Genomic DNA, 56922 nt, shown 5'->3' with positions numbered 1-56922 from the left:
ATTACGAGATCGGTGCGGAAATCGTCTTGGAGAATATCGAATTCGAGGACGATCGCGTCTACCGGCAACGATATATCGAAAAGCTGGCTGAGCGGCACGACCATGCGCCGATCCCAACGGATGGCCGCCTGTGGGCGAATCCCATTGCTCCGAGACGTTAAGCGACATACCCATTTCAAAGCGAGAATTGTATGGCCCCCGTTATCCTTGTCACCTTCGCCGGCAGGCAGAAAAGAATGCAAATTCTGACCGATTACGTTCGCCAGGCGATGGCGCGCGGATTGATCGATGAATGGCATGTTTGGGATTTCACCCGCTCTCAGGACGACCATGAATGGGTTACCCGCGAATTCGGCCCGGTGCGCTATATGGAATCCGGTGCGAGATACCAACTGGCGGGAACGGTGACAGACCAGCGTTCCTTTCGCACAACCGCGGCAATCCGCAATGATTTCCACATCGCCATTCTTCCGAACGATGACAGCGACCATTTCTTTGAAATGGTGGTAGGCGGCTGGGACAATCAATACACCGCTCTACGCAAACTCCCGCGAACCGATTTGCTCAGTTTAGAGCGTGCAAGCAAATCGGAAATATGGAGCCGGGCGACACCCGGCATCTTATCACCCGGCGTCGCCAACCAGATTGTGGTTAAAAGCAGCACGGGCGGCACGCAGCTCCATGTGAACCATGTGCATGTCGGGCAATGGAACGATCTCAGATTTCCATCCGGCGCTTCCATCATGGTCCGTGGCGGATGGGGCGCAAATTTGGAGCTCGGCGACATGGGGTCGCGAACACAACGCTTCCTCGGCAATCCGGAGGAAAAGCCACCCTACTCCCAGGCTTACAACTATTATGCGACAAGGCTGAACAGATACGCGGAAGCGATATTCCTGAAGTGCGACGATGACATTGTCTATATGGACATCGACAAGCTCGAAGACTTCATCGAGTTTCGCCGAAACAATCCCAATTATTTCATTGTCTCGGCCAACGTCGTCAACAATGGCGTATGCGCATATTGGCAGCAGGCGGCCGGATCGCTTCCTGAGCAGCTTGGCAAATTCGAATGGCCGCCGGGTGGCTTCGGTGGAAGTCTTTGGAAAAGCGGCAAGCGCGCGACCGAACTTCATGATTTCTTTCTGCAAACTCACGGCAAGCAGTTGCCGCTGCCTGCCAGAACCGTCGAGTGGACGGAGCGTCAGTCGATCAATTTCATTTCCTGGCTTGGCAAGGATTTGATCCACATGGCGCTTCCCAAAGGCGATGACGAAAGCCTGTTGACGATCGAGTTGCCGGCCCTTCTCAATCGCCCTACCGCGATTTTTTCCGACTTCATGGTGAGCCACCTCAGCTTCGGGCCACAAGAGAGCGAAGTCGATGCGGATAGGCTGATTGCAGCCTATAGCGCTCTGTTGAATGAAAAGAGCTGCGGCCATATAAACGCATCCAGCCCGCAGGGCTAACTGTGGCTGGAGCCGACATGGTAGCCATGAATGGCTTTTGGGGGCGCAACCTCCAGCCCCGATGTGCCGCTACGACATAGCCTCTCGGAAGCCAAACGGCTCCCGAAAGGCACGGCGCGGATTACGGCACCGGCAATTTCCAGCTCAACGGCAAAAGGATGCGGAGTGCTCCTCGCGATCGTCTTGCGCCGCGTCGAGGCCTTTCCGCTGGAGTATCGATTACTGCTGGCACAAACATTGCCGATGAGGCCTGCTCTGGCTGCGTTCGCAACTGCCGCCGCCAGGTGAACAACCGACCGGGCGATAAACCATGCCGTCGAAGAACAGCACTCACAGACATCTCGCCGCCATAGCTCCGGCGACGATCTGGTGCTTGTCCTCATCGCTCCAGAGCCATCAGCAAGTCGGCTGTTTCGTCGGAGACCACCTTCATACCTTTCCTGCGCCCACCTGGTGGAAGCCGTTGCATGGCTGACGTTTACTTAGTGCGGCCGTAAGTATTGCTTGGATGAGTTTGGTTCCTTCAGGCCAACTTCAGCTATCCGCTGTAGGGCTGAAGCGTGCGGGACTGGCGCCCCCAACCGAAGTTTCGCATGAGGTTTGCAAAGCCTCTCAGCTCTGCCTCACGCCAATCAGGCAGAGCGCTCCCCTCTTTCCATCCCTATGTGTGTCGGTAGGCCGGATTAGCGCCCTTTATTCTAGGCCGCCATGCTCCGACATCTGTCCGCACAGCGGCGGCAGGCGACCACGCAATCCCGCATGTCGCCGATGCGTTCACAGTCGTCAGCGCATTGAGCACAAATCTCCGCGCATTCACGGCAGACGTGGCGATGATGCTCGGAGCCTATCAACATGAAATGCGCGGCCGTGCGGCATATCTCGCTGCAGGCCATCATCAGCTTAAAGTGGGGCGGCTGAACGTGCTCTCCGCCGGCCTCGAGGCAATGGCCCAGTGCGGTGGACAGGCATTCGCCATAGCAGGCGAGACAGTCTTCGATGCAGCTCTTCATGTCTTCGGAAACCTGGTTCATTGGGAATCCTCCTTACTTGATTTCGCGGTCGAGCCACCCGGTCATCTCCTTGATTTCCTTGGTCTGCTCGTCGATGATCTTGCCGGCCTTTTGCCGTGCCCATCTATTGTGGCCGTACTTGAGTTCGACCTGCGACATGCTGATCGCACCCATATGATGAGCGATCATGCCGCAGATAAAGGACACATCGGCGTCCTTCTTCATCATTCCCTGCATCATGTTGGAATTCATATCCTTCATGCCGTCCATGGCCGCCTTCTGGTAATCGGTCATGTTGCCAGGCATCGGCATGCCGGCCGACATCTGAAGGCTTTCAGACTTGCACTTCTGCGGATACGCCATCTGCGCTGCTGCGCTGGCGGGTTGCAGCGCGAAGGCTGCCATGGCGACGCTTGCTGCGATTGCGGTCTTGTCGACGATATTCATGTCGACCTCCTTCTGGTTGGGTTCGATCTCTGTCAACCGAACGACGACCGAGGGGGCGGGTCTAACGCCCTGACCAGGATAAGCGGATTCGGCTGGATCGATCGGGCCACGGGATTGTCCGCTTCTCTGACGTGATCCTCGCCGGCAACGAGGTCGGGAACCAGCGCGCAGCAGTGTGCCGTGAAACAACAACAAGGCTGGGTCTTGTCCTTTGCCTGAGCCTCATGCATGCCACCCCGCTCTATCATACAGTCGCGGCTCATCTCGGCGGGCCACGCATGGCTCATCGCCGCCGCGCTTAGCAGCAGGGCGGAGGCCGTAGCGGCGATTCTCAGATAGTGGAAAATTATTCGAAACGGCATCGTGGGGTGTTCCCTTCGGCCGCCGAACACTGTCGCCATCAAAATGTTCCGGGCACATTCCCGAGTGCGCGATAGTTCAGCCATTGAGCTTATTACGCGCCTTTGAGATGCCACGCGCGATATTGGCACCGTCCTATGGATGTGAAGCTGTACGAAGTATTTCGGCCAGATGCGGATGCAGGCGGATCCAAATCGGCGGCTGTTTGCGAAATGCGTGTCAAGATTTCCTGGTTCTGCCGGTCCTCTTGAGAGATGGCGGCGCAACAGGGACCCGCATGGCATGCGTCGCACCTTCCGTTTCCTCCGTGTCGGACGGCGCAGCCACAGAGGCTCCAGCAGAGGATTCAACGGGCGCAGTTCGCTCCTGCGACGTGATCTCGCGTTCCGCGCGACGCCAGTGCTCGACATCGCAGCCCTCGGGTCTGCCCTCTTCCTCCCAAATTCGGTAGGCGCGAAGACGAATTCTGCTTTCCATAGGGTTCGACATGATCTGCCTTTTAATTGGCTGGCCTCAGGGATCTTTCATCGAGTCCCGAGCCGCCATTCCGGCATGCTGGCCGGCAACAGCTCATTGCTTGTCGACGCGACGATTAGCGGCATGATCATGGTATTGTTCCGTTTGGACATTTTTAGAGTCCAGCCCTCGTTGCTTCGAATGCTGGGCCTTATCTCTGTTCGACAGAACCGCATTTTCCTCGAGTCGATCGTCGTCGAGCATCGATCGCGCGCCCGACGGATCACCTTTTCCCTGAGCGCCTTGACCAATATGTTTCTTGCTTGCACGGGTCATCACAGTTCCTTTCAAGATCGTTGCGGTGAGTTGCCTCATTTCAGCCGTAGGACGCATGTTGGGCTCGCAATCGGACTATGCCGTTTGATAGGTCCGTACGACATTTGTTTCGGCCAAAATATGCTTCTTCGCCTCTGCCCACGTCGCGGTCGCCCCAACCGCCTCCGGAACTGCCGGGCTTGGCACGGCAGGACCGCAAGCCGGAAATATAGCGATGAGGCCGGTCGCCTCGCGGCGGCTGGGGACCATCATAACGGGCTTGGCCGAAATCATTTTTGCAGAAGCGTGCCGATGGCCCGGGAGAGGTTAGGACGTTCCCGTTCGCCCGAAAGGCTATGCATGAGGTTTCCCCCGATTTCCACGGGGTAACGGGATGAAAGCCTCGCAGGTTCCGGATGGCGCCAGTTTTTTTGAATATCCATCCGCTGATCCGTTCGTTCAGGAACATCGCGCCCGCGAGACTGTTCTGTGGCCGCAAAGACGCTTGATCTCGCCGGTGCCGGCCAGCGAGATAGCCTGGCACCGGTATTGACGGAAGCTGGCGGTCCATAGCGGTAATTCGGATGACGGTCTGACGGATATCAGAGGATGAAACAACATGAATGCTGCCCCACGAAAAGGTGACACTCCGCGGAAAGCCCGCAAAAAGAGACCTCTCGACATCGGTGCGCAAGCCATCGGTCAGATCAAAGGCGAGATCGATTCCCAAACGGAACATGCCGACGAGATCGCACCCGACGACGTTCCTAAAACGAAGACAATGAAGGAGGCGTCGCGCCAGCGCCGCGACACGTTTGTTGTTGAAAGCGATCTTGATGATGCCGATGAGCGTGAAGCCGCCCCAGGTACGCGCGAGCAGGACTGAGGGCTGCCGCGATTTCCGATGGTGCTTGCCATAAGCTCGCAGGGTTTCGGCCGGGAATAAAGCTGCTGCATATACGTTTGGAACAGGTCAGAATTTCTGACCAAACTCTCTTCTTGCGGTATGAACCCGCCACCGGACGTCCCCGTGCCTGCGCCAATGGCATGCCCGGCGCAGGGCAGTGCACTGTTCCAACAGGCGCTGTATGAACCGCACAGCCCGACTTCCGAGATCGAAGCGGTCGACAAGATTTTCCGTCAGTACCCGGCGAATGATCATCCCTTTCACGATAAGGGAGCCGATCACGTCCGCAACAATGCGGAAGGTATCAAACCAGTTCTTTCGATGATGCGCAATTGCTGTTCATAGGCCTTTTTGCCGACCATCCGGCCCTCCTGTGGCTTATGAAATTTGAGCTTGCGCGCCCTCGACAGGGAGACAAGTCACATGCCCGAACATGGCTGAGAAGCGAATGTTCCGCTGGAATCCAGCCACTATGCCATGGCGGCCGCGCGAGGCGGGCGCTGCTTTGGTAAATCGAAAACTGAGCGAACCAGCGGCAAGGAAGGCAGCCGAAGCCGCGTACCGGCGATCTCGTTGGCACGCCACAGGTGCGCGTCGACGGCAGAGCCAAGGTTATCAGACGCGCACTTTATTCTTCGGATTAAGGACCCGGTTCGTAAGGAATGCCTGACATTGAGGGGATCTCTTGCATTTGGCTTCAATGCAAGGTGCGTTGGGGCTTTTGACAATCGTTCGGAACATCCAGCGGCGCCGGTCGTTCCGCTTAGATATCGCCGATATTCTGGAGAACAGATATGCCTGCAAAATCGAAGTCGCAGCAAATGGCTGCTGGTGCCGCCCTTGCCGCCAAACGGGGCGAGAAGGAGAAAAGCGAATTGAAAGGTGCGTCCAAGAGCATGGTCAATTCGATGACCGAAAAGGAGCTCCGAGACATGGCGTCGACGAAACGAAAGAGCAAACCGGCGCATGCATCGAAATCCTAAAGCCGGATGATTGCAGATCCGCCTCGCTGGCGCGATGATTCATGCTTCCTCTGACACCTGGTGTCGGTTGGTTTCGCCGAAGTTTTTCCAGCCTTCTTTTGCGCGTGCCATCTCCAGCCGATTAGGCAGATCGCATCTGCTTTCCGCCAGAAGAGGTCCAAGGAACGTCAGATAATGTGGCAACGCTACTGCCGCGCCTCCACCCCTTACATCTAGACAGGATCGCCTGCCCAGTCTTCACGTCCATGGCGTATTCGGATCACGAAAATTGCTCCGTTTTCCTCGATCCGGTAGACAATAAGATGGGCTTTGAACGGATGAATTCTAACTGGTGGTGAAATCTCTTTTCGCTCACGTGTCATTCGCGGGTTGGCGGCAATATGGTCAAGCACAGCGAACAAGTCGTCATGATATCGCCTTGCCTGGAGCCGGTTTGCAATGATGAAGCTCTCCCCGTCCAGTCATGTAGCTGCTCGTCCCACCATACTCTAAATACCATCTGCGGTGCCATCTTTTCCTGTTCCAGTGGGCGGCGCGTTTGCTCGCTTGAACCACTGCATCGATAATCGCCAACCTTTCTACTCGACGCCTTCCCTCAGGCCTTGCCGAACACAAATGGCATAGATAGTTCTGTGCCTGCTTGTTCGGACGTCCGGGAGGATGCTTTTGATGAAGACGCGGATCGATGCGGTTATCGAAAGGGCGATCATGGCCGAAAAGATCGTCGGGACTGTCGTGGTCGTCGTCAAGGACGGAGAGACCGTCTATAGCCGCGCTGCCGGTTATGCCGATCGCGAAATGGGAAAGCCGACTGAAACGCGGACCATATTCCGTCTCGCTTCCGTGACTAAGCCGCTTGTGGCAGCCACCGCTCTGGCTCTTGTCGATAAGGGCAGGCTCGCGCTTGGCGACCTCGTACGTGATTACCTTCCCTATTTCCGGCCCAGTCAGCAAAATGGAGAGATAGCCGATATCACGATCCGCCATCTGCTGACACATACGGCAGGTCTCAGTTACGGTGCAGATTCGAAAACAACGCCATCGGAACGGTTATACAATGCCGGCCTTTCCGACACAGACATGGATTTCGAAGAGAACTTCAGCCGACTAGCGACCTTTCCGCTCCTGGCTGCACCGGGCACGCTTTGGTCCTACTCGATCGCCATCGATGTTCTTGGAGCAGTCATCGCCAAGATCGAAGCTTGCAGCCTGGATGAAGCTGTGCGTCGTCATGTGACGGATCCGCTCGGGATGAGCGACACCGGTTTCTCGGTCAGTGATCCGGAGCGGCTTGCTACGCCTTACGCTGATGGCGATCCGATCGCCGTCCGGATGGATGATCGTCATCTGGTTCCGGATAGTGACGGGAACTTGCTGACCTTTGCGCCGACCCGGCTGTTCAACGCGAAGGCTTTCCAGTCCGGTGGAGCCGGCATGGTAGGCACGGCGCCGGACTTGATTGCCTTTCTCGAAGCCATTCGTCAGGGCGGCGCACCGATTTTGAAGGGTGAGACCGCGAAGGCGGCGCTTCTCAACCAGATAGGCGACATCCCTCGTCCAGGCGAGCCGGGACAAGGATTTTCCTTTTTGGGCGCGGTGATCCAGAATCCTGTTTTGGCTGAGGTTCCGATGTCAAAGGGATCGGTAACGTGGGGCGGAGTTTATGGACACAATTGGTTTATCGATCCGATTGAAGGCATTTCCGCCGCTGTCATGTCCAACACGGCAGTCGAAGGCTGCCTGGGAGCCTATCCGCAGGACATCGCTCGGGCGATCTATGGTGCTCGAAGATAGTCTTACAGAAGAGTGAAGACCTTTGTCGGAACGATATGGCTTTCGAAAACCGCTTGTGCCTTAAGATCGGCGCACACGACCATATCGACTTGGCTTGATGGTAATGATCTTTTCAATTACTATTTAGAATGTCCTCAGAAGAGGAATTTCGTATGACGTCACTGCCAAAACAAGGGCAAGTCACGCTAAAGCGGGATTTGCTGCAGCACCTAGGCAGGAGAAACGTTTGTATCGTTCGATAAGCAAGCAGTAGAATGCCTGACACGGCAGGGCGAGACTGCGCGGCTTCTGCTCTGATCGCAAAACGACGTCGTGCCGTCCGAAGGTCAGCGAGGGTGCTTGGAGCACCTCCAATCTTAAAACTTGTGATCGTCCTGCAGCAGGACAGAATCGTCGCCTCCGGCACACGGCAAGACGTGCTGACCGAAAATCTGCTGAGACACGTCTTTTCCGTCGAGGCAGGGCCGGGACCTCTACCCACCACTGCCGCCCGCATATTCACTACCTGCGATGAGGGGAAATCCGGAATCCGTCTCCTTGATTGTTCTTGCCTCGCAGAAGAACCAAGCGCATCTTCCGCAATAGCCTCGGCGGGGTCGGAGGCTTTGAACAACCGTGTCGAAAGACCGCATTCGCGTCGATCTTGGGCGCGCGGCAGATGAGGGAATGCATGACGGACAGGCTCAAGGGCAAGATTGCCATCATTTCAGGCGGCGCCACCGGCATGGGTGGAGCGGCCTCACGCCTGTTTGCAGCTGAAGGGGCAAAGGTTGCGATCGTCGACAGAAACGGCGATGCGGCGGCTGAGACCGTGCGTGAGATCCGCGACGCCGGCGGCATTGCCGACCATTGGGTTGCCGATGTTTCGAACGAGGCGGCCGTCAATTCGGCGGTCAAAAGCATCGAAGACCGCTTCGGGGCGGTGACCGTACTCTTCAATCATGCCGGCACCATCGTCATCAAGCCGTTTCTCGAAACGACGCTCGAGGAATGGGAATGGCTCCACGGCGTCAACGTCCGCTCGATGTTCCTGATGACCAAGGCCGTACTGCCGGGCATGATCGCCGCCGGCGGCGGCTCCATCGTCTGCACCTCATCGATCTCGGCGGTTGCCGCAACGCCGATGGAAGTGCTCTACGACACGACGAAGGGGGCGGTGCACATGTTTGCCCGCGCGATCGCCATCGAGTTCCGCGATCGCAATATCCGCTGCAATGCCGTCTGCCCCGGCTTCATCCGCACGCCGCATGGACTGCGCGAAGTGGCCGAGCTGCAAGCCCTTGGCGTCGACGTCTCGGATGCGGCCATCGCCGCGCAGCAGGGCCGGATCGGCGAGCCCGAGGATGTGGCCCGTGCCGCCCTTTATCTGGCCTCGGACGAGTCCAACTTCGTCAACGGCATCCATCTCTTCGTCGACAACGGCTTTACCGCCATCTGATCATTGCCGCGGCGGCAAAGGCGCGAAACATTCTGTCGAGACGGCGTCAGCGCCCCACCTGATCCGGTGACTTGACGGTTACGCCGAACGGCTGAAAGTGTTTGAGATTGGCGGAAATTATGGTGAGCTTATGTATGCTTGCCGTTCCCGCGATGATAGCGTCTGCCGCGCCAGGGTTGTGTCCCGCGCCGACGGCTTTGGCCTCCAGCCTGCCCGATTCAAGAGCAACGTCCTTATCGACCGGCAAGATATGATCACCGTATCCGGCAATCAATCCTCGCAGCCAGGTATGAATCCCGGCGGCCTTTGCCTTCGCACCTCTTGCTTCCAACAACCGGACACCTTTCTCGATCTCATGGATCGTCTGCGCCGAAAGGTAGATTGCGTCCTGCCGGTCCTGTTCATCCACCCATTCGGCAAAAGTGTTCGACGCACTCGCTTTGGACGGGGCGAACATGGAGACCGCGTTGGTGTCGAGAAGAAAACTCACAAATCGACCTCACGAGAGGGAGCGGGGTTCCTGGAGAAAACCTCGTCGGCAAGATCGGGATCAACCGGAAAGGTCTTCAGATATAGAACCAGGCTTGGACGGCCCTTACGGATCGTTTTTTTTGCCTCCTCGGCCGCCTTCACACTGACAACAACGGCCGCAGCGCGCCCGTGGCGCGTAATGGTCACGAACTCGCCGGCCGCGGCCTGATCGACGACATGGGAAAACGACGCTTTGGCATCCTTTAAACTGATCGTTGTCATGGCAAGCCTCAAAAAGGTCACTTGTGACCCTTTTCAGGGGCGTATCTGCGCAAAATCAAGGTTCAGAATGGGAATTGTCATAAACTTCATATCGCTATCTTCGAGATGCAGCAAAGAGACCTTCGCCTTCATCCTCTCGCCTTCTTGATTGCAATTTCCATTTCCTTGAACGGCCGGCGAAAAGTTGGCACACGTTCGGTAACGCTGGGAAAAGCGCCGAACGGCTTGTGCGGTTCGGCCTGATACCAGAAGGCAACCGAGGAAATGTCGTCGGAACGGCGGTTGGCGTGACCGTGCTCGATCGTCACCCGGATGTGCTTCTGAAAGATCGCCGGGTCCTCGATGTGCCAGCGGTAGAGCGTGACGGGCTCGGTCCAGTTCGGACCTCCCGCGGCGACGATGCCGTGATAAGGAGCGCTATATTCCTGGGTCGGGCACCAGGCCGTGTTGAAATAATCTTCCGTTCCCGTGCCGTGCAGCGTCGGCGGCCAGGCATCGTTGACGCCGGGCGTAGATTCGGGCCGGGGCTCGATCAGCTCTGCCTTCGGCCCGATGCGCGGGTCGGGCTTGCGCACCGTGTCCGGCACCGAAAGTCCCTGCTCGCCGTCGATGAAGATCATGTCATCGCCCTCGCCGTACCAGTCCCAGACATCGGAGCGGCGGCGCGAATAGACGCTGTAGAGGACGCCGACATAGTGGCCGTGCCCTACCGCCTCCAGGATGGTATAGTTTTCCCTGCCGTCGACATTCTCACCGCCGAAGAGATATTCCTCGTTGGTTAGGCCTGCGTCGCTCATGCCCTGGGGCTGCGACTGGCGATACTGCGCGTGGAGGCGCCCCATGCCCTCTTCGAGCTCTTGATGCAGTTCGAGATCGACATAATAGTAGAAGAGCAGGTCGTGCTCGGCCTCGTTCGTGATCGTCAGCCTCATGTGCGAACCGAAGGGCATCGGGAAATAGCAGTTGAACGCCTTGCCGTCCTCCGGGCTCGCCTGCATCGGCAGGCTGGCATAGTTTGCGGTGCGGCCATGGCCCATGCCGAAGAAATCGCCGATCGGCGCTTCGATGCTCGGTTGCGCCTCGCCATCCCAATAGGCGCGCAGCACGATCTTGCGCAGGAAATTCTCGCTCTCACAGGCAAGCGTCGCCCATATATGGGTGACGATGCCGGCTCCCGAATGTTCGGCAATGACCTCCGTCTTTCCCGGTTCGATATGGAAGCGATCGTCGTTGCCACCGGTGCGGTCGTAGCTCGAAAAGCGGCGCGTCTTTGCTTCGCGCAGTTTCGCAAGCCCGCGCAGGGGTGAAAGGCCGAGATTGCTCATGAATGTCTCCTGTCTTGAATGAAACCGGCTATTTCAGGCCGCTGGTCTTCAGCGAATCCATGATCTGCCGCTGGAAAATCACGAAGAGGATGAGAGTGGGAATGGCGACGATGGTAGAGGCCGCCATCATGTAGTTCCAGGACGCCGAATACTGGCTTTTGAAGTTGGCGATGCCGACCTGCACCATCCAGAGATTGGGATTGGAGGTGATGGTGAGCGGCCACAGGAAGGAGTTCCAGTTGGCGAGGAAGAACAGGATGGCAAGCGCCGACATGATCGGCCGGCTCAAGGGTAAGATGATGCTCCAATAGATGCGCCAGTAACCCGCGCCGTCGATCACCGCTGCCTCCTCGATCTCACGCGGCAGGGAGAGATAATATTGCCGCAGCAGGAAGATACCGAAGGCATTGAAGATTGCAGGAACGATCAGGCCCGCATAGGAATTGATCATGCCCATCGCCTTGACAATGATGAACAACGGCACAATGACGACAGGCAGCGAGACGAGGAAGGTCGAGAAAATGGCCAGGAAGATGACCTCGCGCCCGGGGAAGCGCAGGCGCGCGAGCGCATAGCCCGCCATGGTGTGGAAGAACAGCGCGACCATCGTCACCGTTGCTGAGACGAAGAAGCTGTTCAGCATGTAGCGGATGAAGGGCACGCCGGTCAGCACATAGATGAAATTGTCGAGCGTCGGCGATTCCGGAATAAGGTTCGATGAGAAGGATTCGGCTGCCGGCTTGAAGGCTATCGACAGCATCCAGAGCAGCGGAAACAGCGTCATCAACGCCAGTATGGCTGAGATCAACATCCACAGGCAGCGCACCAGCGTGACCTGCGATCGCGAAAAATGGGCATTGGAAGCATCATTCCGCATGGTCGAAACGTCCTCCGCGTGTCACGACGAAGAAGACCGCCGTGACAATCATGAGCGCGACGACCAGGATCGACGACATTGCGGCTGCATAGCCGAAGGCGCCGAAGGAGAAGGCCTGCTGATAGATGTAGACGATCAGCACCGCCGTCGAATTGGCCGGCCCACCCTTGGTCATAACATAGATGATGTCGAAGGCCTGGGCGCCGGCAACGGCTGCCACCATTGAAACCATGAAAACGAAGAAGCTGGTGGGTTTCAGCAGCGGCAGCGTGATATAGCGGAAACGCTTGACCGGACCGGCACCATCGATCATCGCTGCCTCGTAATATTCTTTCGGTATATCCTGCAGGCCACCGAGGAAGATCAGCATATAGAAGCCCATCAGGAACCAGAGGCTGACGAGAACCACGGTGATCAGCGCGAAGTTCGGATCGCCAAGGAAGGAGATCGTAGGAAGGCCGAGGCCGGCCATCGTCTGGCCGACGACACCGATCTTGTCGATCACCGTGAACTGCCAGACGAGGGCGACGACAACGAGGCTCACCATGTTGGGTGCAAAGAACATCGAGCGGATGACCGCGTTGAAGCGATTGGTCTGCTGCACGAGAAGCGCCACCCCCAGGCCCGTGACATAGAGCGACGGCACGAGCATGACGGCATAAAGTGCGGTTACCCTCGCCCCTTTCCAGAACAGGGGATCATGCCACATGCGGATATAGTTCCTGGCTCCGACGAAATTGTAACCGCCGAAGCCGTCGACTTCGTAGACGCTCAGCACGAGCGACAGAAACATCGGCACGCCGAGAAAGAGGAAGAGGCCGAGCGCATCGGGCAGCACGAAGAGGTAGCCTGCGATCCATTCTCGATGCCGAGCCGAAAGGCCTTTCCGTCTGCCATCCGCATGGAGTGTCGTCGCATCTGCACTTGTCGTCATGATCTCGTCCCAAAAAGAGAGCCGACAGTTCCGGCTAGTACCGAAGCGGCCGACGGTTCTTCCTAGAGAATGGGTGCGCCGCTGTAAGAGCCGAGAAACGCATCGAGCTGCTGCGAGGCGGATGTTGCCGTCGCTTGTGGATCGGCGCCGCCGAGCTGGGTCTGCTGGATCGCGTCCGAGATGATCTTATAAACTTCCGGAGGCAGGCGCGGTTCGGCGCGGGTGCCGGGATAGACATCGGAGGCGAACTTGCCGATCATTCCGGTCTTGAAGGCATCGCCGCCGGCGGCAAGGGCGCTTTCGCGCGGCGGCATGTCCGACTTGCCCTTGGTGCACCAATCGGCGACGCGCTGTACGGAGCCTTTGTCCTTGGATGCCAGCGCCCAGGCGCAGAATTGCGCCGCCGCATCCGGGTTCTTGCCCTTGGCATTGGCGACGAAGGCCCAGCCGCCGCCGACGGTCACGTATTTGCCGTTTGGCGGTGTCGGCAGGCGGAAGACGCCATATTTGAAATCCTTGGCATTGCTCTGCAATTGCGAGATGCCCCAGATGCCGACGTTCTGGATGGCGCAATAGCCCGAAGCAAGGTTGGCGACCGTGTCGTTCGCCCCGCTGCCCATGACCTGGCGCGGGGCAGCGCCTGAATTGATGGCATCCTGCCAGAACTTCAGCGCCTGAACCGTGGCGGGTGAATCGAAGGCGCTCTTGCCGTCCTTGCCCTGGAATTCGCCGCCGCCCTGCCAGAGGAAAGGATACCAGGTGAAATTCTGGTAATAGCCCGGCTGGGTCTCGAACAAGACGCCAAAGCGCTTCGGCGTCGTCAGCTTCTTGGCGAGCTCGAGCAGGTCGTCCCAGGTCTTGGGGACATCGTTCTCGTTCAGCTTCGCCTCTTCGAAAGCCTTGACCGAATAGTACATGGCCATAGGCTCGACTTCCATCGGAATGCCGTAGATCTTGCCGTCAACCATGCGGTTGGCGATCACGCTCTCGGGGAAATCCTCCTTGGCGTCGATATGAGGCGTCAGGTCCTGCAGGACACCGCCATTGTAATAGCGCAGGAAATCACCTGGCGAGATGAGAAAGATATCCGGCCCCTCGCCGGAGGCGAATGCGGTCGCAAGCTTCGGCCCGTTGATGTATTCCGCGTTCGGCACATATTCGAGCTCGATCTTCTGCGGATGGCTATCGTTCCAGGCCGCGACCGCCTTTTCGAACCAGTCGATCTGGCTCTGGACCGGGCCGCCCGGCGCGTAGAACTGCCAGAACTTCAGCGGCGCGCTCTGCGCCCGCACGGCCATGCGCGATATATAGGGAAATCCGCTCAATCCGACCGCGGCACCGGCGGCGAGGACCGCTCCGCCCTTGAGCAGGCTGCGACGGGTTGCGGCGGTGACGAATTTATCCTTACCAGTCATGACTTCCTCCCATTTTTCAATATTGCCGCCACCACACTCCTCCCGGGTGACGGAGCCTCACTTCATGCGGTATCGAAGACGTGCAGATTGCAGGGGATCACGTCCGAACGCGCGGGTCCTGCATAAGCTCCCGAAAGCCTCTCCAGCAGCATCTCGGTTGCGCGATGGGCAAGCAGCGACGGCGTGTTGCCGACCCTTGTGATCCGCGGCCTGACATATTCGAGCTGCGGCTGATCGCCGAAGACGGCAATGCCGATATCATCAGGCACGCTGATGCCGCGATCGAAGAAGGCGGCAAGCGCGCCTGCCGCCATCAGGTAGTTTCCGAAGAAGATTACGGACGGCAGATCGTTCCGATAATTCGCCAGAAGCCAATCGACGGCCTCTTCCCCTGACGGGCCGAGATAGCTTCCCTCACGTCGCAATTCGGCGATCGGCTCGACGCCGTTGTCGCGCAGGCCCTGCTCGAAACCGGCGGCGCGCGCCATGGCTTCGGCAAAAAAGGACGGTCCGGTCAGATGGGCGATCCGGCGGTGACCTTTCTGGGCCAGATAAGCTCCCATCTGACGGCCGCCACCGAAATCATCGATCTTGACGCTGTCGACCGCCTGGTTCGGCAGGTCGCCGATGAATGCGGTCGGCAGATCGATTTCGAGCAAGGCATCGTGCATGCCATGCAGTGCGAAATCTCCGACGATGAGGCCGTCGATCCGACGGCTGCGGATCTGGCGGAGGTAGTGCGTACCGTGCTCCTGGGAATGGCCGCCCGGTACATCGGTATTGAAAACCAGGAGATCGATCCCGATCGCTTCGAGGTCGGATTGCGCCGCCTGTACCATCTCCGGGTAGAAGGGGTTGCGGATATCCGGGATCAGCATGGCAACGAGATTGGTGCGGCCGGTCCTGAGACTCTGTGCGAACGGGTTCGGCACATAACCCAGCTCGGCGATCGCTTCCTCGACGCGCCTGCGCATATCCGCCGAGACGCGGTCGGCATGATTGAGGACATGCGACACTGTGGTCGGTGAAACTCCGGCACGCTTGGCAACTTTGGCGATCGTGGTCATAGGGTCACGCTATGACATAGTAAATCGATTTGCAAATGCTTTTGCAAATCGATTTACATTGCCTTCTCAGCTGCGCCCGTATGTAATCCGTTCACTCCACACCACCCATCCCTGCCGGATCGGCCAGCTGAGCCAGATAAAGATTGCCGCCCGCGCTTCCTTCAGGTGCAGGCGGCCAACGCCACCATCCGATCGCATCAGGCTATGAACCAAAGGGCTTCGGCGAAGCGATGCTCTCGCGCAGAATAAGCCTGCTGCGGATGACAGCACGCATATCCCGCCCCTTTTTCGCATGTCCGATCGCATCGAGCAGACGCGCCACGGCCACCTGTCCCATCTCCTCGAATGGCTGCTCGATGGTCGAGAGCGGCGGGAAGCAGAATTCGCAAACCGGTGCGCCATCGAAGGAAACCACCGACAGATCCTCGGGAATGCGCAGCCCCGCTTTCTGCATGCGGCTTATGAAGGAGATCGCCATGTCATCGCTGGTGGCGATCACGGCCGTCGGCCGATCCTTGAGGCGCGCGAAATCTTCGGCAGCCTGAATGCCGATCTCGAAACCCTTCTGATAGTCGAGATTACCGCCGGATCGCGACAGCGCATCTAGCGAAAGTCCGGCGTTGTGTAGCGCTTCCAGCGCACCGGCATATCGCTCGACATCGTGATAATTATCCTGCGGACCGGCAATATAGAAAAAGCGCCTGTGCCCCATCTTGATCATCTCGGCCGTCGCGTCCCGCACCGCCTCGCGATCGTTGGTCACGACGCTCGGCACGCCGGCGTCGCTCATGTCGAGCAGCATGGAAACGATCGGCAAGCCGGCATTGGCAAGAGATCGGCCATCGACTTCGGGCAGCTTCGAGGAAAGGATGATGGCGCCGCGAATGGTGCCGCCGAACGCCAGATCGAGAATATGACGCTCGGATTCCGCGTCGCGGCCGAGATTGGCGATCATCAGATTGTAGCCATTCTGCAGCAGGGCCTTGTTGATGCTCTGCAGGACCTGGGGAATGACCTGAGAGACGCCGTAATAGAGCGAGCCCGGCAGAATGATCATGACCGTAGTGGACTTGCCGACCCTGAGGCCCCGCGCCATGGCATTGGGCGTGTAGCCCAGTTGCTTGGCGGCCGCGTCGATCTTGGCGCGTGTCTTCTCGTTGACGCGCCCGGGATTGGCAAGGGCACGGCTGACGGTGGAGATCGCCACTCCCGCCAGCCTTGCGACATCCGCCATCAGAGGGCCGGAATAGTCCTCCGTGGGTACGTTCTTGTTATCTTTCACTTTTTTGTTTCCTTCCCGATCCCTGCCGCGTCGGATGCTACGGCAATCCCTTCTGCATAGCAAACGTTTGCCAAAAATCGCTTGCATATGGAAACGACTTGTCTACTATCAAGTTATGGCAAACGTTTGCCAAACGATAGCATATTGAAATCATTATTGGATTAATCATCTCGGGGTGGACTCCGTGGATGATGATCCCTACCCTCGAGAACGGACAGCATCATGAGCTCGACCGAACGGCTTCGCTTTGGCGTGGATCTCGTCACCTTCTTTCATCCCGGCTTCTGGGGCGTCGAGGACTACGACGGCATAATCGCGCTTTCCCGCAGCGAACCCCGCGCCTTCTGGGACAAGATCCTCGATGCAGTTGAGGCATCGGGCGTCACCGGCGTCGAGCTGACCTTCTCGCCCTTCAATTGGCAGGATGCGACGAAAACCTATGGATCGGTCGAGGCCTTCGCAAGCGAGCTTTCCAGACGCGGCCTGACATTGGCGAGCGGCTTCTTTGCCGAACTCGAGGCGGCCGGCGATTTCACCGAAGCGTCGGCACAGGCAGCCATCATTGACAAAGCGGAGAAATATGCCGCATTTCTCAAGGCCTGCGGCAGCGATATCATGGTCATCGGCGCACCGCTGCGCCAGACGCCAGGCGCTCAGCCGGTTCGGTTCTTCGATTTCGAGCAGGCCCGCAAGATCGCCGATTTCCTCAACCGCCTCGGCGCGATCCTCTACGCCAAGGGCGTGCGTCTTGCGGTTCACACAGAGGCGCATTCGATCTTTGCCGCCTCCCGCGACGTCGATCTCCTGATGCTGCTGACGGACCCCGCCTATGTCCACATGTGCCCGGACACTGCCCATATCATCGTCGCCGGGTCCGATCCGCTTGCTGTCGTCGACCGCCATCACGAACGGGTCATCATCGCCCATTGGAAGGACGCGCTTGGACCGATGCCGGCCGACACGCCGATCGACGAATATATTCATGATCGTCATCGTCCCTATTTCTGCGGCTTCGGGCTCGGCCGCGTCGATTGGCCGGGCTGGATCAGGCTGCTGCGCGAGCGTGTCTATGAAGGCTGGGCCATTCTGGAGCTGGACGCCGCGCCCGATCCCGTCGGCGACATCGCCAACGGCCTGACGCTGGTACGGCAGGCATTGCTGCCGATCTATCGCTGATTGCATGATCTGAAAACCAATGGCCCCGCAAAGAGGGCCTTCTTGAAGAGGTGGAACAATGAAGAATACGATGAAATTGCTTGTGGTCGGAGCAGCCCTTGCGGCAGCTTCGGCTCCCGCCCATGCCGAACACAAGGCAAAGGCGGAAGTCATGACATCCTGGACATCGGGCAGCGAAGCCGCTGCCCTCGATGTCATCAAGCGGGAATTCGAAAAGCGCGGCGGGGTCTGGAAGGACTCGTCCATCGCCGGTTTCGGCGCGGCCGATGCCGCCTTCCAGAACCGGCTGGTCGCTGGCGATCCGCCGGCAGCAAAGCAGGCGGTGATCGGCCTTGCCAATGCCGATTTCGTCGGCCAAGGCCTGCTGCGCCCGATCGACGATATCGCGAAGGCTGGCAAATGGGCGGAGGTTCTGCCGAAATCGATCCATGACCTCATTACCTATAATGGCCAGGTCTATCTCTCGCCCACCGGTGCCCACGGCGAAAGCTGGGTCTTCTACTCCAAGGACGCTTTCGCCAAGGCCGGCGTGAACGGCGAGCCCAAAAACTGGGACGAATTCTTCGCCGCCCTCGACAAGCTCAAGGCCGCCGGCATTCAGCCGGTTGCCTGGGGCGGCCAGTCCTGGCAGGAATCCAAGGTCTTCAACATGATCCTGCTGACGCAGGCGGGCATGGACGGCTTCCTCAAGATCTATGTCGACAAGGACAAAAGCGACGCATCCGTCAAAAGCGTGACGAAGACGCTCGATATTCTCGGCAAGCTGCGCGCCTATGTCGACGAGGGGGCCGCGGGGCGCAACTGGAACGATGCGACGGCGATGGTCATCACCGGCAAGGCCGGCGTGCAGTTCATGGGCGACTGGGCCAAGGGCGAATTCGTCGCGGCCGGCAAAGAGCTTGGCAAGGATTATGGCTGCATGCTTGTGCCGCAATCCCCCGGCATGGTCTATGTCGCCGACTCCTTCTCCTTCCCGAAGATCGCCGATGCGGCATCGCAAAACGGCCAGGCGCTGCTGGCCGAGGTCGCGATGGATCCAGCAGTGCAGGTCGCCTTTTCGCTGAAGAAGGGCTCGGTGCCGATACGCACCGACGTCGACAAATCGAAGCTCGACATTTGCGCGCAGAAGGGCCTCGAACTGATGGGCGCGGGCAAGATCGTTCCGGATCAGGCCCTGATCCTCTCGCCGCAGCAGGCAGGCGCGCTCAACGACTTCGTCGACGAGTTCTGGAGCAACCCCTCGGAGAATAGCGCGGAGGCTGCGGAGAAGTTTTTCGCCATCTTCGAATAGCGCCTTTATTTCGAGCCGGTCGACACCATGATTGCCGATCGGCTCCCTCCATCGCTTTGAAAGAGTTTGCCCATGCGAGCCAAGCGCAGACGTTCCCTGGCTGCGACCTTTGCACTCTTGCCGACATGGATCGCCGCGATCCTCGTCTATATCGGCACCATGATCTGGTCCGTCCGCCTGTCGTTTACGGATTCGACGATCTTCCCGTCATCCAACTATGTCGGCTTTGCGCAATACGCCAGGCTGTTTAAAAACTCGCGCTGGCTCGCTTCGCTGGAGAATGTGCTGATCTTCGGTGTTCTCTATGTTGGAGGATGCCTCGCCCTTGGCTTCGTTCTGGCAGCAGCCCTCGACCGCAAGGTGCGGTTCGAAAGCATGTTCCGCACCATCTTCCTCTATCCCTACGCCATGTCCTTCGTGGTTACGGGATTGATCTGGCAATGGATGCTGAACCCCACGCTCGGCATTCAGGCAACCGTGCGGGCACTCGGCTGGCAAGGCTTCGTCTTCGACTGGATCGTCAATCGCGACATGGCGATCTATACGGTGGTCTTCGCCGGTGTCTGGCAAGGCGCCGGGCTCGTCATGGTCATTGCGCTTGCCGGCATGCGCGGGATCGGCGAAGAACAGTGGAAGGCTGCCCAGATCGACGGCATACCGGTCTGGCGCATCTACCTTTCGATCATATTGCCACAACTCGGACCGGCACTTGCGGCATCGGGAATGCTGCTCTCCATGGGCGTGATCAAGACTTATGATCTGATCGTGGCGCAGACCGGCGGAGGTCCCGGTTACTCGACCGAAGTGCCGGCAAAATTCATCATGGACAATCTCTTCGAACGCCAAAACCTCGGGCTTGCGAGCGCCGGTGCAACCGTATTGGTGCTTTCCGTCGTCATGGCCGTCGCCCCGTTCCGCTATGCGCTCGCCATACGCGCCGGAAGAATGGGAGCACACCGATGACGACCCTTGCCCATCCCCGTGGCGCCAAACCGTCCAGGCTCAGTGTCGGCCGGATCGGGCTCTACGCCTTCCTGATCCTGTCCGCACTGTTCTTCCTCTTGCCTCTCTACACCATGCTCGTAACTTCGCTGAAGTCGATGGACGAAATCCGCCAGGGCCATGTCTTCGCGCTGCCCGACACCCTTGATTTCAGCGCCTGGAAGACCGCCTGGTCGGGCGCCTGCATGGGCACGCAGTGCCTTGGCGTGCGGATCGGCTTCTGGAATTCGGTCAAGATTACCGTGCCCGCCGTCGTCATTTCCGTTTCCATCGGGGCGATCAACGGTTACGCCCTGTCGCTCTGGCGGCCGAAAGGCTCGAACCTTTTGTTCGGATTGCTGATGGCCGGCGGCCTAATCCCCTACCAGATCTTCCTTTATCCGCTGGTGCGGCTGCTTGCCGATCTGAGCCTTTACAATTCCGTGGCCGGCGTCGTCCTCGTTCACGTCATCTTCGGCCTGCCGCTGGTCACACTGTTGTTCCGCAACTATTGCGTCGCCATTCCCGAAGAACTCTGCAAGGCAGCCCGCGTCGACGGAGCCGGCTTCTGGCGCATTTTCCTCGAGATCATGCTGCCGATGTCGGTGCCGATGGTGATGGTTGCCTCCATCTTCCAGTTCACCGGTATCTGGAACGACTTCCTGATCGGCCTGGTTTTCGCCGGCCGCGACAACCTGCCGATGACCGTCCAGCTCAACAACATCGTCAACACCACCATGGGCGAGCGCACCTACAATGTGAACATGGCCGCCACCATCCTGACTGCCGTCGTTCCGCTCGCCATCTATTTCTTCTCCGGCCGCTGGTTCCTGCGCGGTGTCGCAGCCGGCGCCGTAAAAGGATAATGCCATGCAGCCTGCCGTAACGGTCAAAGACCTCAAGATCGCTTATGGTGACCACGCCGTCATCGAGAAGCTCTCCATCGACATCGCTCCGCGCGAGTTTCTCGTGCTGCTTGGCCCATCGGGTTGCGGGAAATCGACGCTCCTGAATGCGATCGCCGGATTGCAGGATATCCGCGACGGCGAAATGTGGATCTCCGGAAAGAACGTCACCTGGGAAGAACCGAAGGACCGCGGCATCGGCATGGTTTTCCAGTCCTATGCGCTTTACCCGCGCATGACGGTGCGCAGGAATCTCTCCTTCGGCCTGCGCGTCGCTGGCCTGCCCAAGCCGGAGATCGAGGCGCGTATCGCCCGCACCGCATCGCTCCTGCATCTCGATCGGCTCCTCGATCGCCGCCCCTCGGAATTGTCGGGTGGCCAGCGTCAGCGCGTCGCTATCGGCCGGGCGCTCGTCCGCGAGGTCGACGTCTTCCTGTTCGATGAACCGCTTTCCAATCTCGACGCCAAGCTCCGCAACGAGCTGCGTGTCGAGATCAAGAAGCTGCATCAGAGCCTCGGCAACACGATGATCTACGTCACCCACGATCAGGTCGAGGCGCTGACGCTGGCCGACCGCATCGCCATCATGAGGGACGGCGTCATCCAGCAGCTTGCAAGCCCGTCGGAGATCTATCACCGCCCCGCAAATCTCTTTGTCGCCGGTTTCATCGGCGCGCCGGCGATGAACTTCATCAAGGGTGATATCTCGATCAAGGCCGAGACGCCGGTCTTCGAAAGCAATGGCCTGGCCATCGATCTGGCCGGCTATCCCTTTCTTGCGCCTGTCAGGCCGGGTCCGGCCACGCTGGGCATCCGGCCCGAACATATCGTTCCGGACCGAGGAACGGAGTCTCTGCCGGCCATTACAGGCAACGTCTCGGTGATCGAGCCTATGGGCGCCGACACGGTGGTCTGGTTCGATTGGGCCGGGCAAAGCCTTTCTTATCGCATCATGGGCGACACGACGCTTCAGCCCGGCACAACAATTTCGCCCGGTCTCGATATCGCCAAGGCCTCCCTCTTTGACGCTGACGGCGTCCGTCTCTGAAATATACGGAAAAATCTATGTCTCAGACTATTTATGATGCGCTGGTCATCGGTTCGGGCGCTGCCGGCTCCTTTGCCGCCAAGGAATTGACCGCTCAGGGCCTCTCGGTGCTTTTGCTCGAAGCCGGCCCGGCCGTGAGCGAAAAGGATTTCGATCCCTTGCGCAAGAAACAGCCCGCCAGCAGCATCAACATTTGGGAGCGCGCCCGCGCAACGGCAAAGGGGCAGCCGATACAGGCACGTGCGGCCTTCTTTACCGAGCGCTTCAGCCATTTCTTCGTCAACGACCGGAAGAATCCCTATACGACTCTGAAGGATGCGCCTTTCCTCTGGATTCGTGGCCGGCAAGGCGGCGGCCGCCTGCACAGCTTCGGCCGGGTGTTGCTGCGCTGGACGGATGATGATTTCAAGATCAGGTCGCGAACCGGCAAGGGCATGGATTGGCCGGTCAGCTATGGCGATCTCGTACCTTACTACGAAGAGGTAGAAACCTGCCTCGGGCTTTACGGCAATCCCGACGGGGTGGAAACGCTGCCGGACGGCATCTATGCGCGTCCGGCAAAGCTGACGCCGGCCGAACAGATCTTCAAGAACGAAGTGGAGAGCCGCTGGCCGCAGCGGCGCGTCGTCTCCTGGCGCTATATCGCCCCGGATGCCGAGCGTACGCCCAAGCCGTTGAGAGAGGCGCTTGCGACCGGGCGGCTGACCATCCGCCACGATGCCGTCGTTCGCCGCATCATGACGAACGACAAAGGGGGCCGGGCCACGGGTGCCGAGTTCATCGACCGCGTCACGGGCAAGATGGAGGCCGTCCGCGCCGGCCTTGTCGTGCTGTCTGCCTCGCCGATCGAAAGCGTGCGGCTGCTTCTAAATTCAGCGTCCGCCAGCCACCCGCAGGGACTTGGCAACAGCTCCGGTGCACTCGGGCGCTATTTCATGGATCAGCTGCCCTGCCTTGCCTTCGGTTCTTTTTCAAAGGCGAAGGGATGGGCCATCGACGATTCCGCCCCGACCGATCCATTTTACAATCCTTCCGGTGGCATCTTCATGCCGCGCTTCGGAGCCGGTGACGTCGGCCGCGGCGATTTCGACTATCAAGGCAGCATCGGCCGGGCGCCCACGCCCGACAACCAACCCGCCCGGCTGGCGTTCTTCGGCTTTGGCCGCATGCTGCCCTATGCGGACAACCGCATCACCCTCGACACGAGGCGCAGGGATGCCTGGGGAATTCCCGTTCCGCATATCCGCTGCGTCATGGGCGAGGAGGAGCGCGCGCTGCTGCGCCAGCAGGAGGATGTGCTTGTCGACATCGTGCGCGGCGTCGGCGGAGATCTGGAATTCATCGGCTCCCCCACCGGCCTCAAGGAAATGGGGCGCGGCGCCTTTCCCGATGCCGATCCCTTCAGCCGCTTCATGTTCCGAAAATGGTTCCGCAAGACCATGTGCATGGGCGCTGCGATCCATGAGACCGGCGGCGCGCGCATGGGGAACGACCCCGGAAACTCTGTGCTCAACGCCTACAATCAGATTTGGGATGTTCCGAACGTCGTCGTCACCGACGCCAGCGCTTTTCCCGGCAGCGGCATCGCGGGCACGACGCTCACCGTCATGGCATTGACGATCCGCGCCTGCCGAAAGCTGATCCAGCAGACCAAGACATAATCGTGAGGCAAGTACGTTGCCGACGCCTGCAGTCGGATTTTCGGAGCCTTGTCCATACCCACAAGACATACGAAAGACGGCCGATCGCCGCTCCGCCACGCCGCAACAATACAAGCCGAGGTGGCGCGTCTTATTAAGAAGACGACACTGACCGCCGGTATTCGCGGCGACCTCAGCGAGCGGAACCACGCATGCGGCGAGCTAGCCGTGCAGCACGGCCGTCAGCCAAGCTGCAGCCTGATCGCCCGCCATCGTTCGCCTCGCCTTCAAGGGGAGCAAGACGTTGTAGCGCCCCTCGTCCATCAGCTTGGAATCGTCGAGAGCGACGAGAGTTCCATCGTCCAGGAATGTCTGGACGAGTGCGCTCCAGCCAAGGGCAACGCCCTGGCCTGCACGTGCCGCAAAGATCGTTTCTGTATAGTGATTGAAGCGGAGCGAGGGTCTTGCTTCAAATGCCGCTCCCGATTTGGCGAGCCAATGTGTCCAGGAGAGCCAGGACCGATCGACCGCATCGGTCTCGATGAAATCGTCCTTCTCCGACAAGGGACCGGCAATGCGTCGTTTGAAATATTCCGGCGAGCAGACCGGGACGATAACATCGCCGCGAGATGCAATGACCGTTCCGTCATTGAACGGCGGCAAACCATATCGGATAAGGATATCGACCTCACCGCTGTCGAGATCGATCTTTGTGTCCTGCGAAATGACCCTGATTTGTATGCCGGGATTGCGATCGCGAAAATCGGCCAGTCGCGGAAGCAGCCAGAAGGATGAGAAAGCAACCGTCGCGCCTATGGTGACCACGTCCTGTGACGAGGCTTTGATCGCCTCGATCGCGTCGGCAATATTGGCAAAACTCTGTGCCAGCGACGAGCCCAGCGTGAGGCAGGCGGCCGTCGGTTCGATTGCCCTGTGTTTGCGCAGGAACATCGGCTGACCAAGTTCATCCTCGAGCAAGGCGATCTGCCGGCTGACTGCCGCCTGGGTGACATCAAGCTCTCCGGCCGCGGCCGTGAAACTTTTATGCCGGAGAACCGCTTCCAGCATCAGCAGCCCCGTCAATGACGGCAAACGCCTCCGAAACCGCACTCGTCATCTCCATTCATGAGTTTTCATTATGCGAACTTGAGAATTAATGCCGTTGAAAGCGCAACGGGACAAGCGCACCCTGCCGAGATTAAAGCATAAGAGGTACTCATGCTAAACAGGCTTCCTTCGTCAATTTCGGCATTACTCGACGCGCGTGCGGACGGGTATTCGCTACCGGCCGGCCTCTATACGCGCGAAGACGTCTTCGACGCGGATATGGATGTGTTCTTTCATAAGCACTGGATTTGCGTCGGGCTGGAATGCGATGTGCCGGAAGCCGGCGACGCTACGGTCATCGACATCGGCAAGACGAGCCTGATCCTCCTGCGTGACGACGACAACGAGATTCGGGTTCTGCACAATGTCTGTCGCCATCGCGGTTCGCGTCTCCTCGATGCCGGCAAGACGATCATCTCGAAGCTCGTCTGCCCCTACCACACCTGGACTTACGAATTGACCGGCGAACTGAGCTATGCGCCGCATATGGGCAAGGAGTTCGACAAAGAATGCCACAGCCTGAAACCAGTCGCGTTCAAATCGATCGGCGGGCTCATCTACGTCTGTCTCTCCGACAATCCGCCGGAGGATATTTCCCTGCTGGAAAAGACCGTGGCGGAACGACTGGCGCCCTATGACATCAGAAATGCGAAAGTGGCCTATCAGACCGACGTCGTTGAAAACGGCAATTGGAAGCTCACGATGGAAAACAATCGTGAGTGCTATCACTGTTCCGCAAACCATCCCGAACTCTGCGTGTCGTTCGTCGATCTCGATTTCGGTTTCGATCCCGAAGCTCTGAGCCCTGATGATCGCGCCCAGGCCGAAGAGCACTTCCGGCTTTATGAACAGCGTACCGCGGCCTGGGAGGCCGATGGATATCCGTCCGCCGCCGTCGAGCAGCTTGTCGATTGTGCGACCAACTTCAGGACCCAGCGCCTGATCATCTCCGGAGCCGGCGAATCCCAGACGCATGACGCTACGGCAGCATCCTCGAAATTGCTCGGACAGATGACGCGAAAGGATCTGGGTGACACGCATCTGTGGGGTCACAATAGCTGGAACCATTTCATGGGCGACCACGCCGTGGTAGCAATCGTCATACCCTTGTCGGCTGGCAAGACCCTGGTCAGGACCAAATGGCTCGTGCACAAGGATGCCGTGGAAGGGGTCGACTACGATCTCGACAAGTTGACGGATGTCTGGATCGCGACCACGGATCAAGATGCGAGCCTCGTCGCGCGCTCGCATGCGGGGGCTCTCGATCCCGCTTACCAGCCGGGTCCCTATTCGCGCTTTTCGGAAACCAATCTCGATAAGTTTGCAACCTGGTACATCGATCGGATGCGCGCCAATGGCTACTGATCTCCTGCAGATGCAGAGCAAAGCGGGCAACCCCGGCAACTGGGACAAGGAGCACGACGACACGCTGGTCTGCATCGATATCCATCAGGAAACGCATGATGTGCGCAGCTTCACCTTCGCCTCTCCTGACGGCAAGCGCTTCGGCTTCGAAAGCGGTCAGTACTTTCTTTTCGATATCCCTGTCGGCGGCGATATAGAGCCGCGCTGCTACAGCATTTCGTCGTCGCCGCATCGACCCAACGCCTTCACGGTGACAGTCAAGCGGGTCCCGGGCGGCAGGGCATCGAATTGGCTCCACGACAATCTTGCCGTCGGGATGACGCTGAAAGCGCAAGGCCCTCTCGGGCATTTCATTCGCCCGCGCGATGCCGCTCGAAAGCTCCTTCTCATTTCGGGCGGATCCGGCATAACGCCGGTCATGTCGATCGTGCGTGATCTGGCCGATCGTTGCGAGCCCACGGATATCGTCTTCGTCCACGCGGCCCGCACGCCCCTTGATCTGATCTTCCGCCACGAGCTTTCATGGCTGGCCTCGCGGATGAAGGGACTGAGGTTGCATTTCCTGCCGGAAGGTGTCGGCGCAGAACCGTCATGGGCGGGGCTTACCGGACGCATCTCGCCGGAATTCATCAAGCTTGCAGTGCCGGATATCGCCGACAGAATCGTCATGTGCTGCGGCCCGGCGCCATTCATGGCCGCAGCCCGCTCGATATCGTCAAGCCTCGGCGTGCCTTCCTCCAACTATATCGAAGAGAGCTTCGATGCCGCGGTGACCGACGAGACGGCGATCGCCGCGGAGGAGATGCCCGGCAACGCGGTCTTCCAGGTCGAGTTCGTGAAACAGGCGCGCAAGATCGAGGTGTCGAGCGAGCAGACGGTCCTGTCATCTGCCAAGAAATCCGGCGTACGGCTGCCATCCTCCTGCGCAAACGGCGTCTGCGGAACGTGCAAATCCAAACTACTCTCAGGCTCGGTCGAAATGAACCACAATGGCGGCATACGGCAGCGGGAAATCGACGCCGGGTTTTTCCTGCCCTGTTGTTCGAAGCCTCTCAGCGATCTGGTCGTGGATCGGTAAGCATCGCGCAAGGCGGCGCTCGTCATCGGGCAGCGAGAATCCAAGCGTGCGATCGGCCCTCGCGTTTCAAAGATCCTTGGCGATCCGAAGGCCGTCATAGATCGCGGCATGCGTGTTGCGGGCCGCGACGGCGTCGCCGATCCTGAACAGCTGGAATTTGCCCTCGGCATTGCGCGTGACCGATTGCGGCTCACCCGCCAAGAGCTGATCGTAGGAGGTCTCTCCGAGATTGCGCGATAGCGGCTTCAGTTCGAAATAGAGCTCGTCGAGCGGGATGGTGCCGTGGTTCACCACGATCTGGTCAACGATGCGCTGCTTGGAAACCCCACCATAATCGCTTCCGACATTGGCGATGATCTGATTGCCCTGCTTTTCGGCCGACTCCAGCCGGAACGTCACGGTGAAGGTGGCGTCAAGCTTCTGCAGCGAACGCATATAGGGTACAAGGTTCATCGCCATGACCTCAGGCGCGAATGACCGGTCAGGCGTCATGATCTCGACTTTCGCGCCGGCTTTGGCGATGAATTCGGCCGCCTGCAGCCCCGCATGGTCGCCGGCATCGTCAAAGACCAGCACGTTCGCGCCGGGTTTGACATCGCCGGAGATGATGTCCCAGGAGGAAACGACCAGCTCGTTGCCCTTTGTCAGCACCTTGGTATGCGGCAGACCGCCGGTCGCGACGATGACGACGTCCGGGTCCTGAGCGATGACCGTCTCGGCATCGGCCCAGCTGTTGAAATGGAACGTGACGCCATGCTTTTCGCATTGGTTCATGCGCCAGTCGATGATGCTGATCATCTCCCGCCGACGCTCGCTCTGCGCCGTCAGCCTGATCTGGCCGCCTGGATCGTTGGCGGCCTCGAAGACCACGACCTCATGGCCTCGCTCGGCGGCAACGCGGGCGGCCTCGAGGCCGGCCGGCCCTGCTCCCACCACGACGACCTTCCTGCGGGCTGCAGCCTTTTCCACGATGTGCGGCATGGTTGCCTCGCGCCCGGTGGCGGCATTGTGAATGCAGAACGCCAGACCGCCCTGGTAGATTCTGTCGAGACAGTAATTCGCGCCGACGCATGGGCGAATGTCGTCTTCGCGCTTTTCCATGATCTTCAGCACGATATGCGGGTCGGTCATATGGGCGCGAGTCATACCGACCATATCGACCTTTCCAGTGGCAATGGCGTGGCGTGCAGTTGCGACGTCCTGGATCTTGGCGGCGTGGAAGGTGGGGAAATTCGTCGCGGCGCGGATTTCGCCGGCAAAATCGAGATGAGGAGCACTCGCCATCCCCTGGATCGGGATGACGTCGGTAAGGCCCGGATCGGTATCGATATGCCCGCGGATGACATTCAGATAGTCGATGAGACCGCTTTCCTTGAGCATTTTCGAAATCTGGATGCCGTCGGCCTTCTCGGTTCCGCCGGGAAGGCGTTCGTCAGCGGTGTAGCGAACGCCGAGGATGAAATCGTCGCCCACCCGCTTTCGCATCGCCTTGAACACGTCGAGACAGAAGCGCATGCGGTTCTCAAGCGGGCCGCCATAGGGACCGTCAAGCTCATTGGTCAGCGGCGAGGCGAACTGATCGATCAGATGACCATAGGCTTCCAGTTCCACGCCATCCATGCCGCCGGCCTTCATGCGCTCGGCGGCGTCGGCGAAATCCTTGATGATGCGCTCGATATCCCAATCTTCGAGCTTTTTCGGAAATGCGCGGTGCGCTGCTTCGCGGTGATGCGATGGCGCGACCACCGGCAGCCAGTCACCCTTGTCCCAACGCGTCCGGCGTCCGAGATGGGTGAGCTGGATCATGATTGCCGCGCCCTGCTCGTGGACGGCGTCCGTCATCTGCCGGATCCACGGAACGATCTCGTCCTTATAGGCGAGCAGGTTGTTGAAGACGGGAGGACTGTCGCGCGAGACGGCGGCCGACCCGGCCGTCATGGTCAGCGCCACGCCGCCTTTGGCTCTCTCCACCGTATAGGCCCGATACCGTTCCTTCGGCATTCCATCCTCCGGATAGGCCGGCTCGTGGGAGGTGACGATGATGCGGTTTTTCAGCGTCAGGTGCTTGAGCTGAAAGGGCTGAAGGAGAGGATCATTCGACATGTGCCGGACTCCGGATTAAGCATGCAGACCACAACGCTATGCAGAATGTACATATGTGTCAAGCCAGAAAACATCAGGGTCGACACGCCTGACATATGTGTACATTTTTCTTGCGCCAACCCCCGGAATTTGTTAGGAGATGGCATATGGATCAAACGTTGAACGATGGCGGCTGGCGTGGATCACAGGAGGGATGGCTGGAGGCTGCCTACGAATCCCTTCTCGAATCCGGCGTGGACTCGGTGAAGATCCTTCCGCTGGCCAAGAAGCTCAATCTGTCCCGCACCAGCTTCTACTGGTTCTTCAAAGATCGGGAAGAGTTGCTGGCCGGGCTGGTGGCGCGTTGGCGCGACAAGAATACCGGCAGCATCGTCAGGCAATCCGAGGCCTATGCGGAGACATTGGCCGAAGCCATGCTCAATGTTTTCGATTGCTGGCTCGACGAAAAGCTGTTCGACAGCCAATTCGAGTTCGCAATCAGAAGCTGGGCGCTCCAATCGGCAGAGATCCTGAGCGAAGTTCAGGATGCCGACCGGACGCGCATCGAAGCCCTCGCGCGCATGTTCATGCGCTTCGGCCACTCCGAAATCGCGGCCGACGTTCGGGCGAGAACGACCTATCTGGTCCAGATCGGCTATATCACGATGCAGTCCAAGGAAAACATCGCGCTCCGAATGAAGCGCATCCCCGAATATATCGCAATCTACACGGGCCAGGTTCCGCAGCAGCGCGAGCTCGATCGTTTTCGCGCGCGGCACGGATACAAGGCCGACTAGGAGGGTGCGGACGATGAGCGCTGGACTGAGGATCGGCATGGTCGGCGGAGCCGGACGGCTCGGCGGCGCAATCGCTACCTCAATTCTGAACGCCGGCATCGTCGAACCTCGAAATCTGTCACTATCCTATCGCCGGAAGACGACGGATCGCTTTCCAGGCGCATTCTGGACAACGGACAGCCAGGAACTAGCAGACAGATCGGATATTATCATTTTCTCCGTGCGGCCTGAGGACTGGCCAGCGCTTTCGGTGAATGCGAATGGTAAGCTGATACTGTCGCTTATGGCTGGCGTGCGCCTGGCTCACCTGTGTTCCCGCCACAATACCGAGCGAGCAGTTCGGGCACTCCCCAATGCAGCGGCGGAGGTCGCGCGCTCCTATACGCCGTGGATCACTTCGCGCAGCGTTACCGACGGCGATCGTGCTATCATGCGTGCCATCTTCAATGCGTGTGGAGTTCAAGACGAAATCACAAGCGAAAACGACATCGACTATCTGACGGGCCTTACGGGTTCCGGCCCGGCTTTCCCCGCATTGCTTGCGGCGGCAATGATGGATCATGCGATAGATTACGGGCTTGCGCGCGACGTAGCGCAACGAGCGATCATTACGATGCTGACGGGCACAGGCCGGCTGCTGGAGCGGCGAGAAGAATGTCCGGACGATATTGTCCGCACTTTCCTTAACTATCGCGGCACGACAGCGGCGGCGATCGAGGAAATGCGCGCCTCCGGCTTCGATGCCGCAGTGCGACATGGCCTGGCCGCGGCGTTCAGAAAATCGGTGAGCATGGGAGAGACATCCTGACAACCGTGCGGGCGGGTTTTGCGGCACCCCGCTCCCTTGAAAAAGATAGGCCGCTAAACAAAGGGAACGATAATGAAAAAGCTATTGGCATCGACCTGCATAACATTCGGCCTTTTGGGTGGAGCTTCCTATGCAAGCGCCGCCGGATGCGGCAGCGTCACCATCGCCAGCATGAACTGGCAAAGCGCGGAGGTCCTTTCGAACCTCGACAAGATCATCCTGAACGAAGGCTACGGCTGCGACGCGGAGATTACCGTTGGCGACACCGTCCCGACCATCACGTCCATGGCCGAGAAGGGTCAGCCGGACATTGCGCCGGAAGCCTGGATCGACCTGCTGCCGGATGTTGTCAAGAAAGGCACCGAGGAAGGCCGCCTTGTCGTGGCCGGGACCTCTCTTCCAGACGGGGGCGTGCAGGGCTGGTGGATTCCGAAATACCTCGCCGACGCCCATCCGGATATCAAGACCATACCGGATATGCTGAAGCACCCCGAACTGTTTCCAGATCCCGAAGACCCGAAGAAGGGCGCGATCTTCAATGGTCCTCAGGGCTGGGGCGGTACGGTCGTCACCTCTCAGCTCTACAAGGCCTTCAAGGCGGACAAGGCAGGCTTCACGCTGGTCGATACGGGTTCGGCGGCAGGTCTCGATGGTTCGATTGCAAAGGCCTACGAACGGAAGGAAGGCTGGGTCGGCTATTACTGGGCGCCAACGGCATTGCTCGGCAAATATGCGATGGTGAAGCTGGAGGCAGGCGTGCCGGCCGATGCGGCAGAGTGGAAGCGCTGCAATACCGTGGCAGACTGCCCCGATCCGAAGCCGAATGCCTGGCCGACCGATCATGTCGTCACCCTTGTCGCCAAGACCTTCTCCGAAAAGGCCGGTCCCGACGTCATGGACTACCTGAAGAAGCGCTCCTGGAGCAACGAGACCGTCAACAAGCTGATGGCCTGGATGACAGACAACCAGGCAAACGGCGAAGACGGCGCCAAGCATTTCCTGAAGGAAAATAAAGACATCTGGACGAAGTGGGTCTCGCCGGATGCGGCCAAGAAGATCGAAGCCGCCCTTTGACCGTGATAGTCTGCGGTGTGCGTGAGCGCACCGCAGCTCACTTGCCGAAAAAAATCAAAAAGACCCGACACGGCTTCTTTCAAGGAAAAGGGGAACCGAATGGAATGGTTTTACAAATTTCCTCACATGGATGACGATGCGCTTCGGAATCTGAAAAAAGCCATCGACGACGGCTTTCGCGCCTTCACGCGTGCCTATGGCGATCAGATCGAAAGCTTCTTTTTGCCTCTGCAGCATTTTCTGATTGCGTCCGAGCGCTTTATGACGCAGACGCCCTGGCCCATCATCACCCTGCTGATCATGCTGATCGCCTGGCTGGCGAGCCGCAGTCTCAAGATCGTACTCGGCTGTCTCGTGACCCTCTTGCTGATCGGCTATTTCGATATGTGGGAAGATACGATGCGCACGGTCTCCATGATCTTCGTCTGCACCGTTCTTTCGATCGCCATCGGCCTGCCGATCGGCATCGTCATGTCCCGCTCCGACAGGGTCCAAAAGATCATCAATCCGATCCTCGACGTCATGCAAACCATGCCGAGCTTCGTCTATCTCATTCCCGTCGTCATGCTACTCGGGATCGGAAAGGTGCCTGGCCTCATCGCCGTCGTCATCTATGCGATACCGCCGATGATAAGATTGACCGATCTCGGAATACGTCTGGTGGATAAGGATGTCCTGGAGGCGGCAGATGCCTTTGGCACATCCAATGCCCAGAAACTGTTCAAGGTCCAGTTGCCTCTTGCCTTGCCCACGATCATGGCCGGTATCAATCAAACGATCATGATGGCACTGGCAATGGTCGTCGTCGCATCGATGATCGGCGTTCAAGGGCTCGGCCAGCCGGTGCTGAAGGCCATTGCAAACCAATATTTCACGCTGGGAATCTTCAATGGTCTCGCCATTGTCGGCATCGCCATCATCTTCGACCGGGTAAGCCAGGCATACGGCAAGAGGCTCCAGAAGCACCGGGAGATCGTCCATGGCTGATCAGCGTTTCGGCGGCATCAAGATCCGCAGCCTCTACAAGATCTTCGGCCCCAATCCCTCCGCCTATGTCGATGCTGTCCGGAAGGGTATGACAAAGGCCGAGCTCAACCATACGCACGGACATGTGCTCGGGCTGAGGGACATCAACATCGAAATCCCGTCCGGCTGCATTCAGGTCATCATGGGGCTCTCCGGCTCCGGCAAGTCGACGCTCATTCGCCATATAAACCGGCTGATCGATCCGACTGCCGGCGAAGTTCTCGTTGATGGCGCCGACGTCGTGAAAATGAACGACACCGAACTGCGCAACTTCCGCAGACATCAGACTGCGATGGTATTTCAGAAGTTTGCGCTTCTTCCGCATCGCAATGTCCTCGACAACACCGTCTTCGGTCTTGAGGTGCAAGGTATGCCCCGCGCCAAAGCCGTCGAAGTCGCAATGAAGTGGCTGGAGCGCGTAGGATTGAAGGGGTTCGAACAAAAATACCCCAATCAGCTGTCCGGCGGCATGCAGCAGCGCGTCGGGCTGGCGCGCGCCCTTTCCAACGATGCACCCGTGCTGCTCATGGACGAAGCCTATTCGGCCCTCGACCCGCTCATTCGAATGGACATGCAATCCGTTCTCCTCGACATCCAGAACGAAATCAAGAAGACGATCGTCTTCATCACCCACGACCTCGACGAGGCGCTGCGGCTGGGGGATCAGATCGCCATTCTGCGGGACGGCGAGATTATTCAGCAGGGAAGCAGCCAGGACATCGTCCTTCGGCCTGCCGACGATTATGTTTCGAACTTCGTCAAGGAGGTGAACAGGGGCCGCGTCGTGCAGGTGGAGGCAATCATGGAGCCGTGGCGCGCGGGCGGCGTGTCTTCACAGATGACGATTCCTGTCGGATCCACGATCGAGGACGCCGTGCGCATGCTTGCCTCGGCTCCCGATGGCGACGTCACGGTCGTATCTCCCGCGGGCCAGCCCGTGGGTATCGTCAATTTCCGCCGGCTCGCCACTGCGATGGTCAATGCCCCGGCTTCTGTGGACAGGAACTCCAGCGATCTTGCTGCAGTTCACTGACTGTCGAAGCGCCATCCCCGCCGTTGCCGGTGAAAATCGCGGTGCTGATTTTTTCGCGCAGATAAAGGCATCCCATCCGGCTCGATAGGACGCCTTTGAATGATCACGCCGCCTTTTCGGGCCTGTTCGCCAGTCGATAGGCTATCAGATCTTCGATCGTGATCAGATGGAGCCGATGCCGTTCGGCGAAGACTTCAAGTTCAGGAAGACGGGCCATCGTGCCATCGTCGTTCGCCACCTCGCAGATGACTCCGGAAGGCGCAAGGCCGGCGAGCCGGGCAAGATCCACAGCCGCTTCGGTATGGCCAGGGCGTGACAGGACGCCGTTTGGATGCGCGCGAAGCGGAAAGATATGACCGGGCCGGGCAAATTCCTCCGGACGCGAGCCATGCCTGACGAGGGCTTGCACGGTTGCCGCCCTGTCGGCGGCGGATATTCCGGTCGTGGTTCCCGGAATGTAATCGACCGAGACGGTAAAAGCGGTCTTCAGGACTTCGGTATTGCGCGGCACCATCAGCGGGATATCGAGCTCGTCGAGCCTCTCGCCTTCCATCGGAACACAGATGAGGCCGCGGGCATGGTTCATCATGAACGCGATCGCCTGCGGCGTAACCGCTTCCGCAGCAATCACGAGATCGCCTTCGTTTTCGCGGTCGCGATCATCGACGACAACGACGATCTCGCCCCGCGCAATCGCAGCGATCGCATCTTCAATTTTCGAAATTGCCATTTCCTGCCTTTCAAGGGTTGCCGTTCGAAACGGCGTGCATGGCCTGTCAGAGCCACCATTTTCCCTTGGGCGAACAAGCATGCGAACACCACTGCAAAGCGGCGTCTCCTGCGTTGCTCTCTTCCATCCGGACTATGACCGTCGGCTCCGGCATCTCACCGGATCTGCTGACCCCTCCGAATGCTCGGAAGGCGCTCGCGGGCTCCGAGTTACCTCGATACCGCCGGTGGGGAATTGCACCCCGCCCTGAGAACAGGTGAAAGATAAGGGATCACTGCCTCATTCCGCAAGAGGCTTTGATTGCTGAATTTGGGAGAATCCGATCCGCCCGATGAACGCACCGTTCCTCATTGTCGAACTACGACATGATCAGGCCGCCATCGACGTTGATCGTCTGTCCGGTAATGTAAGCCGCATCGTCGCTCGCAAGGAAAGTGACGAGACCGGCCACGTCCTCGCCTGATCCGGCCCGCTTCATCGGAATGCCTTCTACCCATTCCCTCATGAGCTCGCCGGGACCGTAGTTGCCCAGGAGTTTGCCCCATGCCTGGTCATTATAGGCCCACATGTCTGTTTCGATGATGCCGGGACAAAAGGCATTCACGGTAATGCCCTCGGTCGCGACTTCCTTTGCAAGGCTCTGGGTAATGCCAACGACACCCATCTTCGATGCCGCGTAATGCGGCGTGTAGATGAAGCCATCGCGGGCCTGACCTGAGGCGGTATTGATGATACGACCGCCACGGCCATGCTTGCGCATGCGCGCAATCGCTTCTTGAGCGCAGAGGAAAACGCCCTTGGTGTTGACGGCCATGACCTTGTCCCATTCGCCCTCGGTCATGTCCTCGACGCGGGCAATGGTTATGACGCCGGCATTCTGGATGGAAACATCGATGGCGCCGAATGCCGTCTCGGCAGCGTCGTAGAGACCTTTCACGCTGGCCTTGTCCGTGACGTCGCCGACGTAGGAAATCGCTTTTCCGCCGTCAGCCTTGATCGCATTGGCGACCGCATGGACGGACTCCTCGTTGGCGGAGACCGCAAGATTGGCACCCTCGCGCGCAAAGCGTTTGGCAATCGCAGCACCAATGCCGCGGCTTGCGCCGGTGATGACGACGGTCCTGTTTTCGAAACGAAGCATTTTTATTCCTTTCGCGCTATTGGCTGGCAACGGTTCTCAGGGAGGACCGGTCGCACTGCCTGCATTTGCCGCGTCAAACGGCGGCCAGGATGATCCCGGTGAACTCCGACGCCTTCAGAGATGCCCCTCCGACGAGCGCGCCATCGACGTTGGAAACACCGAAGATCGCTTTTGCGTTCTGCGCCTTGACCGAGCCGCCGTAGAGGATCCTGACATGCTGTCCATCCCCTCCCATCCGCTCTTTAAGCATCTGCCGGATGGAGGAGTGCATCTCCTCGATCTGTTCGAGGGTCGGAACCAATCCGGTTCCGATCGCCCATACCGGTTCGTAGGCGATCGTCGTATTCGTACTGGTCGCGGTGTTGGGGATGGATGCTTCAAGCTGAGCGCGGACAACGTCGATCGCTCTTCCCTCGTCGCGTTCTTCGCGCGTCTCGCCGACGCAAATGATGCTTGCCAGCCCTGCCCTATGGACCGCGACGGCCTTGCCGGCGACGGCGGCATCCATTTCCCTGTACGCCGATCGGCGTTCGGAATGTCCTAGGATGACGAAGCGCGCGCCGATTTCGGCGAGCATCTCGGCGGAAACGTCGCCGGTGTAGGCGCCTGAAGCCTGGGCATGGCAATCCTGTGCGCCGACGGCAATCGCCGAGCCTTCGGTGCGCGCGACCGCCTTCTCGATCAGCGTGAAGGGCGGGCAGACAACGATGTCGCACGCCGCCTCGCCGGTTACTCCCTTCAGCGCCTCGATCTCAGCCAGGGAGGAAGCGAGACCGTTCATTTTCCAGTTGCCGGCAATGAGCTTCTTCATCACATCACCAGCAGCAGAAGCCGCCATCGACGAGCAGATCGACGCCCGTCACGAAGCTTGCGGCATTGGACAGCAGGAAGACGGCGGGGCCTACCATCTCGTCAACGCCGGCCATGCGCTGCATCGGCGTCTGCTCCTCGAAGAGCTTCGTCTGATGAACCATTTCCGGGCGCGTATTCATCGGCGTCGCGGTATATCCCGGCGAGATGGTGTTGACGCGGATACCGCGGCCGACCCACTCCATCGCCAGCGACTTGGACATGTGGATCACGCCGGCCTTGGAGGCGTTGTAATGGGCCTGGCTGAGGCCGCGATTGACGATCACACCGGACATGGATGCGATGTTGACGATCGATCCGCGCCCATGTTTCAGCATGGCGCGTGCCTCTGCCTGGCAGGACAGAAAAACGCCCTTCAGGTTGATGTCCATCAATGTCTGGTACTGGTCTTCTTCCATCTCCTCCGCAGGATTGGCATTGGCGATGCCGGCCGCGTTGACGGCAAGCGTCAGGGGACCGAGTTCCGCCTCTGTGCGGGCAACCGCTCCCTCCAGAGAGGATTTGCTGGTGACGTCGGCCGCAATCTGGATGGAGCGCCGGCCGGCCGCTTCGATATGCAAAGCCGTGTTCGCCAAGCCATCGTCGGAGCGACGATCAAGAAGTGCGACATCGGCGCCGCATTGCGCAAGGCCGATTGCGATGCGCTGCCCGATCCCGCTTCCGGCTCCGGTTACAAGCGCAACCTGTCCGCTGAGATCGAAAAGCTTCGGGGCATTCAGAGTGATGTCGGACACCGCTCTTCCTTTCTGTTTGTCTAGATTGTCGCCAATTCCATGACCGAGACGTCGTTTGCCTCGTCACGGTTCAAAATACCTGCCTGCTTGCCCTGGGCCAGCACGAGAATGCGGTTCGACACGCCGAGAACCTCCTCCAGATCGGAGCTGACGACAATGACCGCCACACCCTGTTTCGCCAGATTCACGATGATGTCGTAGATGCTTGCGCGGGCGCCGACATCGATGCCCCGGGTCGGCTCATCGAGGACGACGACCTTGGGATCGCGCATCAGCCACTTCGCGATGACGACCTTTTGCTGGTTGCCGCCCGACAGGTCCGAGGCATATTGCTCGGCGCGGCCCTTGACGCCGAACTTCGCCACTGCCCTCTCGGCAAAGGCGCGCTTGACGCGCGATGTGATCCAGCGTCCGCCGAGCTTATCGAGATTGGCGTAGACGATGTTCTCGCTGATGCGGTGACCGACGACGAGGCCCTGTTCCTTGCGATCCTCGGGCACCATCACGATGCCCTTTGCGATCGCATCCGCCGGATCGCGAAGCTTGAGCTCCTTGCCCTCCAGCTTGATCGAACCGGCGCTGATCGGATCCGCGCCGGCAACGGCGCGGACAAGCTCCGTGCGGCCGGCACCGACCAGTCCGGCAATGCCGAGAATTTCACCGGCACGAACGTCGAACGTCACATCCCGAAAGGAGTCGTCGGGAGAGGTCAGGCCGTTGACCTGCAGCACCACGCGATCCGTCGGCTCCGGAAGAGCCGGAAACATCCGGTCAAGCGAGCGGCCGACCATGCTTTCGACGATCGTGCGAACGGGTGTAGCGCTGTCGGCAAATTCCTGGACGCGCTCGCCGTCGCGCAGAACGACGATGCGGTCGGTGATCTGCCTGATCTCTTCCATGCGGTGGGAGATATAGATGATGCCGACGCCTTCCGAGCGGAGCTTTCTCACCTGCTCGAACAAAGCCTCCGTTTCCGCTCCACCGAGCGCGGCGGTCGGTTCGTCGAGGATCAGCAGCTTGGCATTGAGCGCCAGCGCCTTTGCGATTTCGATGAGCTGCTGGTTGGCTGTCGACAGGCCGGCGACCTTGCGCGTCGCAGGGATATGCAGATTGAGGCGGGCGAGCTGCTCCTGCGCGCGCCGGACCATCTGGGGGCGATCAATGGCGCCGTTCTTCATCGGCCATCGTCCGATGAAAACATTTTCGGCGATCGAAAGATGCGGCAGAAGCTGCAGTTCCTGATGGATCAGCACGACACCCTTGTCGATGGCGTCGCGCGGAGTGGCCGGGGCATAGGGCTGCCCCAGCCATGTCATGGTTCCCTCGGAGGGCGTGCGTGATCCGGCAATAATGCCCGACAATGTCGATTTGCCGGCGCCGTTTTCACCAAGAAGTGCCACCACTTCCCCCGGATGGACATCCAGGCTGACATTCTTCAGCACCTGAAGCGGTCCATAGCGCTTGGATATGCCCCTCAGGGAAAGAACGGGCTCAGTCACGGCACACCTCCTCAAGACTTCGGCACGATTACGGATGGTTGGCGATGAAGCCTGCCACGTTTTCCTTGGTCGTCAGCGTGGCGTCCATGAGCTGCACGGCAGGCACCTTTTCGCCGGCGACGAGCTTGACGGCATTGGCGACCGCATCGCGGCCCATCTTCTGTGTCTGCTGGGTCGCGGTGACGTCGAAGACGCCCTTGCTCAGTGCTTCGAGAGCCGCCGTATCGCCATCGAAGCCGCCGACAACGATTTTCTGCGACGGGTTTGCCACTTTGATCGCCTGCGCGGCGCCGAGTGCAAGCGCGTCAGCCTGAGCGAACACGATCGATACGTCCGGGTTTGCCTGCAGCATGTTCTGCATGATCTGGAAGCCCTCGTCCTGAGCCCACATGTTGGAATACTGCTCGGCGACCACCTTCACGCCGGGATTTGCCTTCAGCGATTCGGCACAGCCCTTGCTGCGGTCGACTTCCGGCGTCGTGCCCTTCTGGCCATGGATGATGACCATCTTGCCCTTGCCGCCGGCCTGCTTGAAGATGTAGTCGCAAACGGCCTTGGCGGATGCGACGGAATCCGTGGCAAGGAATGTATCGCCTGGGGCGCCATCGGCATTGCGGTCAACGTTGACGACCGGAATTCCGGCGTTCTTGGCGAGCTTGACGGGAACGCTTGCCGCTGCCGCGCCGGCCGGGATGTAGATCAGGGCATCGATATTCTGGGTGAGCAGATCCTGGATCTGATTGATCTGGGTCGGGCCGTCGCCTTTGGCATCCACTGTGACCACCTGGATGCCGCGCTTCTTGGCTTCATCCTCGACGGACTGCTTGATCTGGTTGAAGAAGTTTGCCTGCAGGTTTGCAACTGCCAGGCCGATTTTTTTGGTGTCTTTCGCCTGAACGGATGCCAGTGACATCGCCAGCACGGCGGCCGAGGCCAGAAGAATGCGCGTAAATTTCATTTCATTTCCTCCTTTTTGGTGAACCCTTGGGTACATCCTCCCCCTCGGGCATTTGATCCGCTCCAAACCTCTCGGAGAGGAACTGCTAGAGGTCCGCCGGACACGGACCTGAATGTCAGGCCCGCCGCCTGCGGATCGTTTCCGCACCGACCGCAAGCACGATGACGATGCCGATGATGACCTGCTGCAGGAATGGCGAGACGTTGAGCAAGTTGAGACCGTTGCGCAGGACGCCGATGATCAGCACACCGATAAGCGTACCGCCGATACCGCCGGATCCGCCGGACAGGGAGGTTCCCCCGATGACGACGGCCGCGATCGTGTCGAGCTCGTATCCAAAGCCGCTCGACGGCTGAACCGAGTCGAGTCGCGCTGCCAGCACGATACCGGCGAGACCTGCAAGCACGGCGCTTGCGACATAGACGGCGATCGTCACGAGCTGGACATTGATGCCGGCAAGACGCGCGACTTCCGGATTGCCGCCCACGGCATAAAGCATGCGTCCCTCGGAGCGGAAGTGCAGGAACACCCAGGCGACGGCGACAACCGCCAGCATCAGGAAGACCGTCGCGGTCAGCACGCCGAAATGGCGATCGATCGCGAGCATCATGAACCAGTCGGGAAATCCGACAATCTGCTGCCCATCCGTGATCATGTTGGCAACGCCGCGCGCGGCCGACATCATCGCAAGCGTCGCAATAAAGGCCGGAACCCTGAACAGGGTCACGAGAAGTCCGACGATCAGCCCGCTTATCGCGGAGGCGACGAGCGCGACCGCAATCCCCGCCGCAAGCGGCAGGCCGGCGATATTCGCCGTCCAGCCCATGACCATCATGGCGAGTGCAAGGACCGAACCGACCGAAAGGTCGATGCCGCCGATCAGAATGACGAACGTCATGCCCACGGCCATGATCCCTAGCACTGTGATCTGGTCGAGAATGTTGAGGCCGTTGCGAAGCGAGAGAAACGCATCGGTGCTCAAACTCAGGAACACACAAAGCGCGAGTAATCCTACCAGCGGTCCTGTAACGCCGGTGAGCTTGCTCAGCCATGTCGCGGACGGACGGCTCTGTCCATTGACGTCGATCGCCACCATCATTCCTCCCTGGAGCTTAGGGCCAGCGGCCAATATTCGGCCGATCGTTTTTCACGTGCGAATATTTATTCACATATGCTGGAAAATTCAATACCAACTTGTTTTGATGCTGTCAACCAAGTCTTTTTGGCCTGTTTTGGCGAGAAGTCGCTTGCGGGGGCTTGACTAACAATCTTCCTGTGCAAAAATATAAATACATGAATATTTATTCACGCGAGGAAACGATGGAGCCTTCCGAACTTGAACGTGTTGCTCGTCAGATACGTCTACGAGACCTCCAGGCAGTCTACGAGGCAGGCGCCGGGCATATCGGCGGCGAGATGTCCGTGATCGACCTCCTGGCCGCGCTGTACTTCCGCGTGCTGCGTGTCTGGCCGGACCAGCCGAAACATCCCGACCGGGACAGGTTCGTGCTTTCGAAGGGACATACCGCATGCGCGCTCTATGTCACCCTGGCGAAACGCGGCTTCATTCCCGAGGACGAAATCTCGACGTTCCTGAAGCCGCACTCGCGGCTCAATGGCCACCCGAATTGCAACAAGGTGCCAGGCGTCGAAACCAATACCGGTCCATTGGGACATGGCCTGCCGGTCGCGGTCGGTATGGCCAAGGCCGCCAAACTATCGGGCGCCGGCTACCATACTTATGTGATCACCGGCGACGGCGAGATGCAGGAGGGCTCCAATTGGGAAGCGATCATGGCCGCGGCGCAGTTCCGCCTGGACAATCTCACCTTGATTGTCGACCATAACCGGTTCCAGCAAGGGGCGGCACTTTCGGATACGAACGACATCGCGCCGCTTCGCCCGAAGCTCGAAGCTTTCGGCTGGGATGTTAGCGAAATCGACGGCAACAATATGCATGAAGTCGTCCCGGCACTCGAACATCGAAGCGACCGCCCGCATTGCATCGTGGCCCATACCAACAAGGGACACGGAATCTCTTTCATGCAGGACCGTGTCGACTGGCACCACAAGGTTCCGAACAAGGAACAATACGAAGTCGCATTGGCAGAATTGTCGGAGGCACTCTAATGAACGCGCCTGTGAATGCACAAAAGCTCCATGACTGCCGAGACGCCTTCGCATCGACGCTCGAGCGCCTCGCGGCCGAGAACGAGACGATTGTGGCGGTCTGCAACGATTCGGTCGGATCCTCGAAGCTCGGCGGCTTCAAATCCAAGTTTCCCGACCGTCTGGTCAATGTCGGCATCGCCGAACAGAACATGGTGGGGGTCGGCGCGGGCCTGGCCAATGGCGGACGCCTTCCCTATGTTTGCGGCGCTTCGCCGTTCCTGACAGGCAGATCTCTCGAGCAGATCAAGGCCGACATTTCCTACTCGAACGCCAACGTCAAGCTCGTCGGCATTTCGTCCGGAATGGCCTATGGCGAGCTCGGTCCGACCCATCACTCGATCGAGGATTTCGCCTGGACGCGCGTTCTGCCCAACCTTCCCGTGATTGCGCCCTGCGACCGCATCGAGACGGCCGCCGCGGTGGAATGGGCGGCAAGCTACAGCGGCCCCTGTTTCCTGCGCCTGTCACGCGTCGGCGTGCCCGATCTCCTGCCGGAAGGCCACAGGTTCGAACTTGGAAAAGCCAATCTTCTGCGGGAGGGCTCTGATGTCACGCTCATCGCGAACGGCACGCTGACCCATCGCATGATGAAAGCCGCTGATATTCTTGCCCAACGCGGCATAAGGGCGAGGGTGCTCAATCTCGCCACGGTCCGTCCGATCGACGAGAATGCCGTCATTGCCGCCGCCAAAGAAACTGGTGCGATCGTGACGGCGGAAGAGCATTCGATTTTTGGCGGGCTGGGATCGGCCGTGGCCGAGGTTGTCGTCGACAACGCCCCGGTTCCGATGAAGCGCCTCGGCGTGCCCGGCATCTACGCGCCAACCGGCTCGGCCGAGTTCCTGCTCGACGAATTCGGCATGGCTCCAGCGGCCATTGCGGACGCCGCACAAGCGCTTATCAAGCGCAAGTAGACGAACGGCGCGCATTCGAGCCGGGGCGGATAGGCCCCGGCCGTGTCATTAGAACCGGATGATTTTAGGTCGAAACGACCTAAAATCCGAATCCGCCCAGAATCAAAGAAGCAGAGCACGGTGTCGTCCGAAAGCCGCTCACACTTTTCGGCATCATGTTCTGGTGGAGGATGCAAATGCGGGCCATTCTGGCAATCGACCAGGGAACCACCAATTCCAAGGCGGCGCTGGTTTCAGAGCGTGGCGAGATCATCGCCAGAGGGTCGGCGCCGGTCGGAATCTCCTATCCGCAGCCCGGCTGGGTCGAACAGGATCCGGAACGGATCCATGCGTCCGTCTGCGAGGCGATCGCTTCATGCCTGGAAGCCGCGCCCGGCACGGCAATCGAAGCCATCGCGATTTCCAACCAGCGGGAATCCGTCACCATTTGGGATGCGGAAACAGGCAAGGCGCTGGGACCGGTGCTCAGCTGGCAATGCAGGCGCACCGCGCCGGATTGTGAGCGTCTCGTCGCCGACGGGCATTCGGAGCGTGTCGAAGCACTGACCGGCCTTCCTCTCGATCCGATGTTTCCAGGTCCGAAGTTCCGGTGGCTTCTCGATCGGGTCGCGCATGGGCGAAAGGTCCGTATCGGCACGATCGATAGCTGGCTCATTCATTGCCTTACCGCCGGTCGCAAGCATGTGTGCGATGCCTCGAATGCAGCACGAAGCCAGTTGCTCGATCTCGAAGCTCAAGCCTGGAGCGAAGAACTGGGCGCGATTTTCGGGGTCGATATCCGGCTCCTTCCCGAAGTACTCGATAGTTCCGCGGATTTTGGAACCACAAGGGGTCTTGCCGGCGTCCCGGACGGCACACCGATCAGGTCGGCCATCGGCGACAGCCATGCGGCCTTGTTCGGCCACGGAGCCTTCAAACCGGGCGATGGCAAGGCGACCTTCGGAACCGGGTCTTCGGTCATGACAACGCTGCCGCGCTTCATCGCACCGCGCAACGGCATTACCACAACGGTCGCCTGGCGCATCGCCGGACAGCCAACCTTCGCCTTCGAAGGCAACATCCTCGTTTGTGCCGCGAGCCTGCCCTGGATGGCGGACATTCTGGGCCTTCCGGATGTGGCTGCCCTGGTCGACCTTGCCGCAACCGCCGAACCGGGAGGGCCGGGATTCGTGCCTGCCTTCGTGGGGCTGGGTGCACCCTACTGGAATTCCGACGCCCGCGCTCTCTTCTCGCAGATCAATTTCAGCACCACCCGTGCGCAGATGGCCCGTTCGGTCACCGACTCGATCGCTTTCCAGGTTTATGACGTGATCACGGCGATGCGGACGCAAAGCGGCGGCGAACTCGGCACGCTCTACGTGGACGGCGGGCCGAGCCGAAACCGTTTTCTCATGCAGTGCGTGTCGAACCTGGTAAAACACGCCATCATCCAGTGCGAGGCACCCGAGGCGTCGGCGCTCGGTGCCGCTTATCTTGCAGGCCTTTCGATCGGCCTCTGGCCGGATCTCGATGCCATCGCGGCGCTTCCGAGAAATACTGAAGTCATCGAACCGGAAGATATCGACGATACGGCCCTCCTGAATAGGTGGAATGATGCGCTGGCCCGCTCGACGTTGCGCGCAACTCCGGCTAAAGGTGAATAAAAATTCACTCCGGTGTCAACGATGGCTCGCCTTAACGAACTCCGCCTCATCTCAAGAGTTGCCCAGATGTACCACATTGAAGGGAAGCGGCAGGCGGAGATCGCGCAGCACCTTCGTCTATCGCAGGCAACCGTCTCGCGAATGCTGAAGCGGGCCGAGGCGGAAGATATCGTGCGCACGAGCGTCATTCCGCCCGTGGGCACGTATAGCGAACTCGAAGGAGCGCTGCGCGAGAAATACGGTCTTCCCGAAGCGATTGTCGTCGAATGCACCGAAGACCGGGACGGAGCCATCATGGCCCGGATCGGCGAAGCTGCTGCTCACCTTCTGGAAGTGACCCTTGCACCCGGCGAGATCATCGGCGTGTCGAGCTGGAGCCAGACGATCTTCAAGATGGTGGAAAATATCCACCCCCAGAAGAGCGCCCAGGCCAAATATGTCGTCCAGACGCTTGGCGGCATGGGCGACCCGTCGGTCCAGACGCATGCCACCCAGCTTACCACCCGACTTGCACGACTGACCGGAGCCGAGCCGAAGCTTCTTTCGGTGCAAGGCGTCACGACCTCGCGCGAGGCCAAGCTTCTGATGCAGACGGACCCCTTCGTGCGGGAGACGATGGATCTCTTCGGCAGCATCACACTCGCCATCGTCGGCATCGGAGCCGTCGAACCATCGGAGCTGCTTTCACGGTCCGGCAACATCTTCTCGTCGCGGGAGCTTGCGGACCTTGCCGAGGCAGGTGCCGTCGGCGACATATCGCTGCGTTTTTTCAACAAGGACGGCAAGCCGGTAAAGACGCCGCTCGACGAGCGCGTCATCGGCCTCCCGCTGGAAGACCTCGAACGGGTCGACCGGGTCATCGCGCTCGCCGGCGGCGCGAAGAAGACCGCGGCGATCGCCGGCGCCTTGAGGATCGGCGTTATCGATACGCTGATAACGGACAAGTTCAGCGCCGAACGCCTGATCGAATCATAAGGCCCGAAAGGAACCGCAACCTGCGATCACCGGTGACGTCCCTTTGCGACCCCGGCACCTGACTTTCCTGCCGAACCGGCTCGGTGAGCATCCACCAGTTTCACACCCAATCTCCACGATTTCTGCACGGAATTCGTTTTTGCTGCGTGTCGCCAGGCTTGCGGCCGGAACGTTCGCTTGTCGCCGACGCTCTCCTGCGAACCTGACCACAGTCATTGAGCTGCATGCTGCGGGAGGGATGCCGTGTACAAGAAGGATCACCCCACTGTCGCCGACTGGATCGTGATGCTGTTCCGGATAGCGCTCGTTATCGCAACCCCTGCAATCGTCAGGCTTCTCCGCTCCGTCCCCTTCATCGTCGTGATCGCCGCATCCTGCCTGACGATACTTTCCCTTCTGCTCGTTGAAGAGTGGCCTTCGTCAAGCGCCGTTGTTTGGTGAATGATCCCCGAATATCAGCAAGTGAATTGGCGCTGTTGCTGCCGATATCGTGTCGGCATCAATCTTGCGATTCCCGCGGAACTATTGTTCGTGCCTGGAAGCCGCCATGCCAGGCTTGCCGTTGCAGCCGGGGCAACATAACGCCCGGCCTTGGCGGCCGCCTGCATCAAAAGGATCGCTGCTGCACCGAAAGCCGCCCCGAGCAATCCGCAATAGACCGACAGATCGGCCATACCATTAGAGATATTTCGTAATGGTCTTGAATTCGTCGATGGATTGCCGCTTGTCGCGCGGGAGGGCTCCGATGGTTTCTTCTAGGCAATGATCGAGATGATCCTGAATGAGGGTGCGCTTTGCGTTGACGATTGCCTTCTCGACGGCCGACAGCTGTTGGGCGATGTCAAGGCACGGCTTGCCGTCCTCGATCATGGCGATGACGCTCTTCAAATGTCCTTGGGCACGCTTGAGCCGCTTGACGATCTCGGGATGGGTCTCATGGGTGTGTTGTGTCATGCCCTTGTATCCTGCGGGAGGGGATGACTGTCAATGTCAGCCGCGTTGCGGCCGAAAGGCCTGCCATTCCACGTCGAGCTCATGTGAATCTCAAAGGGCGACTTGGGAGCTTCGAGACGCCGGCATAGTTCAGTAGAATCAAATGCTCGAAATAGCCAAATCGCCGGAAGTACTTATCCGATTTCCGCCTTGAACATCTTTAAACCTATGAGCGTAATGCCTACGTCGTCTATCGTTATGTCTATCAAGGCAACACCGATGTGAGACCGCATCAAAACCACGCCCTTCCTCGGTGGGGACTGAGGGCACGTGGTTATTTCTCCAGACAATGAGCCACCTAAACTTCGACACATCATTGGTGCGTCGAGCGCGTAGGTATGCAATCTCCCATTTTATCAACCAATACCAACCGGGCGGCTGTCGGGTGGACGAACCCGTGCGCCCATAGGAGAGAAGAGATGGAAGCCCTACCCAATCTCAGTCCGATTGAATGGATGGCGATCGAAATCGCCGTTCCCGTCATCGTGCTGGCAATACTTTTTCGGTGGAGCGGCATAATCCGCTATATCCCCAACGACAGACTTGGCATCCTCGAAAAGCTGTGGAGTTTCCGTGGCTCCGTCAGGAACGGCTTCATTGCACTCAACGGCGAAGCGGGTTTCCAGCCGGACGTCGTGCGCGGCGGCCTGCATTTCTTCATGCCGTTCCAGTATTCGATGCACCGCGCCAATCTCGTGACCATTCCCCAGGGGCAGATCGGCTATGTCTTTGCCCGCGACGGCAAGCCGCTGCCGCCGACCCAGACTCTTGCCTCGAATATCGAAGCGGATGACTTTCAGGACGTGCGCGGTTTTCTCGTAAAAGGCGGGCAGAAGGGGCCGCAGCGAAAAATTCTCCGCGAAGGCACCTATGCCATCAATCTCGCGCAATTCATCGTGCTGACCGCGCAATCGATCTATGCCGTCAATCTCGGCTCCTCCGAACAGCAACTGTTTGCCGACATGTCGACGCTGATTACCGAGCGGGAGGGTTTCGAGCCCGTCGTCATCCATGACGCGCAGGACATGATCGGCATCGTGACCATCCATGACGGCCCGGCACTGCCCGATGGCGAAATTATCGCGCCGACCGTCGCCAACGATCCGAAAGATCCGAACTTCCATAACAATTTCCAGGATCCGGAGAAGTTTCTCAATGCCGGCGGCTATCGTGGCCGTCAGTTGCAGGTGCTTGCCGACGGCAGCTACTTCCTCAACCGCATCTTCGCAACCGTCGAGCTGGTCGATAAGACGATTATCGGCGTTGGCACGGTTGGTGTCGTCGTCTCCTATACCGGTCGTCGCGGCGCGGACCTCTCCGGCCAGACCTATCGCCATGGAGAACTGGTCGAGACCGGCGCCCGTGGCGTCTGGTCGACGCCCCTTCTGCCGGGCAAATATGCCTTCAACACCTATGCTGGCAATATCGTCATCGTGCCCACCACCAATTTCGTGCTCAAATGGACGAAGGAGCAGTTCGGCGAGCACCGATTGGACGAAAATCTCTCCGAAGTGTCCTTGATCACCAAGGATGCGTTCGAACCCGTGCTGCCGCTCTCGGTTGTCGTCCATATCGACTATATGAAGGCACCACTGGTGGTACAGCGCTTTGGGGATATCAAACGGCTGGTCGAACAGACGCTCGATCCGATGGTATCGGCCTATTTCAAGAATATCGCCCAGACCAAGACGCTGATCGAGCTCTTGCAGGAACGCAGCGAGATTCAGCGCAAATCCGGCGAGGAAATGCGCGAAAAGTTTGCCTCCTACAGTCTCGAGTTGCAGGAGGTCCTGATCGGCACGCCGCGCGCCAGCAACGGCCAGAACAGCATCGAGCAGATCCTGATCCAGTTGCGCGAACGCCAGATTGCCGTCGAAAAGGTCGAGACTTATAAACTGCAGGAAGCGGCTGCGATTCAGGAGCGCACCTTGCGCGAAAAGGAAGCGCTCGCAGAACAACAGGCCAAGATCACGACATCGGCGCTCACTATCGAGATCAGCGAGAACGAGGGCAAGGCGCAACTTGCCCGTACCCGCCAGCAGGCGGAAACCATTCAGGTTACCGCCAAGGCGGAAGCCGAGAAGGTACGGCTTGCCGGTCTGGGCGAGGCTGACCGGATCAAGGCCATTGCGCTTGCCGATGCCGAGCGCATCAAGGCGACCGGTCTTGCCGATGCTGAGAAAGTACGCGCCGTCGGCCTGGCGGAAGCCGAAGCTACGGAGAAGAAAGTCGCGGCGTTCGGCGGCCCGGACTATCAGCTCAATTCGCAGGTCCTGATGCGCTTTGCCGAGGCGATCGAGAACGGCAGGCTGCCGCTCGTGCCGCAGATCCAGGTGGGCGGTGGCGCTGGCGAAAAGGGCGCGACCAATGGCCTTGTGGAAATGATGTTGTCGATGCTGGTTGCCGACCGGCTTGGACGGCAGGAGCCGGCGGCGGCACCTGCGGCGATCGCGCAAGATTGAGTGTCCATGGGCCGGCAGCGCCGGCCCATCCCGCACTCTGCCCGCAAATAGCAATGCCGTAGCTGGCGACACTCCGAACGATTATCAAATGATCGACTGGCTCTTGGATCATAGTTTTAAGCAATCGCCCCGTCCAAGATACCGATTAGGGTCCCAAATCCGCGACATTCGCATCCGCTCATGGCAGAGCGCCCGCTTCATCGGCAACTCGCTCCAGGTTGCCTTCTTGCAGACATGGCTATTGATACCGAGCGCAACCTATTCGATAGTGCCGCCGGTAACATATCCCCTCTCCATCCCGAGACTTGCATGTCCTTCCTCAATTCGAGATTTTCTGCACGGATGCGGCATCTGGGCGCCATGGTGTCGTTCGCAATCCTACTCGCCGTGACATCGCCGCTCCAGGCCGCTCAGCCGGCCACAGCCTGGCCGCAGGCTGCAAGCGATTTGCAACCGGATCCGGCCGTACGATACGGGACGCTTCCGAACGGCATGAAGTTTGCCGTCATGCACAACGCCACGCCGACCGGTCAGGTAGCGATCCGCTTCCGCATCGAAGCGGGATCTCGCGACGAAGATGATGACCAGCGCGGTTTGGCACATTTTCTCGAACATATGGCCTTCAGAGGCAGCACACACTTTGCCGAAGACGACATGGTCGCTCTCCTTCAACGCAAGGGGTTGACATTCGGGCCTGACGTTAATGCCCACACCTATTTCGATCAGACCATTTACAAAGTTAATCTTCCAGAGGCCGACGCCGGTACGGTATCGACTGGCTTGATGCTGATGCGCGAAACCGCCAGTGAACTGAGGCTGGATGAGGCCGCATTCGAACGCGAACGTGGCGTTGTGCTTGCCGAAGAGAGGCAGACCGACACACCGCAGGCACGCGCCGATCATGCGCTCCAGAGCCTGCTCCTTGCCGGTCAGCTCGCACCGCTGCGCCGGCCGATCGGTGACACAATCATTATCCGCAACGCGACGATCGACCGGCTCCGTGACTATTATCATGCCAATTATCGCCCGGATCGCGCCACCCTTATTGTCGTTGGCGATATCGAGCCGGCGACGGTCGAGGCGGAAATCAGACGACGTTTCGATGATTGGTCTGCCGACGGCCCCGTTGCGACGAGACGCTCTCTCGGTGCATTCCGAAAACGCCAGGCTGGGGTCGACATTCTCAGAACCTCAAGTGGCATAGGGCTTCTGGAATTCGCTTGGATGCGCCCTCATGACGAAGCATCGGATACGCGTATCTCACGTCGGCAGAAGTCGGTCCGGGAAATCGGGCTGCGTATCCTCGCGCATCGCCTCGACCTCCTCGCGCATCAACCCGGTGCTCCATTCTTCAAGGCAAGAGCTAGCGCCGGCACCCTGCTCGAATCCGCCGATATGATCACCATCTCTGCGGAAATTGCACCCGGAGCTTGGCAAAGCGCATTGACCGTCCTGGACCAGGAACAGCATCGCCTAGCCAAATTCGGCGTCCTCCAATCAGAAGTCGATCGTGAACTGCTGGAAGAGCGCACCACTCTGCAGACGGCAGCGGTAGGCGATGCGGCGCGGACCAGCGCCGTCATCGCCGACGGGCTTACCGCGAGTATCGCTGAAGGGAAAGTCTTCCTGTCCCCCGCCCAAGCTCTTACGCTCTTCGACAGCACAGCAAGAAAGCTGACAGCGGCCGATGTCAACAAGTCGCTGCAACAGGCTATCGCCGTCAACGGGCCGCGCATCATCCTGCAAACACCACAGGTGCCGACCGGCTCGGAGGCCGCCGTCGAAAAGGCCTATAAGGCTTCGCAGGCCACGCCCATTTCGGCGCCGGCACCCATCACCACTCCTCTATGGCCATATACCACATTCGGCCCGTCGGGTTCGGTAAGCGAGACCCGTGCCATCGAAGATCTCGGCATCACCCTGGTGAGTTTCGCAAATGGCATGCATTTGGCCGTCAAGCCGACAAAGTTGCATGAGGGCGAGGTGCTTGTTCGCGTCGATATTGGCCACGGCCGGCGCGATTTTCCGATCGCTCGGCAAACGGCGGCCTGGACGGCAGCCGCATTTGTTTCCGGCGGCTTGAAAGCAATCGGTTACGATGAGATGTGGCAGGCTCTGTCGGGAAAGGAAGTCAGCATTCGTTTCTCGTTCAACGATGAGGCATTCACACTTCAAGGCAAGACGCGTCCCGAGGATCTGACAACGCAAATGCAGATGCTTGCTGCTTATGCTTCCGACCCGGCCTATCGTCCGCAAGCCTTTACACAGCTTCAATCGTCTTACCAGAACGGTCTCGGCGATCGCGAATTGACGGCCGGCAACATAGCCGATCGCTTTCTTCCCGGCTTGCTGCATGCGGGCGATCCGCGCTGGGCCGTCGCCGACCGTCAGCTGATATCCTCGGTTTCGCCCGAGGATTTCCGGGCACAATTCGAGCCCTATCTCTCGAAAGGATCAATCAATATCAGCATCGTCGGTGACGTGACGATCGAGGACGCAATCCGTCTTACCGCCGCGACCTTTGGCGCGTTGCCCGCACGGCCGGCGACGATGCCGACAGTCGATGGACCGGCCGTGCATTTTCCCGCGCCAACGAAGCAGCCGGTCGTGCTGCATCAGCTTCAGCGCAACGACAATGCGGCCGCGCTGGTTGCCGTTCCCATGGGTGATCTATTGTCCGATCTGCCACGCACTTATGCGACGAGAATTGCCGGACGGATACTTCTTGATAGGCTAACCACGGAATTTCGCCGCAAGGAGGGCGCGACCTACACTCCTCGCGGCGATACGGTGCTCTCCGAAGTTTTCCCGGGCTACGGCTATGCCTTTGTCTATGTGGAGACAACGCCCGACGAGATCGGGCGTTTTTACGAGATCATCGAAAAGATCGCAGGTGATCTGCGCACCGCCGATATTTCGGCGGATGAACTTGCACGCGCCAAACAGCCGTTCATCGAAAGCCTCGACCAGCGGCGCCAACGCAATGACTATTGGCTGCAGCAACTTTCCGGCATACAGGCTGATGGTCGGCGCATCGATTTTCTGCGCACCATTCGCAATGGTTACCAGAACGTTACGGCACAGAGCGTGCGCGCCATCGCCCAGGCCTACTTCACGCCCGAAAAATTCTGGAAGTTCGAGGTGCTGCCAGCAGACGCCACCTTTAGGTAGATCGGCAAGCGCATATCATGCGTTATGATCCCGCATGCACGGTACACGACGCTACTGGTGATAACGGATGATGTGGTTGAGTCACCAGCCGAACAGCAGCGCCGCCCCAGTTTGCCCTTCGCCATCCTGTACGATCTGCGTATCGGTGTTCCGCCCGAACTGGAAGAGCCCGTAGGAATTGTCGTTGCCGTTCTGCCGCAGCGTGGCGGAATGGCCGTTACCCTCCTGACGAATGATACCGACGTTATCCCGTCCATTCTGGGCGCCGCCGGCATAATTGCCTCGCCCGCGCTGGCGAATGTCGGCGCCGCTGCGCACATGCTTGTAAAAGGAATAGGCTCTCAAACCCAGGTCCATCATGTCGGCATCCTCTGCATTCTGGGGCGAGAGATAAAACGCGATCGAACCGCCGGCATTGGCGGGACCGGCCAGCGCCGAAAGGCCAAGAAATGCTGCAATCGTGGCACTGCCCAGGGTGGTGGCAAACTTGCGGTTCATGGATGTCTCTCCTTGTTCGGCCGTCATCAGCCAATGTCTTACTCTCGCAAAACCAAGCTGAACCGTGTCGGAAGACGCCGTTCACCCACCATTTAACCGAGCGGACCCCAAACAGTGTACGGGCTTCCACGCAACTGCCGGCGCCAACCGGCGAAAGCCACTCGGCGGTTTGCTGAAACGCCGAGTGGCTCTAAAGTTTGCGCCTATGCAGTTCCGGACGGAAAGCTAAGTGGTTTTCCCAAAATGACATTCAGAACGCACCGGTCACCTGCTTGCTGCAGCTGACATTTGTTCCGTCCAGCTTCAGCCTGAGCTTCACGTCGTAGGAAGCACGGGCGGCACCGACGCTCATGCGGCCGAGCGACGCTGTGCGACCGGCCGTCACCGAAAAATCGCCGCCCTGCTGGATGTTCGAGGAGCCTCCCTCGCCACCGCCGGAGACGCTGACACTATAGGTGCCGCTTGCGTCCTTGTCGGAATGCACGAGAGGTTCGAGAAAGACGGTATCGCCATCAATCCTGTCGCGGATCTCGCAGCGAACCGGCCCAGTTTGCGACCGATCGGCGTCGAGCACGGCAGCGCTCGCGCCGAGGGCGGCCAATCCGGCAAGTGTAACCGCCACGACGACGGAAATGCGTCTGTCGAAGCCAACCATGGATTATCTCCTTGTCGTGGTTTGGGGAGCGGCCGGGAATAAGCCATCCCGGCCCCGCTGGGCTAAGGTCAATCGCAGGTCTGGACGAAAGCGGCGACATTGCCGCCGCCACCCTGGCTGACATTGGCGCTGCAGCCATGGCCGACCTGGACACCGGCCGTGATGTTGTCGTTACCGTCCTGCGTTAAGATTGCGGTGTGGTTCGAGCCGAACTGTCCGATGCCAGCCACGTTGCGGCTGCCGTATTGATAGGTCGCGCCATAGTTATTGCTGCCTTCCTGTCCGATGGCCGACAGGTTGCGATGACCATATTGCTGGCCGATGGCATTGTTGTAGCGCCCCTCCTGGTAGAAGCGGACGCGGTTGCTGTGGCCGTTCTGCGCACCGCCGGCCGAATTGTGCCAGCCGTACTGCTCTATGCGTACATCGTTTGCCAAAGCAGGGCTCATTGCAGTGCCGCCGATGGCAGTGGCAACAAGGATGCTGATAATGGACGTGCGGATCATTTTGGCTCTCCTGATGTGCGGATATGACCGCGGTTGAACGGCTCCTTGATAGGCCTCCGATCCAGAATGGATGCTGAAGGCAGCATTCATCGAAAATTCATGACCGTGGTTTCGCGGCGGCAATGGTGCGCCTGACTGTGCACCTCCGCTGATGTTGCCGGAATCCGGCGCGATCGACCCCGGCATTCATCCGGACGATCGACCCAGTACAGGCTGAACGCCGGATTGTATTTTTCTGCAACATTCATTGTGTACGTAGAGTATACAATTCTCTTGACTCACCGATCAGCGTGTGCGACCTTTCCCTCATCGGCAGGAGGCGATGAATTCAACTCCTCGCGGTATCTCACGGAGGACGTCGCAATGAAGGGTGGGAAGAACAGTCTTTACGACGATCTAAAGCGTCAAATTTTGACGATGGAACTCGATCCCGATCAGGATTTGGACGAAGTCAGTCTCAGCGAACAATACGGGCTCTCCCGTACGCCCGTCCGGGAAATCTTCCGGCGTCTGGAAGGCGAAGGCTATATCGATATCCGGGCAAACCGCGGCGCCCGCGTCAGCCCAATGAACCATCAGACCCTCAGGCATTTCTTCCTGGTGGCCCCGATGATTTATGCGGCGATCGGCCGGCTTGCGGTGCAAAATTTCAAGCCGAAGCAACTCATCGATCTCAAGGAAACGCAGGAACGGTTTCGATCGGCAAGCGCCTCCGGCGACCCCCTCGCCATGGTGCTCGAGAACAATCGTTTCCACGAAATCATCGGAGAAATGTCGTTCAACGCCTATCTGCAGCCGAGCCTGGGTCGCCTGCTGATCGACCATGCACGCATCGGCCACACCTTCTTCCGGCCGAGGAACGACGACATGCGCGAACGGCTTCAGCTCGCCGTGGAACACCATGATGGGTTCATCGCGGCAATCGCGCAGCACGATGAAGACACCGTCGTGGACCTGGTGTTCGAGCATTGGGAACTGTCGCGCGAGAACATGGAGATGTTCATCGCCCCACAAGGCATGAAGGCGGACGCGCTCGTCGAAGTGCCCGTTGCATCGATGGAGAAATCGTCTTGAATTTCGAAGGCATCTACACCCCCGCAATCACGCCGCATGGACCGGACGGCCAGATCGACAAGACCGCCTTCGCAGCGGTCCTGGAATCGCTCGTCGAGGCCAAAGTGCATGGCATCATCATCGGCGGCTCCACCGGCGAATATTATGCCCAATCCATGCAGGAACGTCTCGACCTTGCCGCCTACGCCAGGCAGGTTATCGCAAGCCGCCTGCCGCTGATCGTTGGCACTGGCGCCACCCGTACCGAGGATTCTGTTGCCTATGCCGCGGCGGCAAAGGGGATCGGCGCGGATGCGATCCTCGTGACGTCGCCGCCCTATGCACTGCCGACGGCAAAAGAAAACGCCATTCACGCCTTGACGGTCGACCGCGCCGCCAATCTGCCGATCATGCTCTACAACTATCCCGCCCGCATGGGCGTGATGATGGGCGACGAATATTTCTCGCGCGTCGGCAAATCCAGGAATGTGAAGGCGATCAAGGAAAGCTCGGGCGAGATGGCAAACGTCCATCTGCTGGCGCGGAAGTTTCCTCATATAGCACTGTCGTGCGGTTGGGACGACCAGGCGCTGGAATTCTTCGCCTGGGGTGCAAAGAGCTGGGTCTGCGCCGGCTCGAATTTCCTGCCGCGCGAGCATGTCGCGCTCTACGAAGCCTGCGTGATCGAGAGGAATTTCGACAAGGGCCGCGCCATCATGACGGCCATGCTGCCGCTGATGGATTTTCTCGAAACCGGCAAGTTCGTGCAATCCATCAAGCACGGCTGCGAGATCATCGGCCTCAAGGCCGGACCCGTTCGCGCACCGCTGCGCGGAATGACCTCCGAAGAAAAAAGAACCCTCCAGACTGTCGTCGCCACCCTGAAGCGCACGGTCGCCCAGATCACGTCGGGAGCCAACCATGCATGAACCCTTGACCGCAGCCGAATACAAGGCGATTGCCGCTAGCCTCGAGCTGCCGACGAATGCCTTCATCGACGGCGCTTTTCGCCCCTCCCACTCCGGCAGGACGTTCAAGACGACCAATCCGGCCACGGGTGAAACGCTTGCCGAGATTGCAGCCTGTGATGCGACGGATGTGGATTACGCGGTCGCAAAGGCCAGGCAAGCCTTTGAAGACGGCCGCTGGCGCCTTCAATCGCCGGGCGACCGCAAAGCCACGCTTCTCAAATTCGCCCGGCTGCTCGAGGAGCACCGCCATGAGCTTGCCGTCATGGAAAGCCTCGACAGCGGCAAGCCGGTCCGCGAGTGCCAGACCGTCGATGTTCCGGACACGATCCACACCATCCGCTGGCACGCCGAACTGATCGACAAGCTTTATGACAATACTGCTCCGGTCGGCTCCAATGCACTGACCATGGTCGTGCGTGAGCCTATCGGCGTCGTCGGCTGCGTGCTTCCCTGGAACTTCCCGCTTCTGATGCTCGCCTGGAAGATCGGACCTGCTCTGGCGTCGGGCTGCTCGGTCATCGTCAAGCCTGCTCAGGAAACGACGTTGACCACCTTGCGCGTTGCCGAACTTGCTCATGAGGCGGGTATCCCGGCCGGTGTCTTCAATGTCGTCACGGGTGGCGGCAAGGACGTCGGAGAGCCGATCGGCCTGCACATGGATGTGGACATGGTGGCCTTTACGGGATCCACTCCGACCGGACGGCGCTTCCTGCGCTATGCGGCGGATTCCAACC

General features: G+C 59.3%; 55 protein-coding genes, 2 pseudogenes and 1 riboswitch (1 of these 58 only partly in view). Of the genes and pseudogenes, 30 read left to right on the top strand and 27 right to left on the bottom strand.

Annotation, left to right across the window (positions count from 1 at the left end; all coding sequences use genetic code 11):
* Together Q4Q11_RS07195 and Q4Q11_RS07190 are read left to right on the top strand one after the other, a co-directional pair.
* Positions 1-161 carry the final stretch of an O-linked N-acetylglucosamine transferase, SPINDLY family protein gene (locus Q4Q11_RS07195; RefSeq protein WP_498569067.1) on the top strand. 1894 nt of this gene lie to the left of the window's left edge, so 161 of the gene's 2055 nt are visible here — the last part of the coding sequence; its start codon lies off the left edge, out of view; the stop codon is at positions 159-161.
* A 75-nt stretch (positions 162-236) separates the two neighbouring features.
* A complete protein-coding gene (locus Q4Q11_RS07190; RefSeq protein WP_498569066.1) occupies positions 237-1469 on the top strand; it encodes a DUF6250 domain-containing protein in 1233 nt (410 codons plus the stop codon).
* Positions 1470-1590: 121 nt separating this feature from the next.
* Here Q4Q11_RS07190 and Q4Q11_RS07185 read toward each other — a convergent pair.
* The 5 genes and pseudogenes from Q4Q11_RS07185 to Q4Q11_RS07165 form a co-directional block, all read right to left on the bottom strand.
* Positions 1591-1812, bottom strand: a pseudogene (locus Q4Q11_RS07185) (transposase); the annotation flags it as partial.
* Positions 1813-2167: 355 nt separating this feature from the next.
* Positions 2168-2500 (bottom strand): four-helix bundle copper-binding protein, encoded by a 333-nt coding sequence (locus Q4Q11_RS07180; protein WP_498569065.1) that lies wholly within the window; start codon positions 2498-2500, stop codon positions 2168-2170.
* Positions 2501-2512: 12 nt separating this feature from the next.
* Positions 2513-2926, bottom strand: a complete 414-nt coding sequence (locus Q4Q11_RS07175) for a DUF305 domain-containing protein (RefSeq protein ID WP_112502237.1) — start codon at positions 2924-2926, stop codon at positions 2513-2515.
* Between the two features lie 579 nt (positions 2927-3505).
* Positions 3506-3763: a DUF2934 domain-containing protein gene (locus Q4Q11_RS07170; RefSeq protein ID WP_498569069.1), complete on the bottom strand. Its 258-nt coding sequence runs from the start codon at positions 3761-3763 to the stop codon at positions 3506-3508.
* Positions 3764-3856: 93 nt separating this feature from the next.
* The gene (locus Q4Q11_RS07165; protein WP_112502246.1) at positions 3857-4078 is read right to left on the bottom strand and encodes a hypothetical protein; all 222 of its coding nucleotides are present in this window, start codon (positions 4076-4078) and stop codon (positions 3857-3859) included.
* A gap of 598 nt (positions 4079-4676) precedes the next feature.
* Here Q4Q11_RS07165 and Q4Q11_RS07160 point away from each other — a divergent pair.
* The 3 genes from Q4Q11_RS07160 (at position 4677) to Q4Q11_RS07150 (ending at position 5947) form a co-directional block, all read left to right on the top strand.
* A complete protein-coding gene (locus Q4Q11_RS07160; RefSeq protein ID WP_498569064.1) occupies positions 4677-4943 on the top strand; it encodes a hypothetical protein in 267 nt (88 codons plus the stop codon).
* Between the two features lie 144 nt (positions 4944-5087).
* Entirely contained in the window at positions 5088-5309 is a 222-nt protein-coding gene (locus Q4Q11_RS07155) for a hypothetical protein (protein ID WP_498569063.1), read from the top strand.
* Between the two features lie 449 nt (positions 5310-5758).
* Positions 5759-5947: a DUF3008 family protein gene (locus Q4Q11_RS07150; protein ID WP_112502250.1), complete on the top strand. Its 189-nt coding sequence runs from the start codon at positions 5759-5761 to the stop codon at positions 5945-5947.
* Between the two features lie 212 nt (positions 5948-6159).
* Here the strand turns inward: Q4Q11_RS07150 and Q4Q11_RS07145 are convergent.
* Positions 6160-6372, bottom strand: a pseudogene (locus Q4Q11_RS07145) (type II toxin-antitoxin system RelE/ParE family toxin); the annotation flags it as partial.
* A 244-nt stretch (positions 6373-6616) separates the two neighbouring features.
* Here Q4Q11_RS07145 and Q4Q11_RS07140 point away from each other — a divergent pair.
* Both Q4Q11_RS07140 and Q4Q11_RS07135 read left to right on the top strand, forming a co-directional pair.
* Positions 6617-7741: a serine hydrolase domain-containing protein gene (locus tag Q4Q11_RS07140; RefSeq protein ID WP_498569062.1), complete on the top strand. Its 1125-nt coding sequence runs from the start codon at positions 6617-6619 to the stop codon at positions 7739-7741.
* A gap of 670 nt (positions 7742-8411) precedes the next feature.
* Positions 8412-9179 (top strand): SDR family oxidoreductase, encoded by a 768-nt coding sequence (locus Q4Q11_RS07135; RefSeq protein WP_112502255.1) that lies wholly within the window; start codon positions 8412-8414, stop codon positions 9177-9179.
* A 46-nt stretch (positions 9180-9225) separates the two neighbouring features.
* On the opposite strand, the gene Q4Q11_RS07130 is transcribed toward Q4Q11_RS07135, so the two are convergent.
* The 8 genes from Q4Q11_RS07130 to Q4Q11_RS07095 form a co-directional block, all read right to left on the bottom strand.
* Complete coding sequence (locus tag Q4Q11_RS07130) at positions 9226-9669, bottom strand: PIN domain-containing protein (RefSeq protein WP_112502257.1); 444 nt, start codon at positions 9667-9669, stop codon at positions 9226-9228.
* Entirely contained in the window at positions 9666-9932 is a 267-nt protein-coding gene (locus Q4Q11_RS07125; RefSeq protein ID WP_498569061.1) for a type II toxin-antitoxin system Phd/YefM family antitoxin, read from the bottom strand. The genes Q4Q11_RS07130 and Q4Q11_RS07125 overlap by 4 nt, the downstream gene beginning before the upstream one ends.
* Before the next feature lie 128 nt (positions 9933-10060).
* Complete coding sequence (locus tag Q4Q11_RS07120) at positions 10061-11257, bottom strand: glycoside hydrolase family 172 protein (protein WP_112502261.1); 1197 nt, start codon at positions 11255-11257, stop codon at positions 10061-10063.
* Between the two features lie 28 nt (positions 11258-11285).
* On the bottom strand, positions 11286-12134 hold the full coding sequence (locus Q4Q11_RS07115) for a carbohydrate ABC transporter permease (RefSeq protein ID WP_498569060.1): 849 nt from the start codon (positions 12132-12134) through the stop codon (positions 11286-11288).
* On the bottom strand, positions 12124-13068 hold the full coding sequence (locus Q4Q11_RS07110; RefSeq protein ID WP_498569059.1) for a carbohydrate ABC transporter permease: 945 nt from the start codon (positions 13066-13068) through the stop codon (positions 12124-12126). The genes Q4Q11_RS07115 and Q4Q11_RS07110 overlap by 11 nt, the downstream gene beginning before the upstream one ends.
* A 62-nt stretch (positions 13069-13130) precedes the next feature.
* Positions 13131-14483, bottom strand: coding sequence for an ABC transporter substrate-binding protein (locus Q4Q11_RS07105; RefSeq protein ID WP_498569058.1), 1353 nt, complete (start codon positions 14481-14483; stop codon positions 13131-13133).
* Positions 14484-14545: 62 nt separating this feature from the next.
* On the bottom strand, positions 14546-15550 hold the full coding sequence (locus tag Q4Q11_RS07100) for a LacI family DNA-binding transcriptional regulator (protein ID WP_498569057.1): 1005 nt from the start codon (positions 15548-15550) through the stop codon (positions 14546-14548).
* Between the two features lie 202 nt (positions 15551-15752).
* Positions 15753-16832, bottom strand: a complete 1080-nt coding sequence (locus tag Q4Q11_RS07095) for a LacI family DNA-binding transcriptional regulator (RefSeq protein WP_498569056.1) — start codon at positions 16830-16832, stop codon at positions 15753-15755.
* A 222-nt stretch (positions 16833-17054) separates the two neighbouring features.
* On the opposite strand from Q4Q11_RS07095, the gene Q4Q11_RS07090 reads away from it, so the two are divergent.
* The 6 genes from Q4Q11_RS07090 (at position 17055) to Q4Q11_RS07065 (ending at position 23894) form a co-directional block, all read left to right on the top strand.
* Positions 17055-18008 carry a sugar phosphate isomerase/epimerase family protein gene (locus Q4Q11_RS07090; RefSeq protein ID WP_498569055.1) on the top strand — a complete coding sequence of 318 codons (954 nt, stop codon included), beginning with the start codon at positions 17055-17057 and terminating at the stop codon, positions 18006-18008.
* Positions 18009-18066: 58 nt separating this feature from the next.
* The gene (locus Q4Q11_RS07085; RefSeq protein ID WP_498569054.1) at positions 18067-19299 is read left to right on the top strand and encodes an ABC transporter substrate-binding protein; all 1233 of its coding nucleotides are present in this window, start codon (positions 18067-18069) and stop codon (positions 19297-19299) included.
* Positions 19300-19371: 72 nt separating this feature from the next.
* Positions 19372-20262 carry a carbohydrate ABC transporter permease gene (locus Q4Q11_RS07080; protein WP_498569053.1) on the top strand — a complete coding sequence of 297 codons (891 nt, stop codon included), beginning with the start codon at positions 19372-19374 and terminating at the stop codon, positions 20260-20262.
* Positions 20259-21146, top strand: coding sequence for a carbohydrate ABC transporter permease (locus tag Q4Q11_RS07075; protein ID WP_498569052.1), 888 nt, complete (start codon positions 20259-20261; stop codon positions 21144-21146). Before Q4Q11_RS07080 ends, Q4Q11_RS07075 begins: the two co-directional genes overlap by 4 nt.
* 4 nt (positions 21147-21150) lie before the next feature.
* On the top strand, positions 21151-22233 hold the full coding sequence (locus Q4Q11_RS07070; protein ID WP_498569051.1) for an ABC transporter ATP-binding protein: 1083 nt from the start codon (positions 21151-21153) through the stop codon (positions 22231-22233).
* 17 nt (positions 22234-22250) lie between these two features.
* Positions 22251-23894 carry a GMC oxidoreductase gene (locus Q4Q11_RS07065; RefSeq protein WP_498569050.1) on the top strand — a complete coding sequence of 548 codons (1644 nt, stop codon included), beginning with the start codon at positions 22251-22253 and terminating at the stop codon, positions 23892-23894.
* A 201-nt stretch (positions 23895-24095) separates the two neighbouring features.
* Here Q4Q11_RS07065 and Q4Q11_RS07060 read toward each other — a convergent pair whose 3' ends face one another.
* Positions 24096-24983: a LysR substrate-binding domain-containing protein gene (locus Q4Q11_RS07060; protein WP_113214110.1), complete on the bottom strand. Its 888-nt coding sequence runs from the start codon at positions 24981-24983 to the stop codon at positions 24096-24098.
* Between the two features lie 108 nt (positions 24984-25091).
* On the opposite strand from Q4Q11_RS07060, the gene Q4Q11_RS07055 reads away from it, so the two are divergent.
* Positions 25092-26345 (top strand): aromatic ring-hydroxylating oxygenase subunit alpha, encoded by a 1254-nt coding sequence (locus tag Q4Q11_RS07055; protein WP_498569049.1) that lies wholly within the window; start codon positions 25092-25094, stop codon positions 26343-26345.
* On the top strand, positions 26335-27423 hold the full coding sequence (locus Q4Q11_RS07050; protein WP_498569048.1) for an FAD-binding oxidoreductase: 1089 nt from the start codon (positions 26335-26337) through the stop codon (positions 27421-27423). The genes Q4Q11_RS07055 and Q4Q11_RS07050 overlap by 11 nt, the downstream gene beginning before the upstream one ends.
* Before the next feature lie 66 nt (positions 27424-27489).
* Here the strand turns inward: Q4Q11_RS07050 and Q4Q11_RS07045 are convergent, their stop codons facing one another.
* Positions 27490-29526, bottom strand: coding sequence for an oxidoreductase (locus Q4Q11_RS07045; protein WP_498569047.1), 2037 nt, complete (start codon positions 29524-29526; stop codon positions 27490-27492).
* A 146-nt stretch (positions 29527-29672) separates the two neighbouring features.
* Here Q4Q11_RS07045 and Q4Q11_RS07040 point away from each other — a divergent pair, with 146 nt between their 5' ends.
* The 5 genes from Q4Q11_RS07040 to Q4Q11_RS07020 all read left to right on the top strand — a co-directional run bounded on the left by Q4Q11_RS07040 (position 29673) and on the right by Q4Q11_RS07020 (position 34243).
* Positions 29673-30302, top strand: coding sequence for a TetR/AcrR family transcriptional regulator (locus Q4Q11_RS07040; RefSeq protein WP_112502300.1), 630 nt, complete (start codon positions 29673-29675; stop codon positions 30300-30302).
* 13 nt (positions 30303-30315) lie between these two features.
* On the top strand, positions 30316-31110 hold the full coding sequence (locus Q4Q11_RS07035; protein ID WP_112502303.1) for a pyrroline-5-carboxylate reductase dimerization domain-containing protein: 795 nt from the start codon (positions 30316-30318) through the stop codon (positions 31108-31110).
* 72 nt (positions 31111-31182) lie between these two features.
* Positions 31183-32184, top strand: coding sequence for an ABC transporter substrate-binding protein (locus Q4Q11_RS07030; RefSeq protein WP_112502306.1), 1002 nt, complete (start codon positions 31183-31185; stop codon positions 32182-32184).
* Between the two features lie 99 nt (positions 32185-32283).
* Positions 32284-33171 (top strand): ABC transporter permease, encoded by an 888-nt coding sequence (locus Q4Q11_RS07025; RefSeq protein WP_112502309.1) that lies wholly within the window; start codon positions 32284-32286, stop codon positions 33169-33171.
* Positions 33164-34243 (top strand): quaternary amine ABC transporter ATP-binding protein, encoded by a 1080-nt coding sequence (locus Q4Q11_RS07020; RefSeq protein ID WP_112502311.1) that lies wholly within the window; start codon positions 33164-33166, stop codon positions 34241-34243. The genes Q4Q11_RS07025 and Q4Q11_RS07020 overlap by 8 nt, the downstream gene beginning before the upstream one ends.
* A gap of 103 nt (positions 34244-34346) precedes the next feature.
* On the opposite strand, the gene ribB is transcribed toward Q4Q11_RS07020, so the two are convergent.
* The 7 genes from ribB to Q4Q11_RS06985 all read right to left on the bottom strand — a co-directional run bounded on the left by ribB (position 34347) and on the right by Q4Q11_RS06985 (position 41271).
* Entirely contained in the window at positions 34347-34973 is a 627-nt protein-coding gene (gene ribB, locus Q4Q11_RS07015; RefSeq protein ID WP_112502313.1) for a 3,4-dihydroxy-2-butanone-4-phosphate synthase, read from the bottom strand.
* Positions 34974-35084: 111 nt separating this feature from the next.
* A riboswitch (FMN riboswitch) is annotated at positions 35085-35231 on the bottom strand.
* Positions 35232-35331: 100 nt separating this feature from the next.
* Positions 35332-36114: an SDR family oxidoreductase gene (locus Q4Q11_RS07010; RefSeq protein ID WP_112502316.1), complete on the bottom strand. Its 783-nt coding sequence runs from the start codon at positions 36112-36114 to the stop codon at positions 35332-35334.
* A gap of 73 nt (positions 36115-36187) precedes the next feature.
* Positions 36188-36925 carry a triose-phosphate isomerase gene (gene tpiA / locus Q4Q11_RS07005; RefSeq protein WP_112502461.1) on the bottom strand — a complete coding sequence of 246 codons (738 nt, stop codon included), beginning with the start codon at positions 36923-36925 and terminating at the stop codon, positions 36188-36190.
* A gap of 4 nt (positions 36926-36929) precedes the next feature.
* The gene (locus tag Q4Q11_RS07000) at positions 36930-37718 is read right to left on the bottom strand and encodes an SDR family oxidoreductase (protein ID WP_498569046.1); all 789 of its coding nucleotides are present in this window, start codon (positions 37716-37718) and stop codon (positions 36930-36932) included.
* A gap of 20 nt (positions 37719-37738) precedes the next feature.
* A complete protein-coding gene (locus Q4Q11_RS06995) occupies positions 37739-39217 on the bottom strand; it encodes a sugar ABC transporter ATP-binding protein (RefSeq protein WP_498569045.1) in 1479 nt (492 codons plus the stop codon).
* 28 nt (positions 39218-39245) lie between these two features.
* The gene (locus Q4Q11_RS06990) at positions 39246-40175 is read right to left on the bottom strand and encodes a sugar ABC transporter substrate-binding protein (RefSeq protein ID WP_113214120.1); all 930 of its coding nucleotides are present in this window, start codon (positions 40173-40175) and stop codon (positions 39246-39248) included.
* Positions 40176-40290: 115 nt separating this feature from the next.
* On the bottom strand, positions 40291-41271 hold the full coding sequence (locus tag Q4Q11_RS06985) for an ABC transporter permease (RefSeq protein WP_112502328.1): 981 nt from the start codon (positions 41269-41271) through the stop codon (positions 40291-40293).
* A 224-nt stretch (positions 41272-41495) separates the two neighbouring features.
* Here Q4Q11_RS06985 and Q4Q11_RS06980 point away from each other — a divergent pair, with 224 nt between their 5' ends.
* The 5 genes from Q4Q11_RS06980 to Q4Q11_RS06960 all read left to right on the top strand — a co-directional run bounded on the left by Q4Q11_RS06980 (position 41496) and on the right by Q4Q11_RS06960 (position 46320).
* Positions 41496-42305 (top strand): transketolase, encoded by an 810-nt coding sequence (locus Q4Q11_RS06980; RefSeq protein ID WP_112502463.1) that lies wholly within the window; start codon positions 41496-41498, stop codon positions 42303-42305.
* On the top strand, positions 42305-43261 hold the full coding sequence (locus tag Q4Q11_RS06975; protein ID WP_112502330.1) for a transketolase family protein: 957 nt from the start codon (positions 42305-42307) through the stop codon (positions 43259-43261). Before Q4Q11_RS06980 ends, Q4Q11_RS06975 begins: the two co-directional genes overlap by 1 nt.
* 176 nt (positions 43262-43437) lie before the next feature.
* Complete coding sequence (locus Q4Q11_RS06970) at positions 43438-44904, top strand: FGGY-family carbohydrate kinase (protein ID WP_112502333.1); 1467 nt, start codon at positions 43438-43440, stop codon at positions 44902-44904.
* 21 nt (positions 44905-44925) lie between these two features.
* A complete protein-coding gene (locus Q4Q11_RS06965; RefSeq protein WP_112502335.1) occupies positions 44926-45879 on the top strand; it encodes a sugar-binding transcriptional regulator in 954 nt (317 codons plus the stop codon).
* A 243-nt stretch (positions 45880-46122) separates the two neighbouring features.
* Positions 46123-46320, top strand: a complete 198-nt coding sequence (locus tag Q4Q11_RS06960) for a hypothetical protein (protein ID WP_112502338.1) — start codon at positions 46123-46125, stop codon at positions 46318-46320.
* 237 nt (positions 46321-46557) lie between these two features.
* Here the strand turns inward: Q4Q11_RS06960 and Q4Q11_RS06955 are convergent, their stop codons facing one another.
* Entirely contained in the window at positions 46558-46833 is a 276-nt protein-coding gene (locus tag Q4Q11_RS06955; RefSeq protein ID WP_112502343.1) for a metal-sensing transcriptional repressor, read from the bottom strand.
* A gap of 458 nt (positions 46834-47291) precedes the next feature.
* Between Q4Q11_RS06955 and Q4Q11_RS06950 the strand changes: the two genes are divergently transcribed.
* Together Q4Q11_RS06950 and Q4Q11_RS06945 are read left to right on the top strand one after the other, a co-directional pair.
* Positions 47292-49334, top strand: coding sequence for an SPFH domain-containing protein (locus Q4Q11_RS06950; protein ID WP_498569044.1), 2043 nt, complete (start codon positions 47292-47294; stop codon positions 49332-49334).
* 309 nt (positions 49335-49643) lie between these two features.
* A complete protein-coding gene (locus tag Q4Q11_RS06945; protein ID WP_498569043.1) occupies positions 49644-52505 on the top strand; it encodes a M16 family metallopeptidase in 2862 nt (953 codons plus the stop codon).
* A gap of 81 nt (positions 52506-52586) precedes the next feature.
* On the opposite strand, the gene Q4Q11_RS06940 is transcribed toward Q4Q11_RS06945, so the two are convergent.
* From Q4Q11_RS06940 to Q4Q11_RS06930, 3 genes are all read right to left on the bottom strand, one after another.
* Complete coding sequence (locus tag Q4Q11_RS06940; protein WP_498569042.1) at positions 52587-53003, bottom strand: curlin; 417 nt, start codon at positions 53001-53003, stop codon at positions 52587-52589.
* Positions 53004-53253: 250 nt separating this feature from the next.
* Positions 53254-53658 (bottom strand): curli-like amyloid fiber formation chaperone CsgH, encoded by a 405-nt coding sequence (csgH, locus tag Q4Q11_RS06935; RefSeq protein WP_498569041.1) that lies wholly within the window; start codon positions 53656-53658, stop codon positions 53254-53256.
* 68 nt (positions 53659-53726) lie between these two features.
* A complete protein-coding gene (locus Q4Q11_RS06930) occupies positions 53727-54164 on the bottom strand; it encodes a curlin (protein WP_112502354.1) in 438 nt (145 codons plus the stop codon).
* Positions 54165-54527: 363 nt separating this feature from the next.
* Between Q4Q11_RS06930 and Q4Q11_RS06925 the strand changes: the two genes are divergently transcribed.
* The 3 genes from Q4Q11_RS06925 to Q4Q11_RS06915 form a co-directional block, all read left to right on the top strand.
* A complete protein-coding gene (locus Q4Q11_RS06925; RefSeq protein ID WP_498569068.1) occupies positions 54528-55238 on the top strand; it encodes a GntR family transcriptional regulator in 711 nt (236 codons plus the stop codon).
* Positions 55235-56146 (top strand): dihydrodipicolinate synthase family protein, encoded by a 912-nt coding sequence (locus tag Q4Q11_RS06920; RefSeq protein WP_498569040.1) that lies wholly within the window; start codon positions 55235-55237, stop codon positions 56144-56146. Before Q4Q11_RS06925 ends, Q4Q11_RS06920 begins: the two co-directional genes overlap by 4 nt.
* The coding region (locus tag Q4Q11_RS06915) for an aldehyde dehydrogenase family protein (protein WP_498569039.1) at positions 56139-56922 on the top strand (784 nt) is incomplete at its 3' end. The genes Q4Q11_RS06920 and Q4Q11_RS06915, both read left to right, overlap by 8 nt.

This window comes from Rhizobium sp. UFLA01-1127 (genome assembly GCF_059803845.1).
Note: the sequence above shows the minus strand (reverse complement) of the source record. Positions and strands in the feature narration are given on the sequence as shown.

Excerpts from the sequence above, each read along its gene's own strand:
- Q4Q11_RS07190 (WP_498569066.1), top strand. The coding sequence starts at position 237 with ATGCAAATTCTGACCGATTACGTTCGCCAGGCGATGGCGCGCGGATTG.
- Q4Q11_RS07180 (WP_498569065.1), bottom strand. The coding sequence starts at position 2,500 with ATGAACCAGGTTTCCGAAGACATGAAGAGCTGCATCGAAGACTGTCTC.
- Q4Q11_RS07175 (WP_112502237.1), bottom strand. The coding sequence starts at position 2,926 with ATGAATATCGTCGACAAGACCGCAATCGCAGCAAGCGTCGCCATGGCA.
- Q4Q11_RS07170 (WP_498569069.1), bottom strand. The coding sequence starts at position 3,763 with ATGGAAAGCAGAATTCGTCTTCGCGCCTACCGAATTTGGGAGGAAGAG.
- Q4Q11_RS07165 (WP_112502246.1), bottom strand. The coding sequence starts at position 4,078 with ATGACCCGTGCAAGCAAGAAACATATTGGTCAAGGCGCTCAGGGAAAA.
- Q4Q11_RS07160 (WP_498569064.1), top strand. The coding sequence starts at position 4,677 with ATGAATGCTGCCCCACGAAAAGGTGACACTCCGCGGAAAGCCCGCAAA.
- Q4Q11_RS07150 (WP_112502250.1), top strand. The coding sequence starts at position 5,759 with ATGCCTGCAAAATCGAAGTCGCAGCAAATGGCTGCTGGTGCCGCCCTT.
- Q4Q11_RS07140 (WP_498569062.1), top strand. The coding sequence starts at position 6,617 with ATGAAGACGCGGATCGATGCGGTTATCGAAAGGGCGATCATGGCCGAA.
- Q4Q11_RS07135 (WP_112502255.1), top strand. The coding sequence starts at position 8,412 with ATGACGGACAGGCTCAAGGGCAAGATTGCCATCATTTCAGGCGGCGCC.
- Q4Q11_RS07125 (WP_498569061.1), bottom strand. The coding sequence starts at position 9,932 with ATGACAACGATCAGTTTAAAGGATGCCAAAGCGTCGTTTTCCCATGTC.
- Q4Q11_RS07120 (WP_112502261.1), bottom strand. The coding sequence starts at position 11,257 with ATGAGCAATCTCGGCCTTTCACCCCTGCGCGGGCTTGCGAAACTGCGC.
- Q4Q11_RS07115 (WP_498569060.1), bottom strand. The coding sequence starts at position 12,134 with ATGCGGAATGATGCTTCCAATGCCCATTTTTCGCGATCGCAGGTCACG.
- Q4Q11_RS07110 (WP_498569059.1), bottom strand. The coding sequence starts at position 13,068 with ATGACGACAAGTGCAGATGCGACGACACTCCATGCGGATGGCAGACGG.
- Q4Q11_RS07105 (WP_498569058.1), bottom strand. The coding sequence starts at position 14,483 with ATGACTGGTAAGGATAAATTCGTCACCGCCGCAACCCGTCGCAGCCTG.
- Q4Q11_RS07100 (WP_498569057.1), bottom strand. The coding sequence starts at position 15,550 with ATGACCACGATCGCCAAAGTTGCCAAGCGTGCCGGAGTTTCACCGACC.
- Q4Q11_RS07090 (WP_498569055.1), top strand. The coding sequence starts at position 17,055 with ATGAGCTCGACCGAACGGCTTCGCTTTGGCGTGGATCTCGTCACCTTC.
- Q4Q11_RS07085 (WP_498569054.1), top strand. The coding sequence starts at position 18,067 with ATGAAGAATACGATGAAATTGCTTGTGGTCGGAGCAGCCCTTGCGGCA.
- Q4Q11_RS07080 (WP_498569053.1), top strand. The coding sequence starts at position 19,372 with ATGCGAGCCAAGCGCAGACGTTCCCTGGCTGCGACCTTTGCACTCTTG.
- Q4Q11_RS07075 (WP_498569052.1), top strand. The coding sequence starts at position 20,259 with ATGACGACCCTTGCCCATCCCCGTGGCGCCAAACCGTCCAGGCTCAGT.
- Q4Q11_RS07070 (WP_498569051.1), top strand. The coding sequence starts at position 21,151 with ATGCAGCCTGCCGTAACGGTCAAAGACCTCAAGATCGCTTATGGTGAC.
- Q4Q11_RS07065 (WP_498569050.1), top strand. The coding sequence starts at position 22,251 with ATGTCTCAGACTATTTATGATGCGCTGGTCATCGGTTCGGGCGCTGCC.
- Q4Q11_RS07055 (WP_498569049.1), top strand. The coding sequence starts at position 25,092 with ATGCTAAACAGGCTTCCTTCGTCAATTTCGGCATTACTCGACGCGCGT.
- Q4Q11_RS07050 (WP_498569048.1), top strand. The coding sequence starts at position 26,335 with ATGGCTACTGATCTCCTGCAGATGCAGAGCAAAGCGGGCAACCCCGGC.
- Q4Q11_RS07045 (WP_498569047.1), bottom strand. The coding sequence starts at position 29,526 with ATGTCGAATGATCCTCTCCTTCAGCCCTTTCAGCTCAAGCACCTGACG.
- Q4Q11_RS07040 (WP_112502300.1), top strand. The coding sequence starts at position 29,673 with ATGGATCAAACGTTGAACGATGGCGGCTGGCGTGGATCACAGGAGGGA.
- Q4Q11_RS07035 (WP_112502303.1), top strand. The coding sequence starts at position 30,316 with ATGAGCGCTGGACTGAGGATCGGCATGGTCGGCGGAGCCGGACGGCTC.
- Q4Q11_RS07030 (WP_112502306.1), top strand. The coding sequence starts at position 31,183 with ATGAAAAAGCTATTGGCATCGACCTGCATAACATTCGGCCTTTTGGGT.
- Q4Q11_RS07025 (WP_112502309.1), top strand. The coding sequence starts at position 32,284 with ATGGAATGGTTTTACAAATTTCCTCACATGGATGACGATGCGCTTCGG.
- Q4Q11_RS07020 (WP_112502311.1), top strand. The coding sequence starts at position 33,164 with ATGGCTGATCAGCGTTTCGGCGGCATCAAGATCCGCAGCCTCTACAAG.
- ribB (WP_112502313.1), bottom strand. The coding sequence starts at position 34,973 with ATGGCAATTTCGAAAATTGAAGATGCGATCGCTGCGATTGCGCGGGGC.
- Q4Q11_RS07010 (WP_112502316.1), bottom strand. The coding sequence starts at position 36,114 with ATGCTTCGTTTCGAAAACAGGACCGTCGTCATCACCGGCGCAAGCCGC.
- tpiA (WP_112502461.1), bottom strand. The coding sequence starts at position 36,925 with ATGAAGAAGCTCATTGCCGGCAACTGGAAAATGAACGGTCTCGCTTCC.
- Q4Q11_RS06990 (WP_113214120.1), bottom strand. The coding sequence starts at position 40,175 with ATGAAATTTACGCGCATTCTTCTGGCCTCGGCCGCCGTGCTGGCGATG.
- Q4Q11_RS06985 (WP_112502328.1), bottom strand. The coding sequence starts at position 41,271 with ATGGTGGCGATCGACGTCAATGGACAGAGCCGTCCGTCCGCGACATGG.
- Q4Q11_RS06980 (WP_112502463.1), top strand. The coding sequence starts at position 41,496 with ATGGAGCCTTCCGAACTTGAACGTGTTGCTCGTCAGATACGTCTACGA.
- Q4Q11_RS06975 (WP_112502330.1), top strand. The coding sequence starts at position 42,305 with ATGAACGCGCCTGTGAATGCACAAAAGCTCCATGACTGCCGAGACGCC.
- Q4Q11_RS06970 (WP_112502333.1), top strand. The coding sequence starts at position 43,438 with ATGCGGGCCATTCTGGCAATCGACCAGGGAACCACCAATTCCAAGGCG.
- Q4Q11_RS06965 (WP_112502335.1), top strand. The coding sequence starts at position 44,926 with ATGGCTCGCCTTAACGAACTCCGCCTCATCTCAAGAGTTGCCCAGATG.
- Q4Q11_RS06955 (WP_112502343.1), bottom strand. The coding sequence starts at position 46,833 with ATGACACAACACACCCATGAGACCCATCCCGAGATCGTCAAGCGGCTC.
- Q4Q11_RS06950 (WP_498569044.1), top strand. The coding sequence starts at position 47,292 with ATGGAAGCCCTACCCAATCTCAGTCCGATTGAATGGATGGCGATCGAA.
- Q4Q11_RS06945 (WP_498569043.1), top strand. The coding sequence starts at position 49,644 with ATGTCCTTCCTCAATTCGAGATTTTCTGCACGGATGCGGCATCTGGGC.
- Q4Q11_RS06940 (WP_498569042.1), bottom strand. The coding sequence starts at position 53,003 with ATGAACCGCAAGTTTGCCACCACCCTGGGCAGTGCCACGATTGCAGCA.
- csgH (WP_498569041.1), bottom strand. The coding sequence starts at position 53,658 with ATGGTTGGCTTCGACAGACGCATTTCCGTCGTCGTGGCGGTTACACTT.
- Q4Q11_RS06930 (WP_112502354.1), bottom strand. The coding sequence starts at position 54,164 with ATGATCCGCACGTCCATTATCAGCATCCTTGTTGCCACTGCCATCGGC.
- Q4Q11_RS06925 (WP_498569068.1), top strand. The coding sequence starts at position 54,528 with ATGAAGGGTGGGAAGAACAGTCTTTACGACGATCTAAAGCGTCAAATT.